Origin of the sequence: Pseudomonas sp. Yb2C2, from assembly GCF_052112325.1 — a bacterium.
In the GTDB taxonomy this organism is placed as follows: Bacteria; Pseudomonadota; Gammaproteobacteria; order Pseudomonadales; family Pseudomonadaceae; genus Aquipseudomonas; species Aquipseudomonas marginalis.
The window spans coordinates 1-56,423 of the sequence record NZ_JAVAJK010000018.1 but is presented as its reverse complement, the minus strand read 5'-3'; the positions used below and the strand labels follow the sequence as shown (position 1 = coordinate 56,423).

Here is a 56,423-nt window from a genome sequence, read left to right as displayed (position 1 = left end):
ATGGCAATGCGGATGCCCAGTTGCTTGAGCGTGCGCATCACCTCAAGTGCGCCGACGGCGTCCTCGAGCATGACGCTTTCGGTCATTTCCACCTCAAGGCGCGCAGGGTCGATACCCGAGGCGTCCAGGGCGTGGCGCACGCGCTCCACCAGGTTGCCGCGCTTGAACTCGGTGGGTGACAGGTTCACCGAGACGAACAGCGTGTCGGGCCACTGCGCCGCGCACGCACAGGCAGTTGCCAGTACCCAGTCACTCAGCGCCAGGATCAGCCCCGATTCTTCGGCAATCGGAATAAAGGTGTCCGGGGCGATCAGCCCGCGTACCGGGTGCTGCCAGCGCACCAGGGCTTCGGCCCCGACCATCTGCCCATCGGCGATGCGATAGCGCGGCTGGAAGTGCAGGCGCAGTTCGGCGTGCTTGATCGCAAAGCGCAGATCGCTCTCCAGGCGCCGCCGCTCGATGATCCGCGTATTCATGTCCCCGGAGTAAAAGCGCCAGGTATTGCGCCCGGCCGCCTTGGCCTCATACAGCGCGATATCGGCGTAGCGCAGCAGTTCGGTGGCATCGCGGGCATCGGTGGGCGCCAGGGCAATGCCGATACTGGCACTGATAAACACCTCTTGTTCGTCGATTTTGATCGCCTGCTCGATGGACTCGATCAAGCGCAGGCACAGGCTTTCGACTTCATCCTGGCTGCCGGCGTCGCTGAGGATCAGCACAAACTCATCGCCGCCGACGCGAGCCACCAGGTCGCCGTGGCGCACGCAGGCGGCCAGGCGGCCGGACACTTGATTGAGCACCCGGTCACCGGCGGCGTGGCCGAGCAGGTCATTGACCGGCTTGAAGCGGTCCAGGTCGAGGCTGAGCATCACCAGCGGCTGCTCGGCGCTGGGCAGGGCCTTGAGTTTGCCGTCCAGGAACGCCTGCAGGCGTGTGCGGTTGGGCAGCCCGGTCAGGGCGTCGTGTTGAGACAGGTACTCGATGCGCCGACGTGCTTCGACTTCTTCGGTCACGTCGGTGGCCGTACCGCGAAACCCGCCACAGGGCATTTCCCGGGCCGACAGCCGGGTTGTGCGCTCCTGTCCCTGGGCATCGATATAGCGGCATTGCACACTGATGTCCACGCGCCGGCCCGGAGTGCTCAGCCACTGCGACAGCAGGTCGGCCTCGGTGTCCAGCAGGTCGCTCATGGCCGCACCGAGCCAGGCTTGCCGGGTCAGGCCGGTGACGCTTTCGAAACGCTCAGACAGGTAGGTAAAACGCCAGCCGACATCGATTTCCCAGACCCAGTCCGAGCTGGCCTCCACCACGTCACGAAAGCGCGCCTCGCTGGTGGCCAGGGCGGCCTGGCTGTCCAGCAGGGAGGTGTGACTGGCATCCAGGGCGAGGGCGGTGGCGGTGGCGCGACGCAGAATGACCCAGGTCATCAGGCACACCAGCAGCGCGGCCAACCCCAGCAGCGGCAAGCCTACGCTCATCAAGCGCAGGCCGGGTCGCGCAGGTTCCCAATGCAGGCTGCCAGCGGCGCCGTTATCGCCAAGGGGGAAAACCAGGGTCTGGCCGATGTCATCGGGCGTGGCCACATGCAGCTTGCCCACGCCGAAGTCATCGCCGATCGCACTCAGCTTGGCGCTGTTGAGAACGTCGACGAAGATCAATACCGAGGCCGGCCGGCCATCGGGCTCTACCGTGGGATCGGTGCCGGGCGTGATCGCGGCGGCTGCCACCAGTGCCGGGCTGCCGCGTACATTGATGAACGCCGTGACCGGTGTTTCGTTTTCAGCCCCGGCACGCGCCTGCTCGATAATTTCGGTCAGGGGCTGGTCGAGCCACTGCGAGAGCTCGACGCTTTGCAGCGCGCCCTTGATCACCGAGTAGACCGTGCGATTGTCGTTATCGACCACGAACAGGCCTTGGAAACCGAAGTCCTGATACAGCGTGGCGCCGACGTTGCCGCGCGCGTAGGCCCAGTCGCTGTCCACGGTCATGTGCAGGTGCTTGTAGGCATCGCTCCAGAAGGCGTAGTCCTTGACGGTCACCCGCAGGGACTTCTCCAGGGATTGCACGGCTTTACGCGTATAAAACGCGCTTTCCTGCTGTTCGGAGTGATCCAGTTCGTGCGCGAGGTAAACCAGGGAGTAGGCGGCGGCGGCAAAGACCAGGGCCAGCAACGCCACGAAATTGAACAGCGATGTACGTGCCAGCGACAGGCTGGTGCGATTGGAGAGCTTGCGCACAATGGGGGCGAGAGAGTTCGGCATTATTTCCCGCAGGACGTCGCTGCAAGTAAGGGATATGCCTGCGTATCGGCTGTCTGGGCAAAATAATTAGCGCTTCAGCGCCGTGCGCCCACATGGGTTTGCCTTCACCGGAACGCTGTCGCCGTACTTGCGGCCCAGGCGAGTATCGCCGCCATGCACAGTATCGCCGCGCTCAAGGCAAACGTCGCCTGGTAGCCCGACAGGTCAAACACCACACCGCCCAGCGTTGCCCCGGCGGCGATTGCCAGTTGGATGATGGCAACCATCAAGCCGCCCCCTGCCTCGGCATCCTCAGGCAGGGTTTTTGCCAGCCAGGTCCACCAGCCCACCGGCGCGGCGGTGGCTACCAGGCCCCACACACAGAGCAGCGCGCCGGTGATAACGGTCGAGCTGCCGAATGCGACCAATGCCAGGGCGATCACCGCCATCAATACGGGAATGGCGATCAGCGTGGGGTACAGGCTGTTCTTCAGGACACGCTCGATCAGCAGTGTGCCGGCCAATCCGGCCAGGCCGAGCACCAGCAACATCAACGACAGCAGAGACACACCCACCTGGGTAACACCTTCCAGAAACGGCCGCAGGTAGGTGAACAGCATGAACTGGCCCATGAAAAACACGCTGATGGCAAGCATGCCCAGGGCCACCGGGGCGCGCTTGATCAAGCGCAACAGGTTGCCGTTGTCGGCCTGGCTGCGGGGCGTGATCGACGGCAGGCTCAGCAGCAGCCACAGCACCGCGACCACGGCCACCGGCACCACGCAGAAAAACGCGCCACGCCAGCCGATCAAACCACCGAGGAAACTGCCCAGCGGTGCCGCGATCACGGTTGCCAGTGCGTTACCGCCATTGACGATAGCCAAGGCGCGCGGCACCTGGCCCTCGGGCACCAGGCGCATGGCGGTGGCTGCCGACAGCGACCAGAAACCGCCGATGGCAACGCCGATCAGGGCGCGGCCGAGCATGAAGATCAGGTAGTTCGGCGCGAACGCTACCACGCTGCCGGACACGATCATCAGCAAGGTCAGCGCGACCAGCAGGCGCTTGCGATCCATGCGCGCCGCCACTCGGGCGATCACCAGGCTGGTGAGCAAGGCAAACAGGCCTGACACCGAAATACCCTGGCCGGCCTGGCCTTGGCTGATGCCCAGGTCGGCGGCCAGCGGGGTCAACAGGCTCACCGGCATGAACTCCGAGGCCACCAGGGCAAAGGCCGCCAGGGACAGGGCGAAGACTGCGCCCCAGCGGGGCGTGTGAGGGTTTATCGAGATCACTTCAAGTGACTTTTGAAGAAGCTGGTGAGCTTGGCGAAGGGGATCAGGTTGACCCGGTCGTAGAGGTCCACATGGCCGGCGTTGGGGATGATCACCAGCTCCTTGGGCTCGGCGGCACGGTGGTAGGCGTCTTCGCTGAACTCGCGGGAGTGGGCATCGGCACCGGCAATCAACAGCAACGGGCGAGGGGAAATGGTCTCGATATCGTTGAACGGATAGAAGTTCATGAACTTCACGTTGCTGGTCAGCGTCGGCATGGTGGTGGTCTGCGGCGACGCGCCGGCCGGTGTGACTTCACCGCGCGGTGTGCGGTAGAAATCGAAAAACTCATCGCCAATCGGGTTGCCGCTCCGCTTGAGCGGCGTGCCGCTGGTGTAGAGGGTCTCGCCGCCCTGGAATTCCACGTAACGCTGGTTGGCCGCCTGCACCAGCACCTGCCGGCGTTGTTCCGCTGTCATGCCGTGCTTGAGGCCGTTGCGGTTGGCGGCGCCCATGTCGTACATGCTGACCGTGGCAATGGCCTTGAGGCGTGGGTCGATCTTTGCCGCCGCGATGGCAAAGCTGCCGCTGCCGCAGATGCCGATTACGCCGATGCGCTCACGATCGACCAGCGGCCGGGTACCGAGGAAGTCTACGGCGGCGCTGAAGTCTTCGGCGTAGAGGTCGGGCAGCACCGCATTGCGTGGTGTGCCTGCGCTTTCGCCCCAGAACGACAGGTCCAGCGACAAGGTGACAAAGCCCTGTTCGGCCATTTTGGTGGCGTAGAGGTTGGCGCTCTGTTCCTTGACGGCGCCCATCGGGTGGCCGACGATCAGCGCGGCATTTTTCGAGGCCGGGGCGAGCTGTTTGGGCACGAACAGGTTGCCCGCCACCGGCATGCCGTATTGATTGTTGAAGGTGACTTTTTCGGCGGTCACCTTGTCGCTTGTGTAGAAGTTGTTTGCACCGTTGGACATGTCGGCTCCCAGAGAAGAGAACGAAATCACCAGCAGACTCAGGGTGAGCAAGAGGCTTTTCATGGATGGATCCTTGAGAAGGGGGTCGGCACATTTTCCCGGCGTGGCTGAGGGTTCTGTAGTGCGTTCCACTGGATTACTTGCCTGATCCTCTGAGTCTGGCGGGTTGCCGGGGACGCCAGCGGGCCGGTCGGGGTAAAGTCCAACGATCAGAGCAAAGGGCCCTTTATGAAGATCAATCAAACGCCCCTGGACGTGCTGGTCCGCGTGATCGGCTCAAGGGTCTGCGTACCCGGCGACTACCCCATGCCCATCCCCGGCCTGGGCTTTTATCGGCGTGAGCAGCCCGCGACACCCGTGGTGTGCATGGTCGAGCCGAGCATCGTGCTGGTTGCCCAGGGTGAGAAGCGGCTGTGGGTCGGCGGCGAGGGGTACCCGTATGACACGGCACGATTTCTGCTCACGTCGCTGGATATACCGGCCAACTCCGAAGTACTGGTCGCCAGCCCGACCCGCCCGTGCCTGGGCCTGACTTTCAAGCTCGACCTGCGCATCCTGGCCGAGCTGATCGCCCAGGGGGAGTTGCCGCCAACGCGTGAGCGGGCGGTGATGAAAGGCGTGGGGATTGGTGTGGTGACCGGCGCCATGCTTGCCTCCTTTGCGCGCCTGGTTGAATTGCTTGATGAGCCCGAAGCGATACCGGTGCTCGCGCCCTTGATCCAGCGCGAGATTCACTTCCGGCTATTGCAGAGCGACCAGGCCGGCCGATTGCGCCAGATCTGCTCCGTGGACGGGCAGGGTTATCGGATTGCGCGGGCGATCGATTGGCTCAAGCTCAATTACGACGTGCCGCTGCGCGTGGACGAACTGGCCGCGCGCGTGCAGATGAGCGCGGCGACGTTTCACCATCACTTTCGCCAACTGACGGCCATGAGCCCGCTGCAGTATCAGAAATGGCTGCGCCTCAACGAAGCGCGGCGTTTGATGTTGAACGAGCATCGGGACGTATCCAGCGCGGCGTTCAAGGTCGGCTATGAAAGCCCGTCGCAGTTCAGCCGCGAGTACAGCCGGCTGTTTGGTGTGCCGCCCAAGCGCGATATGGCCGTGCTGCGCGGCAAAGCGGCGGTCAGCGATCCGCTGGCGTCAAGTTAGCGTAGAAGATGCAGCCGATCAGCCGCGCAAACAGGCTGAGGGTTTCCGGCAGGTTGGGGTCGTCAAACAGCATCGCCCGGGAATCCAGCGCACACAGTGCACCGAACAGCCGGCCATCCGGGAGGAAGATCGGCGCGCCGGCATAGCTCTCGATGGCGTATTGCTTGACCACCGGGCGTGCGGCAAAGCGGCCATTGGCGCTGACCTGCGGGATGAACAGGGTCTGTGGGTTGATGCAGAACTCGCTGCACAGGGTGGTTTCCAGGTCGAGCACGTCATCGGCATGAATGCCCATGTCGAAGGGGTCGTGCGCTGAACAGACAATCCATTCCAGGTCAGTGAACTTGGCGATGCCGGCAAAGCGCATGCCCGTCAGGCGGGTGACCAATTGCAGGATGCTGGTGGTGGCTTCGATTTCGGCGATGGCAGCGCGTTCGTCGGCGCTGAGTAACGCGTGTGCGGCGGTGCAGCTTGGAAGCATGGTTGAACACTCCACTGGCGTGGCGGCCCTTGCCACCACGCTTGGTCAGGTCTTAGTTGATACGCGGATGCTGCTGCACCAGGTTCTGGCGCTTGGCTTCCAGTTCGGCAATCTCGGCGTCAATGTCTTCGATTTTCTGCTCGATATTGTCGTGATGCTCCTGCAGCAACTCCTTGGCTTCTTCCATGTCCGACGCAGCCGGTGCTGCGCCGCGCAGGGGTTTGTTGGCGGTTTCCTTCATGGTCAGGCCGGTGATCAGGCCGACCACCGCAAACACCATCAGGTAGTAGGCGGGCATGTACAGGTCGTTGGTGCTTTCAACCAGCCAGGCCACCGCGGTAGGCGTGACGCCGGCGATCAATACCGAGACGTTGAACGCACTGGCCAACGCGCTGTAGCGCAGGTGCGTGGGGAACATCGCCGGCAGCGTGGACGCCATGACGCCGATGAAGAAGTTAAGCACGATGGCCAGGATCAGCAAGCCGGCGAAGATCAGGCCGGTCTTGCCGCTGGTGATCAGCATGAAGGCCGGAATGGCCAGGAACAGCAGGCCGATGCTGCCGGCGATGATGAAGGGCTTGCGGCCGATCTTGTCGCTGACAAAACCGATGAACGGCTGCACGAACAGCATGCCGACCATGATTGCGATGATGATCAGCACACCGCTGTTTTCGGAGTAGTGCAGGTTATGGGACAGGTAGCTCGGCATGTACGTGAGCAGCATGTAGTACGTCACGTTGGTGGCCGCGACAATGCCGATGCAGGTCAGCAGGCTGCGCCAGTGCTTGGTGGCGATCTCCTTGAACGACACTTTCGGGCCATGGGTCAGGCCTTCGCGGTCACCCTGTTCGAGCTTGTCGACATGCTGTTGGAACGCCGGGGTTTCTTCCAACGCATGGCGCAGGTACAGGCCGATCATGCCCAGGGGCAGGGCCAGGAAGAACGGCAGGCGCCAGCCCCAGGCCTCGAAGTCGGCTTCGCCCAGCACGCTGGAGATCAGCACCACGACGCCGGCACCGAGGACGAAACCGGCGATGGAGCCGAAGTCCAGCCAACTGCCGAGGAAGCCGCGCTTGCGGTCCGGCGCATATTCGGCGACGAAGATCGAGGCGCCGGTGTATTCACCGCCCACCGAGAAGCCCTGGGCCATTTTGCACAGCAGCAGCAGGATCGGCGCCCAGATGCCGATGGAGGCGTACCCGGGGATCAGGCCGATGGCGAAGGTGCTCAGCGACATGATCACAATGGTCGCGGCGAGGACTTTCTGGCGTCCGTATTTATCGCCCAGCGCGCCGAAGAACAGGCCGCCCAGGGGACGAATCAGGAACGGCACGGAGAACGTCGCCAGTGCCGCGATCATTTGTACGCTAGGGGAGGCGTCGGGGAAGAACACCTTGCCCAATACATAGGCGACGAACCCGTAGACACCAAAGTCGAACCACTCCATGGCGTTACCCAGTGCGGCGGCGGTGATCGCCTTGCGCATCTTGGCGTCGTCAACAATGGTGATGTCTTTCAAACCGATGGGCTTGACGCTTTTCTTACGTAATTTCATGCGGACCACTCTAAAACAGAACAGGGGAGGTGCCATCGTTGCGATGGCACCGCTCTGTCAGTTCAGATACAAGCGGACATGAAATAATTCACCGCTATTTGCGTTTTTTTGCCTGGGGCGCAATTTGCGTGCAATTGCCTGGGTTTTCGGGGTGAGCACCTACCCTGGGGCGATCCGGCATTCTGTGGTGAGCGGGCTTGCCACAAGAAGCCCGCTCGCCGTGGTCATGTGCGCTTGTCGTCCTACAACCTAGCTGCGCCTGGCACTTTTTACACCCGCGAGATAGCCCGCAAAAGCCGTAATCTTTCAGATTGACAGCGGGTAGGTAGCCCGATATAAAAGCCACAGTTGTACGACGACATATGACGTTACATGTGTCCTACCTAACAAAAATAAAAAGTGATGCCATGAACTTGATCGAGCCCATCAACGCCCAGCGCGTTGGCCAAGCTGTAGGCAACTATCGCTGGACCATCTGCGCGATGTTGTTTTTCGCGACCACCGTCAACTACCTCGACCGCCAGGTGCTCAGCCTGCTCGCGCCGCAGTTGTCGACGCAATTTGGCTGGAGCAACACCGATTACGCCAATATCGCGGCGGTGTTCCAGTTTGTGTATGCGATCTCCATGCTGTTTGCCGGGCGGTTCGTCGACAAGATCGGCACCAAGGCCGCCTACGTGATCGCGATTGCGATCTGGTCCACCGGCGCCATCATGCATGCGTTCTCGGTGCCGATGGGCGAGGGCATCGCCGCGGTCAGCGGTGCGATCGGCCTGGCGGTGATTCCGGTGTCCATCGCCGGCTTCATGCTGTCCCGGGCGGTGCTGGCTATCGGCGAGGCGGGTAACTTCCCGATTGCGATCAAGGCCACCGCCGAATATTTCCCCAAGAAAGAACGCTCGCTGGCCACCGGGATCTTCAACTCCGGCGCCAACGTCGGCGCGATCCTGGCGCCGATCTGTGTGCCGCTGATCGCCGGGATGTGGGGCTGGGAAGCGGCCTTTATGGTCATCGGCATGCTGGGCTTTGTGTGGGTGGCGGTATGGGCGGCGGTGTATGAGAAGCCGGAGCAGCAAAAACGCCTGTCGGCCGAAGAGCTGGCCTATATCCGCAGCGACCAGGCGCAGCAGCCCTCTATCCCGCCGGTTGCAGGCGCGGTACAGAAAAAAGTCTCGTGGTTCAAGTTGCTCACCTACCGCCAGACGTGGGCGTTTGCCTTCGGCAAGTTCATGACCGATGGCGTATGGTGGTTCTTCCTGTTCTGGCTGCCCACCTACCTGTCGGCGCAATACGGCATGAAAGGCGCCGATATCGTCATGCCGCTGGCCGTGCTGTACAGCATGACCATGGTCGGCAGCATCGGCGGCGGCTGGTTCCCCAGCTACTTCATGGCCCGTGGCGATGCCCCCTACGACGGCCGCATGAAAGCCATGCTGGTGATCGCGCTGTTCCCGTTGGTGGTGTTGCTGGCGCAACCGTTGGGCTACATCAGCTTCTGGGTCCCGGTATTGCTGATCGGCGTCGGCGCCTCGGCGCACCAGGCGTGGTCGTGCAACATCTTCACCACCGTGTCCGACATGTTCCCGCAGAAAACCGTGGCCTCGGTGGTCGGCATCGGCGGCATGGCCGGCGGCATCGGCGGTGTGGTGATGACCAAGATCGGCGGCTGGGTGTTCGACTACTACAAGTCCATCAATGACATCCACACCGGCTACATGATCATGTTCGCGATCTGTGCGCTGGCGTACCTGGTGGCCTGGAGCGTGATGAAGACCCTGGTGCCGCGCCATAAGGAAATCACTGACCTGTAATACCTCGTGGCCGCCGCGCTGTCGCGCAGCAAACTGGTACCTCTGTGGCGAGCGGGCTTGTCCCGCGTGGGGCTGCGCAACAGCCCCACGCGGGACAAGCCCGCTCGCCACAGGTCCGTCGAATCACCCATAACGTTGTGTCGAGACCCATTCCTTCAAGCGCCTTTTCTACAACGCGCGCGCCCAGGTCTGGCTGACCAGTTGCTTGCCGAAACTCAAGGTGGGCTCCTCTTCCAGCAACTCGAAACCGGCTTTCTGGTAGAGCTTGCGCGCATCGGTCAAGGCGCTCATGGTCCACAACATCATGCGGGTGTAGCCGACATCGCGGGCAAAGCGCAGGCATTCGTCCACCAGGTGCTGGCCGATGCCCAGGCCCCGCGCACTCGCATCCACGTAGAGCATGCGCAGCTTGGCGGTTGTATCGTCATGGCGCACGACGAACACCGAGCCGACCACCTCGCCCTCCTTCTCCGCGATCCAGCAGCGCTCCCGCGCCGGGTCGAACTCGCGCAGGTACTTGGCGACGATCTCCGCCACCAGCGCTTCAAACTCCCAGTTCCAGTGGTATTCGCGGGCATACAGCGCCGCTTGCTGCTGCACCACCAGGCCCATATCCCCTGGCCGTGGATCACGCAGCAGGTAGCTCGACGGGCGGTCTTGCAGCAGGGCCTGGATACGTTGCATGGCGTCGGTCAATTGCTGCTGCCGGGGTTCGGGCAGGCTCTCGAGCAGGGCGATGACTTCATCCTGGGTCTGCTGTTCCAGGGGCGCCAGGACCGCGCGGCCGAGATCGGTGAGGTGCAATTGCACCGCGCGCGCATCGGTGGCGCAGCGGACTTTCTGGATCAGGCCGTTTTTCTCGAAACCACTGGTCAGGCGGCTCAGGTAACCCGCGTCGAGGCTGAGCATCTGGCAGAGGTCGGCGCTGGTGAGGTCGCCACGGGAGGACAGCTCGTACATCACCCGAATTTCAGTCAGGGAATAGTCGCTGTGCAACAGGTGTTCCTGCAGCACGCCGATCTGGTGGGTGTAGAAGCGATTGAAGCCGCGCACGATGCCGGCGCGTTCCACAAGCAGGGGAGTGGACATGGCGGATACTCGAATGGTTGCCTTAGTCAATTATATTGTTGCTTCAGGCAAGCATGTCAACGGCTATGATCGCCGGTCATGGTCATCCCAGGCTTGGCCGTCGCCTGTGGGCTCGTCAATATGATTCGAATCGCCATGGCCACGCCGATCAGCACCGCAACCAGTCCCACGGCTTCCATGAGTGTGGGCCAGCGCCCGTGAAACCCCAGGCCGAGCAGGGTGGCGAAGAGGGATTCGAGGGCGATCAATTGGCCGCTCAGTACCATCGGCAGGCGTCGGGTCGCGGCGTTCCAGGCCCAGGCGCCGACCATGGTGGACATCACCGCGATCACCAGGCTCCAGGCATAGAGCGGGCCAGCCTGGGAAAGGCCGAAGCCGAGCATCGGCAGCTTGAACATGCCAAGCCCATGGATGAACGGTAGCAGGCACAGGGTGGCGACACCGCTGCCCACCATCATGAGTGCGGTCCAGAGACCGGTTGCCTGCGCCGCAAGGTGTGTCAGTTGCCTTTGGTTGATCACGCTGAACCACAACCAGAGAGCAACTGCACTCAGGGAAAAAAACAGCCCTGCCCACCAGGCGCTTGTGTCCAATGAAGGTTGATGAAAGCTGCTGATGTTCGACAGCAAGAGGCCCACCGTCAGGCATGACAAAGGGGTTGCCAGGCGGCGCCACGGGGCTGTCCTCGTGCTGGCGTTACCCACCAGGGCCAACAACACCGGCACCGTGCCGATAAACGCCGGGGTCATGACCGGCCCGCCGAACATCACGCCGGCGGCGATGCACACGCCGTAGCCCAGGCACCCCAACGCCCCGAGTGCTGCGGCGAGGCATCCCTGGCCGGGCCCGAGCAAGTGCAACTGTGCCCGGCATAGGATCACCCCCATGACACCCAATGTGCCGGCGATCAGAAATCGCACAGCCATCAAGTCATAGAGGCTGTAGTCGCCGGTGACGTAAGGCGCGATGAAGTTCAACGCCCAGCCCAATGTCGCAACAACCGCGAGCAGCACGCCGACGGCAATGGAGGTCTGTGCAGCGTTCATCTGGGGGCATCCATTGAGGTAATGGATCCATGGTGCCCAGTCATGCGGGTGTGCTACAAACGAGTTCTCGGCCGTGGATGTATAACCTCAGATTATGAATACACTTGGCAAGACCCTGCCGCCCCTGGCCAGCCTGTTGCCGTTTGAAGCGGCGGCACGCCTGGGCAGTTTCTCCAAGGCGGCCGATGAGCTGCACATCACCCAGGCTGCCATCAGCCGCCAGATTCGCGGGCTGGAAGACAACCTGGGGGTGAAGCTGTTCAGTCGGCGCAACCGGGCGGTGTTCCTCACCCAAGAGGGGCGGGAACTGGGCCGGGTGGTCGGCGAAGCGCTGCGCAGCATCAGTGAGAGTGCCACCAGCCTGCGGGGGTCACCCCACAGTCATCGCGTGGTGTTGCTGTGTCAGTTGTGCGAAGCGTTTTATTGGCTGATGCCGCGCTTGTCGACGTTCCACCAGCAATACCCGCACATCGAAATCCAGGTGGTGACCTCCACCCGCCCCCTGACGGAGTTCACCAGTCACTTCGACGTGGCCTTGCAAAGTACCGGGCGCGCGAGTGGCAGCCATCCGCTGATGTTCACCGCCGCCGACGAAGTGTTCCCGGTGTGCAGCCCCGGCTATCTGGACAGCAAACCACCGCTGTCGCTCGCCGGGTTGCAGTCGCGCACCTTGTTGCACCACAGCTCCCATCCTCCGCACTTGATGGAGTGGGACAGCTGGTTGCAGGTGTTCGGCCAGGCCTTGAGCGGGGAGGTGCGCGGTGCGACCTTCGATAGCTACCCGCTGATGTTGCAGGCGGCGGTGGAAGGGCATGGGATCGCCATGGGCTGGCGGCGTACGGCGAGCCGGTTGATTGACAGCGGGGCGCTGGTAAGGCCCTGTGTCGAGAGTGTGCATTTGCCCCAGGCGCTATCGATTTACCGGCAGCAGGGAGAGGGCAGCCGGGCCGAGGTCGTGGCGTTGCTCGACTGGCTGGAGGCGCAATTGCAGGATGAAGGCTGACAGGGGCGCCGCCGCCCCTGTCATATGCCGCTATGGCTTGCGCGTCACCCGCCACACGGTATTGGCCAGGTCGTCGGCGATGATCAGCGCGCCTTTCGGGTCCACCGTCACCCCCACCGGGCGCCCACGGGTCTTGCCGTCGTCACCGCGAAAGCCGGTGGCGAAATCAATCGGCTCACCCGATGGCTTGCCATTACTGAACGGCACGAAGATCACCTTGTAGCCCACCGGCTTGTCGCGGTTCCAGCTGCCGTGCTCGCCGACGAATACGCCGTCGGCAAATTGCTCGCCCATGGCCGGGATGGAAAAGTCCACGCCGAGTGCGGCCACGTGGGAGCCCAGGCTGTAGTCGGGCTTGATCGCGGCGGCGACTTTGGCCGGGTTCTGCGGTTGCGCGCGCGGGTCGACGTTCTGGCCCCAATAGCTGTAGGGCCAGCCGTAGAACGCGCCTTCTTTCACCGACGTCAGGTAGTCGGGCACCAGGTCGGGGCCGAGTTCGTCGCGTTCGTTGACCACCGTCCACAGTTGCCCGGAGTCGGGTTGGATGGTCAGCGCCGTCGGGTTGCGCAGGCCAGTGGCATAGGGCTTGTGTGCGCCGGTGGCGGCGTCGATCTGCCAGACCATGGCGCGGTCGATTTCCACTTCCATGCCACGTTCGGTCACGTTGCTGTTGGAGCCGATCCCCACATACAACTGGCGTCCATCGGCACTCACTGCCAGGGACTTGGTCCAGTGATGGTTGATCTGCGCCGGCAGGTCGGTGACTTTCACCGGTGCGCCGCTGGCCTTGGTCTGGCCATCGGTGTAGTCGAAGCGCACCAGCGCATCCTGGTTGGCCACGTAGAGCTTGCCATCGGCAAACGCCAGGCCATAGGGCGCGTTGAGGTTGTCGGCGAACACCGTCTTCAACTCATAGGTGCCGTCACCGTCGGCATCGCGCAGCAGCGTCAGGCGGTTGCCGCCTTTTACCTTGGTGTTGCCCTGGGCCTTGATCACGCTGGCGATCACATCCTTGGGCTTGAGCTTGGCCGCACTGCCGCCACGGCCTTCGGCGATCAGGATGTCACCGTTGGGCAGCACCAGGGTCTGGCGCGGGATGGCCAGGTCGGTGGCGATGGCCGTGATGCTGTAGCCCTCGGGTACCTGGGGTTTCTGATCGCCCCAGAGGGTGGGCTCGGCGATCTTCATGCTCGGCAACAGGCTGCTTTGTTGCTCCGGCAACGTGGGGTCGGGGCCACGGGCCTGGGTCTTGTCGCCTTCGCCGCCGCAGGCGCTCAGCAACAGCGCGGCGCTCAATACGCTCAGTGTGTGGGACGTTTTCATTTGGCACCTCCCGAGCGCAGGCCGGTCCAGGTGGCCGCCAGTGTCAGCAGCAAGACGACGGCCGACATGATCAGCCCGGCAGGCATTGAGGCGTAGGCATCCTTGGCATGTTGAAAGGCATTGACCAGCCCTAATACCCAGGTGGCTAACAGCAGCAGGACATACCGCGTGGGTTGCCCCGCCTTGCGCTCGGCGCGAAGCAGGTTGACCAGCGCAAACAGGAACGCGAGCCCACAGAACACCAGAGCACCGGCAATCAACCAGGACGCAAAGTTGGCCCATTGAATCTGGTAGGTCTGGGTGTAGGCAATGTCGCTGAGCAAGGCACCCAGAAACAGCGGCACGGTGCCGGCCAGCAAGGTCGCATGCAGCGGCCCCGGCGTGTATCGGTAGGCGGGAAGGGTTGTCATGGTAAGGCGGCTCCTTGTTGTACAACGCCCCTGGTCGGGGCTGCGCATAGAAAATGAACGCCTTACGTATCAGATAGTTCAGCATAATTCGTGTCGAAATATTAAGAACCAGCCTGAAAGCTGGCGTGCTCAGGGCTTCACATAAGGAGCCTTCCCCATGCCAACCCTGCACCTGCTGTGCGGCAAGATCGCCTCGGGCAAGTCAACACTGGCCAAGACCCTGGTGGCCGAACACGCCGCCATCCTGCTCAGCGAAGACACCTGGCTCGCCCAGTTGTACCCCGGTGAAATCCTCTCGATCGCCGACTACCTGCGCTGTGCCCAGCGTATTCGCGGGGTGTTGGGCCCGTTGGTGATCAACCTGCTTGAATCCGGCGTCAACGTGGTGCTGGATTTTCCCGCCAATACCCTGGCCAATCGCGAATGGCTGCTGGGGTTGGCGCAGGCCGCCAAGGTGCCGCACCGCCTGCATTACCTCGAGCTGGACGACGCCACTTGCCGCGCAAGGCTGCATGCGCGCAATGCCCGGGGCGATCATGATTTCGCGGCGACGGATGCCGAGTTCGACCTGATCACCCGGCATTTCTGCGTGCCGAGCGAGGCGGAAGGGCTGGTGATCGAGGTGCATCGCCCATGAGTACGCCTTCTGCGGGCATCGACGCGGACGGTTTTATCCTCACCGTCCCCGACACCCCCGTGCAGCGTGAATACCAGCCGTTGCTGGCGGACGTCTGCGCGTCGCTCTCGAGGGACTACCTGGGCCTGGACGGCCTCTATCTCTACGGCAGTGTCGCAAGGGGCGACGCCATTCCCGGTGTTTCCGACCTCGACCTCACCCTGGTGCTGCGCGAGCCGGCAACGGCGGAGCTATTGGCCCGGCTGGAGGCAGTCCGCTGTGCACTGGAGCAGCGGCATCCCCTTGTCACCAAGGTGGATTTCGATATCGGCCACCGCGCGCAAGTACTGGCGGCGGAAAACCGCAACGGGTGGGGCTTCTGGCTCAAACACCAGTGCCGCTGCCTGTGGGGCAATGATCTGTCAGTGCATTTCGAACGGTTTCGGCCATCCCGTGACATCGCGCTGGCGGTAAATGGTGATTTTCACGCCGTATTGAGCGCGTACCTCACGCGCATCGCGTGCGCCGACACCGAAACGCAGCGCCTTAGCTTGCAGCGCGAGGCTTCACGCAAGCTGATCAGGTCCACCCATGTATTGCTTTCGGAAGATGCGTCGACATGGCCGCGCACCCTCGAAGAGCATGTGGCGATGTTCGTCCGGGGGTATCCGCAGCGGGTCACTCACCTTGCGTTCTTTCTCTTTGAGGCCAGGAACCCTGGCGCCACGATGGAAAACTTCACCACGCGGCTTCGAGCTTTTCTGGATTGGATGGCTTCACCCGCAGGCACTGCGTAGCAGCCCCAGTAAAGAAGAACGTGCTGTAGCAGACACTCTGTAGCGGCTGGTTTTGGGGCTGCTTCGCAGCCCAACGCGGGACAAGCCCGCTCGCCACAGGGGGATTTGTCAAGGGCTGAAAAGTTGTGTAGATACCCATGCCTACCAGATGGCGACAATCATCAGGACTTGAAGCGCCCCACCAAACCATTCAACTCATCCGACAGATTCGCCAAGCGCCCCGAGTCGTCCTGCGCCGAGTTGGCCAGGCTTTCCACCAGTCGCGCTTCGTCGTAGATCTGTTGGATATGCCGGTTGATCTCCTCGGCCACGCTGTGTTGTTCCTCGGCGGCGGCGGAGATTTGCAGGTTCTGGTCGCGGATTTCGTTGACCGACAACTGGATGCCTTCAAAGCTGTCACGCGCGCTTTCGATGGACGACACGCTGGCCCGTGACAGGTCCAGGCAACTGCCCATCTTTTGCGTGACTTCCTGGGTCTTGTTTTCCAGGGTGCCGAGCAGGTGCTCGATCTCGCCGGTGGAGTCGGAGGTGCGCTTGGCCAACGCGCGCACCTCGTCGGCGACCACCGCAAAGCCACGGCCCTGGTCACCGGCACGGGCGGCCTCGATGGCGGCGTTGAGGGCCAGCAGGTTGGTCTGTTCGGCAATCGCACGGATGGTGCCGATGATCTGGTTGATGCTGCGGCTGCCGGCTTCCAGTTCGACCATGGCGTCGGACGATTCGGTCAGGCGGCGGCCCAGGCGGTTGACGTTATCGGTGGTGACTTCGATCTGCTGCTTGCCCTCGGCCACCCGGCGATGGCCGTTCTCCGCCGAATCCGCCGCACTGCTGCAGGAGCGCGCGACTTCGTTGGCGGTGGCGACCATTTCATTGAACGCGGTGGACACCAGTTCCACCGCCTCGCGTTGACGGCCGGCGGCTTCGTTCATGTTGTGCGCCACTTCGCTGTTGACCTTGGAGGCGTTGTGCAAATTGGCCGACGCCGCGCCGATGTGCTGGATCAACTGGCGGATGGCGGCGAGGAACTTGTTGAACCAGCCGGCGAGTTCGGCGGTTTCATCCTTGCCCTGCACCTGCAGTGCGTGACGCAGGTCGCCTTCGCCCTCGGCAATCGACTGCAAGCCGCTGCTGACCTGGCCGATGGGCTTGACGATCACCTTGGAAAACGCCGCCGCAAGCACGCCGAAGATCAGCACCAGCACGCCGACGATGACCGCTGTGAGGTAGGTCATGCGCGTGGCTTCAGCCATGACTTCGCGGTGCTCGATCAGGCCGATATAGCGCCAGCCCAGGCCGGGAGAGGTCCACACGTTGGCCATGTAGCGCACGCCGTTGATTTCCACCTCGGTAGAACCCTGGGACGTCTCGGCCAGGTGCGCATAGGCGGCGCCCAGGTCCTTGAGCGGCTTGAAACTGTGGGCGGCGTCGCGCGGGTCGACCAGCACCACGCCGTCTTCGATCAGCATCACGTAGCCGCTTTCGCCGAGCTTGATGCTCTTGACCAGTTCGGTGAGGTTCTTCAGCGACACGCTGACCACGAACACGCCCTTGGCTTTGCCGGCGTTATCCAGCAACGCCCGGGCAGTGCCCACCAGCGCCACATCGTCTTTGTCGTAGTAGTAAGCCGGCGTGCGCACGGTCTTGCCGGGGCTGGCCATCGCGGCCTTGTACCAGGGGCGCGTGCGTGGGTCGTACTTGGCCAGCTGCGGGTCATCCGGCCATTTGGCGTAGGTACCGTCTTCCAGGCCGATGGAGAGGATGGCGGCTGCCGGGTGCGTGGCGCCAAAGCGCGCAAAGCGCTCGATGACCGCTTGTGCCGCTGCTGGCATCGGTTGGCTGGCGGCGTCGGCGGGCTGGTAGTTCTTCAGCGTTTCCACGGAGGTGTACACAGGATCCATGGCCATTTGATCGACGTTCTGCTGCGTGCCGTCGAAGAACTGGCGGATATTGCCATCGATCTGGCGGATTTCCCGGGTGCTGCCATCGATAAACTGGTCAACGGCCTGGGTCCGTGTGTTCATCACGGAGATGACCGCCACCAGGCTTACCGGGATAAACGCAACCGAGACAAATGCCAGTACCAGCTTATTTTTTATTTTCATCGAGACGACCATCAGCGTAGAGGGCGGTCAAATCGTCTCGCTCCGGAAAAAGAGCGCGGCGATTTGCTATCACCGCTGTTTCGGCCCGATGCCGGTAAATCTTTAGGGTTTTTTGTACACAATACAAAGTGCTTATTGTTCTGTATCCAATCAGTAGACATCACGCAGATAGCGCTTCTGTTCGCTCAACTGGCGCCAGTACTCCACGGCGCCCTCAACGCCAAGCCCGCCGTGGGTTTGCGCGACCTGGCGCAGGGCCTGGTCGACGTCCTTGGCCATGTGGCTGGCATCCCCGCAGATATACAGCTTGGCGCCGTCCTGCAACCAGCGCCACAGCTCGGCCCCCTGTTCGTGGAGGCGGTCCTGTACGTAGATCTTTTGCGCCTGGTCACGGGAGAACGCCAGGCTCAGGTGGGTGAGCAGGCCGTCGCGCTGCATGCCTTGCAGTTCATCCTGATAATAGAAGTCGCTGGCCGCGTGCTGCTCGCCGAAGAACAGCCAGTTGCGGCCCTGGTGTCCCTGGGCCCGACGTTCCTGCAAAAACGCGCGGAACGGCGCCACACCGGTGCCGGGGCCGATCATGATCATCGGCACGTCGCCGTCGGCCGGTATGCGGAAGTGCTTGGACGGCTGCACGAACAACGGCACCTCGCTGTCTGCGGCGCGGTCGGCGAGGAAGGTCGAGGATACGCCCTTGCGCTTGCCATAGCGCACGGCGGCCACGGTGAGGTGCACTTCCTGCGGGTAGGCCTTGGCGCTGGAGGCGATTGAATACAAACGTGGTTGCAGGCGCTTGAGGGTGCCGAGCAGTTCGTCCGCCGAGCAATCGATGGGGTATTCGTGCAACACATCCACCAGTTGCCGGCCCCACAGCCAAGCCTGCAGTTCGGTCTTGTGCTCGGGGCTCAGCAGGCGCTTAAGGCCTGGGTTGGCACTGCGCTCGGCGATAAAGGCCAGGGTGTCGCTGCTGGGGCGGGCGATTTCGAAACGCTGGGTCAATGCCTGGTGCAGCGGTACATCGCCGAAGGTGTCGATGTTCACGCAGGCACTGGCATCCAGGCGGGTCAGGTCGAGCAGTTCGCTGACCAGCTCCGGGCAGTTGCGCGGCATCACTCCCAGGGCATCACCGGCTTCATAGCTCAGCCCGGAGTCGGTCAGGTCCAGGGCGAACTGGCGGGTTTCCTTGTGGGTGCTCTGCGGGTTCAGGTGCCGGTTGAGCAGCAGCCGTGAGCCATGCAGCTTGGTTTTGCCGGCCGGTGTGGCGGGTGGGGCGAGCGTCGCGGCTTTGGCCGGGTTGAGGCTGTGTTGCAACTGTGCCAGCCAGGCATAGGCGCGCTCTTCGAATTCGGTGTCGCAATCCACGCGCTCCAGCAGGCGGGTCGCGCCCAGCTCCAGCAAGCGCTGGTCGAGTCGCTGGCCGTGCTTGCAAAACTGGTCGTAATTCGGATCGCCCAGGGCCAGTACCGCAAAGCGCAGCGACTCCAGGCGCATCTCGGCGGTGCTGAGGCTGTGCCAGAAGCCTTCGCCGTTGTCCGGCGGGTCGCCATCGCCGAAGGTGCTGCTGATCAGCGCCAGGTTTTGTGTGCTCGCCAGTTTGCTGGCCGGGAAATCCGCCATCGCGCTGAGCTCGACGCTGATACCGGCGTCGCGCAGGCGCTTGGCGAATCGCTCGGCGAGGGCTTCGGCGTTGCCGGTCTGGGAGGCCCATAACAGGGTGACGGCCGGGGAGGGCGTTGCGGCGATGGCGCTGACGTCTGCGCGGCTGAACAATCCGCCGAGCAAACCGTCCAGCCACAGTCGGGAATCCTTGGTCAGCGGCGCATGGGTTGGCATCACCGGCACACCCGCTGCCAGGCGCCCGGCCTCGGAGCGCAGACCGCTGAGGAAACCTGCGAGGTAAGTACGCTCGCTATCGCTCAGTGTCGGCGCCGGCAGGTTGCGGATGCCGGCAATATCGGCGAAGGCGTCGAGGCGCGACAGGGTGAGGTCCTCTACTAAGGGGGGCAAGTCTTGCGAGACCGGCCCATCGAGAAACTGATGATCGATCAACTCGACTCGGGCCAAGGCCACGGCACAGAACTTGAACTCGGGCTGCAGGGAAATCGGATCGACCGCGTCGTTGGTCACCGCGTTGATCGCCAGGTTTTCGCCAAATACATCGTTCCAGTGGAAAGGCACAAAACAGTTGCCCGGCCGCACGCGGTCGGTGACCACCGCAGGCAGCACGGCACGCCCGCGCTGGGAGCGCACCTCCACGCGGTCCTTGTCCTGGATGCCCAGGCTGGCGGCGTCTTCGGGGTGCAGTTCGACGAAGGGGCCGGGGTTGAGTTTGTTCAGGGTGGCGACCTTGCCGGTCTTGGTCAGGGTATGCCACTGGTGCTGCAAACGGCCGGTGTTGAGCACGAAAGGGAAGGCCTCATCCGGCATCTCCGCCGGCGGCATATGTGGGCGCGCCAGGAACTGGCCCTTGCCGTTGTCGGTGGCGAATCTGAGCGTGCCTGTATTCAGGTAGCGGATCGGGTTGCGGTCGGCGCCCGCGTCTGAAGCGCAGGGCCATTGCAGCGGTTGCGCGCGCAGCCGTTGATGGCTGGCGCCGCGAATGTCATAGCCGGTCTTGGGGTTCCAGGCGCGCTTGATCTCGTCGAAGACCTCGGCGGCGCTGGCATAGGTGAAGGCTTCGGCAAAGCCCATTTCACTCGCGACCCTGGCGATGATCTGCCAGTCGGGCAAGGTCTGGCCCGGTGGTTCGACGGCTTTTTGCATCAGGGTCAGGTTGCGCTCGGAGTTGATCATCACCCCTTCGGCCTCGGCCCACAGCGCGCCGGGCAGCAGGATGTCGGCGTAGCGGTTGGTCTCGGTGTCGAGGAAGGCATCCTGGGTGATCACCAGTTCGGCGGCTTGCAGGCCTTCGATCACCTTGCGGCGATTGGGCGCGCTGGCCACCGGGTTGGTGCAGATGATCCAGCAGGCCTTGATCTGCCCCGCGCTCATCTGCTCGAACATCGCCACGGTGCCGCCGCCGACCTGGCGCGGCAGGCTGCCTGCGGGGATCTGCCAGAGGTCTTCGATAAATGCGCGGTCGGCTTCTACCAGCACCGAGCGCTGCCCCGGCAGGCCCGGGCCCATGTAGCCCATCTCACGGCCGCCCATGGCATTGGGTTGGCCGGTGAGGGAAAACGGCCCGCTGCCGGGGCGGCAGATGGCGCCGGTGGCCAGGTGCAGGTTGCACAGGGCGTTGGTGTTCCAGGTGCCGTGGGTGCTTTGGTTGAGGCCCATGGTCCAGCAGCTCATCCACTCGGCAGCCGCGCCTATCCAGTCGGCAGCCTGGCGGATATCCGCTTCGGCCAGGCCGGTGATCTCGGCGACCGTGTGCGGCGGGTAGTCCTCGAGAAAGCCGGGCATGGCCTCCCAGCCCTCGGTGAACGCGGCAATAAAGGCCGGGTCGGTGTGGCCGTTCTTGACCAGCAGGTGCAACAGGCCATTGAGCAGGGCGAGGTCGGTGCCCGGTTTGATCGGCAGGTACAGGTCGGCTTTGTCGGCGGTGGCGCTGCGCCGTGGATCGACCACGATCAGCTTCGCCCCGGCCTTGACCCGGTCCATCATGCGCAGGAACAGGATCGGGTGACAGTCGGCCATATTGGCGCCGATCACGAAGAACAGGTCGGCGCGGTCGAAGTCTTCATAGGAGCCCGGCGGCCCATCGGAACCGAGGGAAAGCTTGTAGCCGCTGCCGGCGCTGGCCATGCACAGCCGCGAGTTGGACTCGACGTTGTTGGTGCGCACAAAGCCCTTGGCCAGTTTATTGATCAGGTACTGGGCTTCCAGGGACATTTGCCCGGAGACGTAAAAGGACAGGGCATCCGGCCCGTGGCTGTCGAGGATGCCGCGCAGGCGCCCGGCGGTTTCGCTGATGGCGGTGTCCATGGCGATGCGCACCGGGTCGTGGTCACGCTTCTCGCGCAGGTAGGCGTTTTCCATCCGCCCGGACTCGGCGATGGCCTGCCCGCAGGTGGTGCCTTTGGTGCACAGGCGGCCGAAGTTGGTGGGGTGGGCCTTGTCACCGATGACCTTGACCACCTTATTGTGCTTGACCTGCATGATGATGCCGCAGCCCACACCACAATAGGGACACACACTGCGTACGCTTTGGTTTGCCATCCGTCACCCTCGAAACTTTTTCTGCCCGCCAACAAAAAAGCGCCCTGCAACCCTCCGTTGGAAACGGGGATTGCACGGCGCCTTTGTCGTGAATGGGCAATCAGCGTTGACTGCTCTGTGTGTGTTCCTAGCAAGTCACGCGCCAATTTCTTAAGCACGGGCAAATTGTGGCAAGCCAGCTTGTTGTGGTGAGTGGGCTTACAGTGGTGAGTGGGCTTGCTGTGGTGAGCGGGCTTGCCCCGCGCTGGGCTGCGTAGCAGCCCTAAACCCAGGCGCCTCAGTCCTTACAGGAAGTAAGCTGTGGCAGTGATGGGGCGGCTTCGCCACCCAGCGCGGGGCAAGCCCGCTCACCACAATAAGCCCGCTCTTCTGTGACCCTTTGATTTTTATCCGGGAATGCACTTTTTTGTCGCGGGATGCACCAGTTGGAGGCGCTGAAGTGAGCATTCAAACTCGATGAGTGCCGCTAGAAGGCGTCGCAGTAAGGCTCGCGACCAATTGGCACAGACCCTGCAAGCTCCCCCTCAACCCACCTCGGTCAACGACGATCGACAACAGGGGCATAAAGCGGTAGATCCGGCGCAGTCGCCGATCCGATCCCGCATAAGAACAGGCAAAGGCGCCTGGAACCGCAAGGTTTCAGGCGTTTTTTTTTGCTTTTTAAACCGTGATGAACGTTGTCGGGTGCTTGCTATGAACAAACAGATGAAAACCCTGATCGTCGTCGGCAATGGCATGGTCGGCCACCATTGCGTGGAGCAATTGATCGAACGCGGCGCGCTGGATCACTACCGGTTGCACGTGTTCAGCGAAGAGCCGATGCGTGCCTATGACCGCGTGCATCTTTCCGAGTATTTCACCGGCCGCGATGCCGAGTCCCTGGCGTTGTCCGACGCCGCGTTGTACCAGACGCCGGGTGTCACCCTGCACCTGGGTGTACCGGTGCTGGAGATCGATCGCGAACGCTGTGAAGTGATCACCGCCCAGGGCTGCGTGGGCTACGACAAGCTGGTGCTGGCCACCGGTTCCTATCCGTTCGTGCCGCCGATCGAGGGCGCCGAAGGCGACTCGCGCCTGGTGTATCGCACCCTCGAAGACCTCGACGCCATCCGTGCCGCTGCCGCCAATGCCCGCCGTGGTGTGGTGGTGGGCGGTGGCCTGCTCGGCCTGGAAGCCGCCAACGCCCTGAAAAGCCTGGGCCTGGAAGCCCATGTGGTGGAGTTCGCGCCGCGCTTGATGCCGGTACAGCTGGATGATTTTGGCGGCCTGGCGCTCAAGGCCCAGATCGAGCGGCTGGGCGTCGGTGTGCATCTGTCCCGCGCCACCCAATCGATCAGTGCAGGCGAGCAGTACCGCTACCGCATGAACTTTGCCAATGACGAGTTCCTGGAGACCGACCTGATCGTGTTCTCCGCCGGGATCCGCGCCCAGGATGCCCTGGCTCGCCAGGCCGGCCTGGAGATTGGCCCGCGCGGCGGCGTGGTGATCAACGACGAGTGCTTGAGCTGCGATCCCAATATCTACGCGATTGGCGAATGCGCCTCCTGGAACGGCAGCCTGTTCGGCCTGGTTGCGCCGGGTTACCAAATGGCTCGTGGCGTCGCCGCGCTGTTGTGCGAGCACAGCGCCGAGCCGTTTGTCGGCGCCGACATGTCCACCAAGCTCAAGTTGCTGGGCGTGGACGTGGGCTCCATCGGCGACGCCCACGCCCATACGCCGGGTGCGCGCAGCTACCAGTTCATCGACGAGGCGAGCGCCAGCTATCGGCGCCTGGTGGTGGATGCGAGCGGCAAACACGTGATTGGCGCGGTGCTGGTCGGCGACAACAGCTACTACGACACCTTGCTGCAATACATGCAGAACAGCATCGCGCTGCCGGCCGAACCGGCGAGCCTGATCCTGCCATCGTCCAGCGGCGCACCGACCCTCGGCCCAGGCGCCTTGCCGGACTCGGCCACGGTGTGTTCGTGCCACAACGTCAACAAGGGCGCGATCTGCTCGGCCATCGACGGCGGGTGCAGCGACCTCGGCCTGCTCAAGTCGCAGACCAAGGCCTGCACCGGTTGCGGTGGGTGCGCCGGCTTGCTCAAGCAGGTGTTCGAGCACGAGCTGATTGCCCGTGGCGTCAGCGTCGACAAGAGCCTGTGCGAACATTTCGCCTACACCCGCCAGGAGTTGTATGCCCTGGTGCGTGTGGAAGGGGTGCTCACGTTTGAAGAACTGCTGGCCAAGCACGGCCGTGGCCACACCGGCTGCGATGTGTGCAAACCGGCGGTGGGGTCGATCCTGGCCTCGTGCTGGAACCAGCCGATCATGGACGCGTCCCTGGTGCCGTTGCAGGACACCAACGATACCTTCATGGCCAACATGCAGAAAAACGGCACCTACTCGGTGGTGCCGCGTATTCCGGGCGGCGAGATCACCGCCGACAAGTTGATCGTGATTGGCGAAGTGGCGAAGAAATACGACCTCTACACCAAGATCACCGGCGGCCAGCGCATCGACCTGTTTGGCGCGCAACTGCACGAGCTGCCGGACATCTGGGCCGAGCTGATCGCGGCCGGGTTTGAAACCGGCCACGCCTACGGCAAATCCACGCGCACGGTGAAGTCCTGCGTGGGCAGCACCTGGTGCCGCTACGGTGTGCAGGACAGCGTGAAAATGGCGCTGCTGATCGAGGACCGCTACAAGGGCCTGCGTTCGCCGCACAAGCTCAAGTTCGCGGTATCCGGCTGCACCCGCGAATGCGCCGAAGCCCAGAGCAAGGACGTGGGCGTGATCGCCACCGAGAAGGGCTGGAACCTCTACATCGCCGGCAACGGCGGCATGCGCCCACGCCACGCCGAACTGTTCGCCACCGACCTGGATGACGCCACGCTGATCCAGTACATCGACCGCTTCCTGATGTTCTACATCCGCACCGCCGACAAATTGCAACGCACCTCGGTCTGGCGCGAAAGCCTGGAAGGCGGCCTGGATTTCCTCAAGGACGTGATCCTGCACGACAGCCTGGGCCTGGGCGCCGAGCTCGAAGCGCAGATGCAACGGGTGGTCGACCGCTATGAATGCGAGTGGGCCAACGCCCTCAAGGACCCGGAAAAACTCAAGCGCTTCCGCACCTTCGTCAACGACAAACGCCCCGACCCGGACATCCACTTTGTCCAGGAACGCGGCCAGCGTCGGCCGATCATGGCCGCCGAACTCAACCTGATTGCCGTCACCGAGGAGCTTGCCTGATGAGCCAGTCCAACACGCAGCGCAACCTTGCCACCTGGAAAAGCGTGTGCAAAGAGACCGACCTGGTGAGTAATTCCGGCGTCGTGGTGTGGCTGGACGGCGCCCAGGTCGCGCTGTTCTACCTGCCCGGCGCCCAGGACCAGACGCTGTACGCCATCGACAACCACGACCCGGAATCCGGCGCGAATGTGATCGGACGCGGGCTGGTCGGCAGCATCAAGGGCGACCTGGTGGTGGCCGCGCCGATCTACAAGCAGCATTACCGTTTGCACGACGGCCAATGCCTGGAGGCACCGCACCAGCGTTTGCGGGTATGGCCGGTGCGGCTGAGCGGTGGGGTGGTGGAGTTGGGAGTGGACTGATGCAGCGCTGCAGGTGAATGGCCAAGCCGCTCTCCTGCAGCACCCTGGCGCCTACTTGCCGGCTTTGCGGCTGGCCGGCCTGAACAGCAGGCTCAAGAGGAACACAGCCGTCTTGATATCAAGCAGGCGCAAGGCTGCACGTGCTTCTTCCGGTCGCACCCTGGCCAGCATGGGCATGGCGCCGAAGATCTTACCCTTGAGTACCAGGTCGTCACCGCTGCGCTCTATGGCGCTCACGGTCATCAGCTCGCTGTTGTCGCTGCCGAATATTTTCATGATCAGTTCCTTGTCACACGGTCGAAATCGATGCCCAGGTCATCGAATATTTTGATTGCGGTGCCCCGGCCGGCGCCGAATACGCCGCCGCCCGGGTGCATGAAAGGACCCACCAGGTACAGGTTGTCCAGCCCGGGTACGCTCAAGCGGCCGAGGTCGGGCGTAGGGCGGTGGGCGAAACTCTGGTAGAAGTAGGGTGCGACGCCGTGTACATCGCCCTTGACCATGGAGTTGGGCGAACTGCGTTCCAGGTCCAGCGGCGAGCACACCTTGCGGGCGATGATGTTATCCGGCGTAAGGTTCTTGACGAACTTGCGGTACGCCTGGAGGCTCAGATCGCCGAATTCCTCCTTGTACTCGTCCCAGCGCGCGGCACCGCCTTCGGCGAGGTCATAGGGTGCGAACGTCATACCGTGGAACATGCCCTTGCCTGGCGGCACGCGGGTCGGGTCATTGATGCTCTCGTCGCCACCGGCCACCAGCCTGCGCCTGGACACCCGCCCACGGCGCAACTCGTCGAAGTCGTCGAGCATGTCGCTCAGGCGGTCGCAGCTCATCATGGTCAGCATCGTGGCGCGACCGACATCGGCGCCGGCATGAAACTCGGCCTGCCGGTGCAAGTCGTAGTGGCTCACGAACAGGCTGAATGGGGCCAGCGTGGCGCGTTCGGCGCGTGCGGTCACCCCAGGATCAAGCCCGTCGACGAAGCGTTTGATGACATGGGGGTGCAAGGCGCCGACCACCGCGTCTCGGGCCAGAATTCGCTCACCGTCGGCCAGCTCCACACCGTTGGCGCGCCCGCCTTCGACGATCACCTTGTGCACTTCGCTGTTACAACGGATCTCGCCGCCGTGGTGCTCGATGCAGCGCACCAAGGCTTCTGAAAGCTTGCCACTGCCACCCACCGGTTGCGACACGCCGTAGGTGTGCATGATGCCGACGAACACATACACACCCATACCTGTACCCAACTCGTCCGGGGCTTGCAGGTTTTCGGCGATCACCCGCAACAGGTGGATCTTGACCTTGTCGTGCTCAAACAGGTTGTCGACGATGTCCAGGGTACTGCGCTGCATGGCGTCGAACATCTCGCGGCCTTCCTGGCTCTGGTCAAGCATGGCGACCATGGCCCCCATGGGCGGCGGGGGCGAATAGAAACCGGAGAGGAACATCGGCAACAGCCCGGCGGCCTTGGTCGCCAGCTTGCGATAGGTCTCTGCGTCGCGAGGCGACACGCTGGCGATGGATTCGCAGGCCTTGTCCAGGTCGCGGTAGGTAATCAGTGCGCTGCCGTCTTCGAAGACGGTCGCATGGGGCACATCGGAGTAGTTGTACTTGAGGCCGAACCGGCTGAACAGACCGAGCTCGTCGCGGGTGATCATGGGGTTGCCCTGGATCATGATATGCACGCTGGAGTGCTCGTCATGCCAGAAGCCTGGAGTGTTAAGCTGGCGCGTTGTCACGCCACCGCCCACATAGTCCTTGCGTTCCAGCACGAGGACTTTTTTGCCGGCCTTGGCCAGATAGGCTGCGGCCACGAGGCCATTGTGCCCGCCGCCGATGGCGACGATATCGTAATGATTCATAGGATCTTCCGCTTCTGTTGTTTTTGTTGTCGGCGTACTGCCCGGGTGCAGGGCGCCGCTGTGCCGGATACTGGGGCAGCGGGCCGGCAGGCGGAAGACGGCACTTTAATGTAGGTCGGTTACCTGAATGTACGTACCCTCAAGGGGCTGGCAGGGAGAGTGGGATGCACAAAGGTGAAGGCTCGATGCATGTGGTCGACAAGATTCAGCGCCAGGCGCTGGATGATCTGAAAGCGCGGGTGCTGCGCGGCGGCAATGATCCCCATGGGCCTGTGCGTGAATCCCTGGCTCGGCTTGGCGACCGCTGGACCCCGTTGCTGTTGCTGGTGCTGCACACCGGTACGCTGCGTTTTACCGAACTGCAACGGCAGGTCAACGATATGGCGGAAGGTAGCTTGTCGCAGCGCATTCTCACCCTCAAGCTGCGTGCGCTGGAACGTGACGGCATGCTCGAACGTCGTGTGATCGCTACCATTCCGCCGCAGGTGGAATACAGCCTCAAGCCATTGGGCGTTTCATTGGTCACCCAGTTTGAGGCGCTGCTGGTGTGGCTCGAACAACAGGCCCCGGTCATCGAGGCCGCCCGCCAGGCCTACGATGCCTGATCGGGATCCATCGAGGCGGCGGTCTCGATGATCAGGTTGCGCAACCAGGCCAGCCCGGGGTCGAGCTGCTGGTATTTGTTCCACTGCATGGACATGGTCAGCGGCGGCGCGGTCCAGGGGGCGGACACGATCCGCAGCGGCAAGTATTGTGCCCATCTCTCCGCCAGGCGACGGTGCATGGTGGCGACCCGCAGGGTACCGATCAGAAACGGCGGCACACTGTTGAAGGTGTTGGTGGTCACTTCCACACGGCGTGTGAACCCGAAACTGCGCGCAAACCACTCATCAGCCATCGGGGCGCGATGCTCGCCGCCCCAGCGCACCAGCACGTGCCCCAGCGCCTTATAGTCATCCATGGACAAAGGCCCATTGGCGGCCGGATGGCCCTTGCACATCACGCACACGTATTCATCGCTGAACAGCGCCACACAGGGGTGTTCCTTGAGGATGTTCTTGTCCGGCAGTACCAGGAAGTCCACGTGCCCACGCTCGATCTCAAGGGCGGCCTCATCCGTAGGCAGGAACTGTTCGATGGAGCATGACGGTGCCAGGGTGTTCAGCCTGCGACTGACCTCGGGCAGCAGCACCATGCCCACATAATCCGACGCCATCAGCGTGAAGTTTCGGCGTGCCAGGTCCGGCTGGAATCGGCTGCGGTTTTCCAAGGTGGAGCGCATCTGGATCAGCAAATCACGAATCGGCTGGGCCAGGGTTTCGGCCATCGGTGTACGGACCATCCTGCGACCGACCTGTACCAGTAAATCATCTTCGAAATAGTCGCGCAGGCGTGACAACGCCGCACTGGTGGCCGGCTGGCTGAGGTGCAGGCGCTCACCGGTACGGGTGATGTTCTGCTCCGCCAGCAGCATGTCCAGCACCACGAGGAGGTTCAAATCCAGACCGTGAAAGCGCATGGCGTTACTCCGTTTTTTATGATTGTGCTTACGGGCATCCAGGCTTGTTATACCTGCCTGGCAAAGGATTTGAAACGCAAATAGCGGTGGCTGTTGGGCTATCCATCTGATGGATGGGACCTATCCGAACAAACAATTTCCGGCATACCTGAGGGGTGAGTAAGGTTGGCCCATGTTCAGCCAGCCCCCTGTGAGGCCGGCCATAACAACAATAAATATGGAGAGCAGTCCTGTGCCCCACCTCACGCTTCCAAGCCTGTGTGCCCACTTCACTCTGCATCCAAGAGGAGTGCGTTGATGAGCGCCATCAAGCATGTGCTGATCGTCGGCGGTGGCATCGGCGGTCTCAGTGCCGCCATCGCCCTGCGCAAGTCCGGCGTAGTGGTCGATATTGTCGAAATCAGCCCCCAGGCCAAGGTGTATCACGTGGGTATCGTGGTCCAGGCCAACTGCATTCGCGCCATGGCGCAACTGGGTATTGCCGACGCGGCCGTGGCCGCGGGTTTCCCTTACAAGGGCCTGCGCATCTGCAACCAGCAGGGGGAGGTAAAAGCCGAACTCAGTGGTGCACGGCTGGCCGGCGAGCAATATCCCGCGAACCTCGGACTGACCCGTCCGGCGTTGCATCAGGTATTGCTTGATGCGGTGGCCGCCAGTGGCGCCAACCTGCGTCTGGGCCTGACCTTCAGTGATATTTCTCAACATGAACACGGCGTCAGCGTGAGGTTCACCGACGGCAGTCGGGGTGATTATGACCTGGTGGTGGGGGCCGACGGTGTGTACTCCAAAGTGCGTACGACGGTATTCGGCGAGCAGTACACGCCGCAATTCACGGGGCAGGGCGTGTGGCGCTACAACCTGCCACGGCCCAAGGACCTGCTCTGGTCGCACATGTTTGAGGGCAAGCCGGGCGGCAAGGCTGGCTACACGCCATTGACCGAAGACAGCCTGTACATCCTGTCGGTGTTCGAAGAACCCGGCAACCCGTTCTTTGACCCGGACACGCTGGCCGCCGAGTTCCGCCGACGCCTTGAAGGCTACGGCGGCCTGGTGCCGGAGCTGAGCGCCCAGATCACCGACAACACCCAAGTGGTCTACCGCCCACTCGAAGCCCTGTTGATGCCGGCCCCCTGGTACCGCGGGCGCGTATTGTTGATTGGCGATGCCGCGCACGCCACCACGCCGCACATGGGCCAGGGCGCCGCGCAGGCGGTGGAGGATGCCGTGGTGCTGGGTGAACTGTGTGGCGCCGAGCTGAGCCTGGCCGAGGTGCTCGAAGGTTTCATGCAGCGTCGCTACGAGCGTTGCAAATTCATCAACCAAGGGTCCGTGCAGATCGGCGAGTGGGAGCAGCGGCCGACACCGGATGCCAACTTCACCGGTTTGATGAAACAGATGATCGATGTGGTCGCCCAGCCTATCTGACCCAAGGACATGCTCATGCAACGTAATCCACTCAAAGGCTGGCAGGTCGACCGCGACGCTATCGGTTTCGTCGGCCACGATCTGCAGCGCCCCGAATGCATCATCGCCCAGCCCGACGGCAGCCTGTGGTCCGCCGACGCACGTGGCGGGGTGATGCATATTACTGCCAATGGCGAGCAGACCTTGTTGGCGCCCACGCAGGTGGAGGCGCAGGCGGCGTCCTTCGAATCGCGCTATGTGCAGTCCCAGGGCGCGTCGCTGCCCAATGGCCTGGCGCTGACGGAGCAGGGCGACTTCATTATCTGCAACTGGGGCCTGGACCGTATCGAGAAGCTCGACCGCCAGGGCCATGTCCAGGTGCTGTTTGACCAGCTTGACGGCAAGCCCATGGGCAAGACCAACTTCCCTCTACGGGATCGCAAGGGGCGTATCTGGTTCACGGTGACGACCACGATGCAACCGTGGACCGACTCGATCAATTCCGGCGTGCTGGATGGCTACATCGGCGTGATCGACGCCCAGGGCATTCGCATCGTCGCCGAAGGGTTTGGCGGCACCAACGAAATCCGCTTCGACGACAACGAAGAATGGTTGTACGTGGTGGAAAGCAATGTGCGGCGAATCTCCCGCCTGCGCCAGCAGGCCGACGGCTCGCTAGGGGAGCGTGAAGTGTTTGGCCCGGCGGAGCTGGAGGGCTTTCCCGACGGTTTTGCCTTCGACAGCTTCGGCAACCTGTGGGTGACCTTGGTGATGAGCGACAAGCTGATTGCCCTGACCCCCGATGGCGAAGTACTCAACCTGCTTGATGACGGTAACCCGGTCGCCACAGCGTTGCTGAACCAGCACTACCGCGCCAAAACCCTCACCCCGCAGATCATGCAGGCTGCCCACGGCACACTGGCACCGTGGATGGCCAGCCTGACGTTTGGCGGGCCCGATTTGAAAACCGTGTACCTGGGCAGTCTGCAGGGCACACGCATTCCGTTTTTCCGGGCGCCACTGGCGGGCCAACCGCTGATCCACTGGCGCTGAATACCGAATAACAAGACAGGAACCGGCTCATGATTCGTTATCTGAAAAAAGGCAAACCGGCGGAGCACAAGGCGGCGCTCAACGCCCAGGTGCGCGACACGGTCGAACAGATTATCCATGCGATCGATCAGCGCGGTGAAGCGGCTGTGCGGGAGTACTCGCAACAGTTCGACGGCTGGAACCCGCCGAGCCTGCGGCTGAGCCAGGAGCAGATCCAGGCGTGCATAGACAGCCTGTCGCCCCAGGCCATTGAGGACATCACCTTCGCCCAGGCCCAGATCCGTCGCTTCGCCCAAATCCAGTTGCTGTCGATGCGCGACGTGGAGGTCGAAACCCTGCCGGGCGTGGTGCTCGGGCACAAGCACATCCCGGTGAGTTCGGTAGGCTGTTACATCCCTGGCGGCAAGTACCCGCTGCTGGCCTCGGCGCACATGAGCGTGCTTACCGCCAAAGTGGCAGGTGTGAAACGCGTGATCGCCTGTGCACCGCCATTCGATGGCCAGCCGTCGCCGGAGATCATCGCCGCGATGGCCATGGCGGGGGCTGATGAAATCTATGTGATGGGTGGCGTGCAAGGTGTCGCTGCCATGGCCCTGGGCACCGAACACATCGAGAAGGTCGACATGATCGTCGGTCCGGGCAATGCCTACGTGGCCGAAGCCAAGCGTCAACTGTACGGTCGCGTCGGTATTGATCTGTTCGCCGGGCCTACGGAAACCATGGTCATCTGCGATGACACGGTGGATGCCGAACTGGTGGCGGTCGACCTGCTGGGCCAGGCCGAACATGGGCCGACTTCACCGGCGTTTTGCGTGACCACCAGCCGCCGTATTGCCGAAGAATTGCCGGCGGCCATCGAGCAGGTGCTCGCGCGCCTGGACACCGCTCCGGTGGCCAGTGTGGCCTGGCGCGACTATGGCGAGATCATCTTGTGTGACAGCGACGAAGAGATGCTCGCCGAATCCGAGCGCATCTGCTCTGAACACGTGCAGGTGATGACCCGCGACCCGGACTGGTTCCTGGCGCGCATGACTCACTATGGCGGCCTGTTCCTGGGGCATCGCACCAATGTGTCCTACGGCGACAAAGTGATCGGCACCAATCACACGCTGCCGACCATGGGCGCCGGGCGTTACACCGGCGGGCTCTGGGTGGGCAAATTCATCAAGACTCATACCTACCAGCGGGTGCTCACAGACGAAGCCAGCGTGGCCATCGGTGAAGTCTGCTCGCGGTTGTGTGCACTGGAGCATTTCTCCGGCCACAAGGAACAGGCGGATATCCGTGTGCGTCGGCTGAAGAAGGCCTCCTGATGGGCCGCCTGGAAGGCAAGGTCGCCGTCGTTACCGGAGCCACCGGCGGGTTGGGGGTGGTGATCTGCCATGCCCTGGCCCGCGCGGGTGCCAGCGTAGTGGCGGGGTACAACCGCTCCAGCGATGCCGCCCATACCCTGGTGACTGACCTGCCGACTGTTGCCGGTGGCCACCTCGCCGTGGCGGCACCTGTCACCGACAGCGCCATGCTCGAGCGACTGGCCACTCAGGTACAGAGGCACTTTGGGCGTTGCGACATTCTGGTCAATTGCGCCGGCACGACACGGTTTGTCGAACATGCCGACCTTGAGGGTCTGGATGACGGGCTGATCGACAATATCCTGGCCATCAACGTGCGCGGTCCGATCGCCTGTATCCGGGCCTTGGCACCGCTGCTCAAGGCCGGCGGCGATGGGCTGGTGGTGAACATCAGCTCGATTGCCGCGCGTACGGCGATGGGCAGCAATATTGCCTACTGCGCGAGCAAGGCGGCGGTGGACAACCTGACCCAGTCCCTGGCCCGTGCCCTGGCGCCTCAGGTAAGGGTGGTGTCGGTGGCGCCGGGGTTGGCCGATACGGAGTTCGTCCAGGGCCTGGCCCAGGGCTGGCGTGACGAGCAAGCCGCACGTACCCCGTTGGGTCGCCTGGCCTTGCCCGAAGAGGTCGCCCAGGCGGTGTTGGCCCTGGCCTGCCACCTGACATTTACCACCGGCGCGGTCATCCCAGTGGATGGCGGTCGGGCACTGAACTGAGGAAGGCTGCCATGTTTGCGATCAAACCCCACCACGGCGGAATCAGCGTCCCCGACCTGGAGGCGTCCATCGGCTGGTACCGGCTGATGCTCGGTTTCGAGCTGGAAAGCCGCGGCTACATTGACCGGATCCCGGCGCATATCGCCTTTATCCGCTGCGGCGACTACCGCATTGAGCTGTTCCAGCTGGACCAAGCGCACCCGTTACCGAGTGACCGTCGCGAGCCGCACCTGGACCTCAAGACCCACGGCCACAAGCACTTGTGCTTTGCCGTGCAGGATGCCGCGACTGCCTTCCACGCGTTGCGCGGCAAAGGTGCCGACATCGTTTTTGAGACGGTCATCGAAGGCAGCCCCATGGGCTTTGTGCGCGACAACAGCGGCAATCTGCTGGAACTCATTGAATGCCCGGCCCTGTGGTCCGGGCCAGGAGCACACCGATGAAACTTGCAACCCTGAAGGATCACACCCGCGATGGGCGCTTGGTGGTTGTCAGTCGCGACCTGGGCCGCGCGGTGCTGGCCAGTGGAATCGCCGGCACCCTGCAGGCTGCGCTGGAAGAATGGCCCCGCTGCGAACCGGCATTGCAGCAGTTGTCCGCCGCACTTAACGCAGGCCGGGCACCCCAGGCGTTCGATTTTGACCCGCGCGCGGCCATGGCACCGCTGCCCCGTGCCTACCAATGGGCCGATGCCTCGTCGTTCCTCAACCACGGCAGCCTGATGGAGCGTGCGTACAATCTGGACATCAAGAAAGATCCCGGCGTGCCTATCATCTACCAGGGCGCCGGGGACGATTTCTTCGGTGCCTGCGACGATTACCCGGTGCCCGGCGAGGACCACCAGATCGATTTCGAGGGCGAGGTGGCAGTGGTGCTTGATGATGTGCCCATGGGCGTTCAGCCAACGGCAGCGGCGGGGCATATCAAGTTGCTGATGCTGCTCAACGACGTGAGCCTGCGCGCGCATCTGTTCAAGGAGGTGAGTATCGGTTTCGGTCCACTGCGGGCCAAACCCAGTACGGTGTTTGCGCCGGTGGCGGTCACCCCGGATGAACTGGGCGAAGCCTGGCACGACGGCCGCGTCAAGCTGCCGCTGCATGTGCAGTGCAACGGCCAGCGTTTCGGCGAACCCAACGGCGATGAAATGGACTTCAGCTTCCCGGAACTGGTAATGCACCTGGCTCGTACCCGCAACTTGCGCGCCGGTACGGTGCTGGGCTCGGGCACCTTCTCCAACCGTGACTACACCGCCAAAGGCTCGGCCTGCCTGGCCGAGCGACGTGCAATAGAAGTGATCGAGCAGGGTGAGGCGAACACGCCTTTCCTGAAATTCGGCGACCGTTTGCGCTTTGAAATCTTTGGCCTGGACGGGCAAAGCCTGTTCGGCGCCATCGATCACCGGTTTGTTCCAGCCCCCGTGCAGGAGCACTGACATGCATGTATTGATCACCGGCGCCAATGGTTTTGTGGGCGCCACCCTGGTACGTCGCTTACTGGCCGATCCCTATGCACTGCCGGGCTGGACACGTTTGACCCTGCTGGACCTGGCGTTTCCTCAGATACCGCCGGACCCCCGCGTGCGCTGCCTTGCCGGCAGTATCGCCGACCTGCGGTTGCTGGCCGATGCCCTGGAAACACCGGTCGATATCGCCTTCCATTTGGCGAGCATCCCCGGTGGGGCCGCCGAGCGCGACTACAGCCTGGGCCGTCGAGTCAACCTGGACGCCACGCTGGCGTTGCTGGAAGGGCTCAAGGATCAACCCAACCCGGCGCGGGTAGTGTTCGCCAGCACCATCGCGGTGTATGGCTCGCCCTTGGCGACCGCGGTAGACGACCACACGCCTCTGCATCCGCAATTGAGTTACGCCACCCAGAAATTGATGGGTGAGTTGCTGATCGATGATTTCAGCCGCCGTGGCTGGATCGATGGCATCAGCCTGCGCTTACCGGGCATTGTGGCCCGCCCGCCGCAACCTTCCGGGTTGTTGTCGGCGTTCATGAGCGAGGTGTTCTGGGCGCTGGCGGCGGGCACGCGTTTCGAATGCCCGGTATCGCCGCAGGCGCAGGCCTGGTGGATGTCGGCGGCACGCTGTGTCGATAACCTGCTGCACGCCGCTACGCTGTCGCCCGAGCGACTGGTGGCGCGGCGAGTGTTCGCGCTGCCTGTGTTGCACCTGAGTATGGCGCAGTTGGTCGACGGGCTGTGCAGGCGTTTCGGCGAAGACCGCCGTGCACAGGTGGAGTACCAGCCTGATGAACACCTGGAGGCGAATTTCGGCCGCTACCCGCCCTTGCATGCCGAGGCATCCGAAGCCCTGGGCTTGCGCCATGATGGAGGCATCGAGCAACTGATCGAGCGAACCCTGCAGTTGTAATACCCAAGCGTGCGTTTCACCCTTTAATAATAACAATCCGGAGAGACCATGAACGCTCCTACCCGCGTCACCCAGTCAAAGGCGACCCTCGCTACGTACCTGTTGTTGTTGATCAACTGTCTGTCACCGATGGCGGCCATCGTGGTAGCGCCGAGCCTGCCACAGATGCAGGCGCATTTTTCCGACGTGCCTAACGTCGAGTTCCTGATCCCGGTGGCACTGACTATTCCCGGCTTGCTGGTGGCGTTGCTCAGCCCGCTGGTGGGCGTGTTGGCCGATCGGTATGGGCGTAAGCAATTGCTGGTGGCGTCGATTGTCGGCTACGGCGTGTTCGGCCTGATGCCGATGTTCCTCGACTCGCTCTACGCAATCATCGTCAGCCGTATCGCCCTGGGCTGCGTGGAGGCGGTGGTGGTGACCATCAGCACCATGCTGATCGGCGACTATTACAGCGGTGCGCAACGCCAGAAGTACCTGGCGCTGCAAACCACCTTTGCGTCGTCGTCGGCGATCCTGTTCTTCATGGTAGGTGGCGCCTTGGGTGAACTTGGCTGGCGCATGCCCTATGTGGTCTACGCGGTGCCCCTGGCACTGGCGCTATTGAGCAAGGTCATGCTGTGGGAACCGCGCGCCGCCAGCATGGCGTCGGACGAAGAGCAGGCGCGCAACAACGTGAGCTTTCGGCCGTTGCTGATGCTGGGGATTTGTGTGGTGACCTTCATCGGCGCGGTCATGTTCATGATCCTGCAGATCCAGATGGCCTACCTGCTCGGGGACATTGGCGAACCGTCCCCGCAGACCGCCGGCCTCGTCGCGTCGGCGTGCAGCGTGATGATCGTGCTGGGTACTCTTAGCGTGCATCTGCTGACTCGCCTGGGCCTGCGCACCCCCCATTGCCTGGCCCTGGCCTTTGGCCTGATCGCTACCAGCTTTCTGTTGATTCCGGCGATGCACACCTGGCAGGCAATCATGGTTGTTGCACTGATCAACGGCCTGGGCTGCGGCCTGATGTTGCCCACCCTGGCCATCTGGAACATGCGTGAACTGCCGTGGCAGCGCCGCGGGTTGGGTACTGGCATGTGGTACGGCAGTTACTGCCTGGGCATGTTTTTCAGTCCGATCCTGGTCGTGGCCGTTGGCAAGGTCAGCGGAAGCCTGGCCACCACCATTGGCTGGGCCGGCTGGCTCTGCCTGCCGGTGGTACTGCTGGCACTCGGCGCCAGCCTGGTGAAGTGCCGGGCGGCACGCAACCTGCGCCTGACCGGCGTCAATCTCGAAGACGCCTGACCCTGGAATGACCGAACACTCCGGTGCCCTGGTACCGGAGCAGGCCCCCCTTATCTCATAAAAACAACAAAAGAGACTGAACATGACGATTCGAATGGCGGTTGGTTGTGCATTGATCATCGTGACGGCAGGCCCCGCCCTGGCTGCCGACGCGCCGAGCGACGAGTACCCGAATGAAAAAGTCGGTCCGCGCGTATTGAATGTGGAGCCCAATGTGCCACCCAAAAGTGGCAAGCTTCTTGAGGCGCAGGGCAAGTGGCTCAACGACCATGGTGTGAGCCCGCACCTGTCGATGACTGAGATTTACCTGCGCAATCCCAGCGCCGGCCTGTACACCGGTAACCACGAGTCACTGACCATCTTTGCCATCGGCGCCGACTTCAACCTCGACAAGCTCATTGGCCTGCCCGGTGGGACGATCCACTTCGAGCAGCTGTACGTGCCCTGGACCAGCAACCTGGACTACGGTGGGCAGGTGGGTGATGTGATTGCCGGTAAACCGGGCCCTTACATTCCGAATGTCAGCCACCTGAGCCTGTTCACCTACGAGCAGAAATTGCTCGACGACAAGCTGTCCATCGAAGCGGGCAAGAGCAACGCCGGCAATTACTTTGCGCTGCCGCTGTGCAACGTGCCGCTGGGATGCGTGAACGCGATCCTGCAGGACACGGCCGGTATCAACCCGCCGCCCTACGCCAACTGGGGGGCGCGCGTCGGCTACGATTTCAGCCCCGCCGTGCGCGCGCAGGTCGGTGCGTGGCGCAGCAACAATGCCTATCCTTTCACCAACGGCTGGGAGCGCGACGTCGGCGAAAGTGGCGGCACCTTGAGTACGGTGTACCTGGCGAACCTGGCCTATCGCACCGACTACCGCATGCAAGCTTACCCGCAAACGTTCGAGGTGCTGGGCTTTCACAATAACGGGCAACAGACCGACCCCTATTTCACGGTCAACGGCACCTCGAAAGTCACTGACACAACTGCCGCTGCCGATACCCGCAAGGGCGTGACAGGTTTCTACTTGGGCGCCAAGAAAACCGTCTGGCGCCAGGACGGCGGCGCCACCCAAGACCTCAACCCAACGGCGGTAGCAGCCTATGCCAGCTTGACCCACACACTTGATGAAGGCACCACCAATGGCGTCGGCACCCAAGGCAACGCAGGGCTGATTCTTTCCGCACCCTTTCGCAGCCGACCGTTCGACAGCTATTCGGTGAACGTCAACTGGGCACAACTGACCAGTCGCGAGCAACGCTTCCTTGAAGAGGCCCACGCGGCATCGGGCGGTGGCAGTTACCGCCCCGGGCGCAACGAGTATGCGGTCGCGCTGGACGCCAACTTCATCCTCACCGACAGCATCGTCCTCAGCCCCTTCGTGCTGCGTACGTGGGGAGCCAGCAGTTGGTTGAACCCCTACACCGGCGTCAACCCGCGCGATGGTTATGCCGCCGGGCTGCTGTTGCATGTGCAATTCGACGAGATGCTGGGTTTGAACAGCCGTCACTGATTCGCCGCACTCCATGGCGGGCGCCTGAAGCCATCCACGCCGTGGATAGAACCCATGTCGACAAACGATTAGTCGGCATGGGCCGGGCTTCTTACTCTGGCCTTAGACCCCTGTTTGACGAGGACACAACCATGCAGCGCAATTTCACTTTCCAGGAGACCTGAGATGGCGATCATCGGCATCGACACCCTGTTGTATGGCGTCGAGGACCTGGCCCTGGCCTCGCGCTTCTTTGATGATTTCGGCCTGGTGCGCCTCAGTGCCAACGATCAGGAAAGCCTGTATCGACTGGAGGAAGGCTCGACCATTATCGTGCGCGAAATGCATCACCCCTCTATTCCGGCGTCGCGCTACGAAGGCTTCGGTGTGAAGGAGACCATCTGGGGCGTGGACAACGCTGAAAACCTGGCGCGGCTGGTCGCCGACTTGTCCCGCGACCGTGAGGTTCTCCTGGGCGAGGATGATGCCTGGCACTTTCTCAGCGATTGCGGCCAGGCCTTGGGGCTTCGCGTGTTCAACCGCAGGAAAGTCACCTACGCCCCCGACCCGGTCAACGCTGCCGGCAACGTCAACCGTCTCAACCAGCACCGCAAATGGCGCACGCGGGCTCGACCTAAAACCATCAACCACGTGGTGTTTGCCGTGGACGACTATTGGCAGAGCTTTGCGTTCTTTCGCGACCGTCTGAACTTTCGCCTGTCCGACCATCAGAAAGGCGTGGGTACCTACCTGCGCGCCGACGGTGCCAATGAGCACCACAACACCTTCCTGCTCAATAACAAGGCACCGGGGGCGGGCGGGGTGCCGCGTTTTCATCACGCCTGCTTCGGGGTCGAGGACTTCGACGAGGTGATGGTCGGCTCCAATTACATGACCCGACGCGGTTGGCAGCATGGCTTTCTCGGTACCGGCCGCCACCGCATCGCTTCGGCAATCTTCTGCTACTTCAACTCACCCACCGGTGGTGAGGCCGAGTACGGCGCCGACACCGATTACCTCGACGACAGTTGGGTACCGCGCGAATGGGAGTTTCGCTTCGGCACGGCCCAGTGGATGGGCAACCCGCCTGCGTTCATGCAGGACGACATTCCCTGGGACGTGACCTTTTACCAGGGCGAATTCCCGGCTATGCGCCGCTGATTTTCACAAGGATTGACCCATGAGCATGTTCCAGTATTTCGAAACCAATTATGTGTGGAGCCTGGCAGTTGCGGCAGCCATCGAGATGGGCGGCAAGATCGGCGAGATCGACACCATGTGCCGGCCGCTGCTGGAGGTAGCCCGCCAGGGTGACGATGCGGGCACCCAGGCGTTTATGGCCGCCTGGGAGGCTGGAGGCGACAACCTGGTGGCCTTGGCGCAGGAAGACAAGGCGGCCGGCAGGTGGCTCAGCGCCGGTGACAAGTTGAACCGCGCGGCGGTGTATTTCATCACTGCCGAGCGTATGCAGGCTCACGGTCATGCGCCTCGCAAAGCGTTGTACGCCAAGTTTCTGCGCACCTTCGCCGAAGGCGTCGAACTGTCTGGCGAAAATACCCGGCGGTTTGAAATTCCCTACGACGGTGCCCATCTCGCCGGGCTGTTCACCCCGGCTGAGGGCGTAACTGACGCGGCGCCGTGTCTGGTGGTGATCAATGGCCTGGACAGCACCAAGGAGATGGTCCATCGCGCCGGGCTGTTCCCGCAATTGCTTGCCAAACGCGGCATCTCCAGCCTGTTCATCGACCAGCCCGGCACCGGCGAAGCCCTGCGCCTGCACGGCATGACCGCAGTCGTCAACACCGAACTGTGGGCCAGCCCGTTGATGGACTACCTGCAAACCCGCCGCGAAATCGACCCGCTGCGTATCGGCTTGCTGGGGGTGTCCCTAGGTGGGTATTACTGCCCGCGCGCTGTAGCGTTCGAACCGCGCTTTGCCCTGGGCGCAGTGTGGGGGGCGAACCATAACTGGGGCGAAATGCAGAAGCGCCGCCTGGCCCGCGAAGGTGAACGACCAGTGCCGCACTACTGGGAGCACGTGTGCTGGGTGTGGGGTGCGAGCAGCATGGAGGCGTTCATGACGCTCGCCGAGCAGGTGCATCTCAACGGGGTAATGGAGCGTATCAAGGTGCCGTTCCTGGTGAGTCATGGCGAGGCCGACCGGCAGATTCCGCTGGCGTACGCGCATCAGTCCTATGACCAACTCACCAACAGCCCGGATCGCGAATTGAAGGTGTTCACCCCGCGTGAAGGCGGTATCCACCACAGCAGCCTGGACAACACCTCGAACGCCGGCGCCTGGATTGCCGATTGGGTTGCTGAGCGCCTGGGCGGTACTACCCACTCCGGGTGAGCGCTCAACAACGGTCTATTTCGGGGCTTACTGCTCTTTGCTGCAATCCCGCGGCGTGATGCCTTTCTCCTTGGCGTACTGCGCCGCCGAGGCTTCGATGATCGGCCGCAGCAAGGCGCGGTCGGCTTGTACCCAGTCGCTGATCAGGTTCCAGCGCTGGCCGTCCCATTGCTGGAAGCGTACGGCGCCGCCGCCTTCGTGGTCGGCGCAGGAGAGTTTCAGCGGTTGCACCAGGCCCTTGGCGCCCAGCGCCTGCAGGCGTGCGTCGTCGAGGTTCAGGTGTTCGAAGCCCCAGCGTACTTGCTCGCCAGTGAGCGGTTGGTGGCCGTATTTTTCCTGGGCCAGGCGCAGCGCTTCGACGTTGAGAATGCCGTTGACCACGCCCAGGTTGTAATACACGGTGCCGAAACGCTTGGGGTCGGCCAGGTTGCCCTTGCCGGCGTCTACCACGCTTTGCTGGATACCTTGCAGCACCGGGAAGTCGGTGCCCGACGGGTGGGTGGTGATCGAGATAAAGCCTTTGGCGGCGGCACCGGCCGGTACCACGTCTTCTTCGGAGTTGCTCCAGATATTGCCGATGATGTGATCGGCCGGGTAGCCGACTTTCTGCGCGGATTTAAGCGCCACCGGGTTCATCACGCCCCAGCCGCGCAGGATCACCCAGTCGGGCTTGAGGCGCCGGATGTTGAGCCACTGCGATTGCTGCTCGTTGCCGGGGTGCGGCACTTCCAGCAGGGTCAGTTCGAAGCCGGCGTTTTTCGCCAGGGTTTCGAGCACACCATTGGTTTCCTTGCCGTACGGCGAGCCGTGGTAGAGCACGGCGATTTTCTTGCCCTTGAGCTTGTCGGCGCCGCCTTCGCGTTGGCCGATGTAGTTGATGATCGCCGAGACTTCCGAATAGGGGTTGAGCTGCAGCGGGAACACGTAGGGGAACACGCTGCCATCGGTGGAATCGGTGCGGCCATGGTTGATGGTGATCAGCGGCAGCTTGTCGGCGGTGGAGCGGTCCAGGGTGGCATAGGCGATGCCGACTGACAGCGGGTTGGTGGCGGCGGCCGGTGCACCGTTGAGCCCACCCTTGAGGCGCTCATAGCATTCGACGCCTTTTTCCACCACGTACTCGGTCTCGCACTCGCTCCAGGTCAGCTTGACGCCGTTCACCCCGCCCTTGGCATTGATGTATTGCAGGTAGTCGATGAAACCACCGAAGAAGCCGGTGCCGCCGGCGGCGTACGGGCCGACCCGGTAGCTCTGCAACGGGAAGTATTGTTCGTTGGCAGCCTGGGCGCCGGCCGTGAGCCCGGCGGTGATCAGGGCCAGGCCCAAGGCCAGGCGGCGCAGCGATAAGCGGTGTGTCATGGAGGTCATTCCTGGGGGGTTATTGAGTTCAGTAACGCAGCGGCCAAACCCTGGCCCGTTGACGAAAGCGCTGCCACAGACGGGCCAGCCCCTCCGGTTCCTTGATCAAAAACGCGATGATCAGCGCGCCAAACAGCATCTTCTGGATGTTCTCCAGCTGTCCGGCATCCATCAGTCCAGCGGGCAACAGCGCGAAGAGATTGGCCAGCAGGATCGGGAACAACACGATGAATGCCGCGCCAAGGACGTTGCCGAGCACGCTGCCCAGGCCGCCGATAATGATGATGAACAGCACCTGGAACGAGCGGCTCAGGTCAAAGCCGTGGGGCTCGACCGTGCCCAGGTAGGCGAACGCCCACAGTGAACCGGCGATGCCCAGATAGAAGCCGCTGATGGCAAACGCCAGCAGCTTGGCCTTCAACAGGCGAATGCCGATGACGGCAGCGGCGGTGTCCATGTCGCGCACTGCCATCCAGTTGCGGCCCAGTTCGCTGCGCACCAGGTTCTTGCCCAGCCAGAACAGCGTCACCACCACGGCCAGCGTCAGCACGTAGCGGCCACGCGGTGAGCTGAAATCCAGCCCGGCAATCAGCAGCGGCGGTGAGGTGATCACGCCCGAGGCGTTGTCGTTGGTAAACCAGCTGAAGCGGGTGAGCACCCACTCCACCACGAACTGCGCGGCCAGGGTCGCCACCAGCAGGTAAAAGCCCTTGATGCGCAGGCTCGGCAAGCCGAAGAACACCGCCACCGCGGCGGCGATCACGCCACCCAGGGCAAAGCTCACCAGCAGCGGCAGGCCGGGCACCCGCAACTGCAGGTTGTAGGCGGCAAACGCGCCCACCGCCATGAACGCCGCCGAGCCGAGTGAAAGTTGCCCGGCGTAGCCCGTCAGCAGGTTGAGCCCAAGCCCGGCCAGCGACAGCACCAGCAGCGGCACCAGGATTGCGCTGAACCAGTAGTCATTGCCCAGCCAGGGCACCGCAAAAAACGCCACGCCCAGTAGCAGCCACAGCGCGACGCGGTCCTGGCGCAGGCGAAAGGTGCGGCGCTCGGCCGCGTAGGAGGTGCTGATTTGACCGACTTCTTGATACAACATGCAGGCATTTCCCCAAGGACAATCAAACCCGTTCGATGGCGCGCTCGCCGAACAACCCGGCAGGCCGCACCAGCAGGAACAGCAAGGCGAGGACGTAGGGCACCCAGTTCTCGATGCCGCTGCCGATGATCGGGCCGAGGTAGATCTCGGCGATCTTCTCCGCTGCGCCGATGATCAAGCCACCGACAATCGCCCCGCCGATGGACGAGAACCCGCCGATGATCAGCACCGGCAGCGCCTTGAGCACCACCAGCGAGAGCGAGAACTGCACCCCCAGGCGTGCGCCCCAGAGCAACCCGGCCACCAGCCCGACGAACCCGGCCACCGCCCACACCAACGCCCAGATGCGCGGCAGGCGAATACCGATGGCCATGGACGCCAGCGGGTCATCGGCCACCGCACGCAACGACAGGCCCGCCCGGGTCTTGTTGAACAGCAGCGACAGCACGATCACCAGCGCGGCGGCGGTGCCGGCGGCAAACAGGTCGAATTGCGAAAGCAGCATGCCGCGGATTTCCAGCGGCTCGTCGGCGATGCCCAGGTCGAGCCCGTGCACCTGCGCACCCCACAGGAACTGCGCAAAGCCCTCGATCATGTAGGACAGCCCGAGGGTGGCCATGAAGAGGATGATCGGTGGACGATTGACCAAGGGCCGCAGCACCACTTTTTCGATCAGCAGCGCCAGCACCACCATGCTCGCCAGGGTGATCAGGAACGCCCAGGCGAACGGGAAGCCGCGCTCCAACAAACTGACAAACGTCAGCGCGGCGAACAGCACCATGGCGCCCTGGGCAAAATTGAACACGCCGGAGGCCTTGTAGATCAGCACAAAACCAATCGCCACCAGGGCATACATCACACCCGCGAGCAGCCCGCCGATCAGCACTTCGAAGAAAAATTCCATGCTCAGGTTCCCAGGTAGGCGGCGATGACATCGGGGTTGGCGCGCACCTGTTGCGGGGTGCCGTCGCCGATCTTGCGACCGTAGTCGAGGACCACCACGTGGTCGCACAAGCCCATGACCACGCCGATGTCGTGTTCGATCAGCACCACGGTGGTGCCGAACTCGCGGTTGATGTCGCGGATGAACTGGCTCATCTGGGCTTTCTCCTGGGCGTTCATGCCGGCCATGGGTTCATCCAGCAACAGCAGGGTCGGTTCGGCGGCCAGGGCGCGGGCCAGCTCGACACGTTTTTGCAGGCCATAGGGCAGGGTGCCCACCAGCACATGGCGCCAGGGATGGATCTGCAGGAAGGCAATCACCTTTTCCGCGTGCAGGCGGTGGACGTCGTCCTCCCGTGGCGCGCGGCCCAGGCGCAGCATCTGTTCCAGCCAACTGCTGCGGCGCTTGAGGTTGCGCCCGGTGAGCACGTTGTCGAGCACGCTCATGCCCTTGAACAGCGCGATATTCTGGAAGGTCCGCGCAATCCCGCCTTCGGCCGCCTGGTGCGCGCGCATGCGCCGCCGGGTCTGGCCGGCGTAGCGGATGCTGCCGCCCTGGGGGTGGTAGACCCCGTTGATCACATTGAGCAGCGAGCTTTTACCCGCGCCGTTGGGGCCGATCAGGCCGCAGATGTCACCGGCCTTGACCTCGAAACTGATGGAGGTGATTGCCTTGATACCCTTGAACGACAGGGAGATGTCATCGAGCCGCAGTAATACCGCTTCAGTGGGTGTGTGCATGGAAGGCTCGTCAGGCAGATTGAGACAGCAAGTGGTCGCTGGGTTCGTGGCGGGTGGACGGCTCTTGCCAATGGCCGGGACGAATGCCCAGGGCCGCAAAGAAGGCGGCACTTTCCGGATGCAGTGGCGGCCCGACCAGCAAGGGCACGCGCAGGCGGCTCATGCCCAGTAGATCCAGCAAAGGCCGACGCACCAGCCAATGGCCCAGCCAGCGGCGCACGGGGGAGGGTGTGGGCTGCATGGCCCAGTCGTATAAACGATGGCTGAAGCTGCCCGGCAGTGGCAGGCGTTCACGCACCCATTGCTCCAGGCGCCCATAGGATTCGCGGGTGCCCAGCACCAGGGTCGGGCCCAGCTCGCGGCGGTCGGTGTCGCGGGTGGCGAGGGCCTCGGGGAAGTTCAGCCGAAAGCCGGCGTGCAGCCAGGGCGCGAGCAGGTAGCGTGCCTGTCCGCTGGCGGCAAACACCCGTGCGGCGAGGGCTTCGTCGTCGGCGCCGAGGTGTTCGCGGTCGACCAGCGTCCGGCTTCCCGCGAGCAATTGCCCATGGGTCAAGTGCAGGGACGTGTCGGCATGAAAGACGAAGGCGGTGTCGTTCGGCTGCGGGGCGTGGGCGGGTGGCGGTGCATCGGCACGCAGCTCGGCATAGTCGATCAAATCGGCGTCTGCGAACTGGCTCAGGCCACGCCCGTCAAGAAACACCACCACCCCGCGTTCACCGAGTTGTTGCAGCGCTTCCAGGTCTTGCACGAGCACGAAGCGGGGTCGCAGCCCGGCCAGCAGCGCCCGGTTGTCGCGGTCCGGGTCGAGCAGCGTGACGCTGGCGCCCAGCCATTGCGCGGCCAGCGCCAGCAGCAACGCTTCGGGGCGCGCCTGGCTGAGGATCAACAGGTTGTCGTCAGGCCCGAAGCGGCGCTGATGCAAGGCGGCGGCGAGTTGGCTGACCTCGTGCGCCACCGCGCTCCAGCTGCGCTCATGCCAGATGCCCAGGCGCTTGAAGCGCAAGGCAATTGCCGACCCTCGGGTGTGGGCTTGGCGCAACAGCGCCTGGGGCAGTGTCTGGGGCATGGGGGTATCCTTCGTCAGTATGCGAAGGCGATTGCACGCGTCATGCCAGAGGATTAAATGCTTTTATTTCAAGGGGATATGTGGATTTTTGGGGGAGGAGGCGTGTGTTGATTCAGCACAAGCTGTCCAAGCAGTGTTGTTGGGCCAACAGCGATGGGGCCATTGCTGGAGCGCTACCTGTCGCCGACAGGGCTCCAGCTTGTCACGCCGGGATAAGCCCCGCGTCCCGATAACTCTGGACCAGTTCGTCGTACAAACCGAGATCGGCCCGGGTGCGGGCAATCAACTGCGCGCCGGCAATGGCGGTGTAGATGGCACGCGCGCGACGCTCGCAGGCCTCTGTATTGCCGGGTTCGATCTCGGCAAGCAGCGCCGCCAGCCAGGCTACGTTGATATTGGCAAACGTCAGTATCTCTTCCTTCACCGGCTCCGGCAGGTCCTTATATTCGGCCGCCATAAAACTGGACAGGCACAAGCGGTTGCCGTCTTCGAGTGATTTTCGAAAGATGCTCGGATAAGCACGCAGGCATTGCAGCGGATCCGGGTTCTCGCTGCGTATCGCCGCGAGGGCGCTGGCGGCGTCTTCCCAATAGCGCCTGGCGACGGCCGCGCCGAGATCGGCTTTGCTCGGGAAGTGGTAATAGATACTGGCGTTCTTGATCCCCACCGTTTCGCCGATGCTGCGGAAGTTGATGCCACTGTAGCCGTAGTGCTGAGCGGCGAGTTTGGCGGCTTCCAGAATCGCTTCGCGGGCATTTTCACTCACGTGGGGATTGCTCTTAAATGTGGGGAGGGGCGAATTCTACGCTGATAAGGTTTTACCTGCCAACTGGTAGGTAATGCTTGACGGCCTGAAATAATACCTTCAGTCTCTACCTACCATTTGACAGGTAGGCGAGCAGATCATGACGTTCCAACAACCACAAACCCACGTATCCCAACCGCCGTTGATGAAGATTTATGATTGGTACAACGGCCCCTATCCAGCGCGTGTTCGTATTGCGCTGGCCGAGAAAAATATGTTGCCGCGCGTTGAGTTCGTGTCGGTCAACCTCTGGAAAGGGGAGCACAAACAACCTGAGTTCCTGGCCCTCAACTACTCCGGCACCCTGCCAGTGCTGCAACTGGAAGACGGCACGTTCATCGCTGAATGCACGGCTATCACCCAGTACCTGGACACGCTCGATGGCAACCCGACCCTCACCGGCAGGACGCCGACCGAGCAAGGCCTGATCCACATGATGACCAAGCGCGCAGAGATTGAATTGATGGATGCGGTCAGCGTGTATTTCCATCATGCCACCCCTGGGCTTGGGCCTGAGGTAGAGCTTTACCAGAACGCCGAATGGGGCATGCGCATGCGGGACAAGGCGGTCAGGGGGATGCACTATTTCGATAAGGTGCTCAAGACCCGCGCCTTTGTGGCCGGCGATGCCTTCTCAATGGCCGATATCGCGTTACTCGGCGGCATGATCTTCGCGGACCTGGTGCAATTGCCGCTGCCGCAGACGTGTGAAGCCCTGCGCGCCTGGCAGGCCAGGGTCAACGAGCGACCTAGCGTTCAAGCCTGGCGTGCAATGGTTGCACAACCGCACTGAGGGCAACGGCCCGCATAGCTGCCGCCAGCCCGGCCGCTGCGCTGGTGAGGGGCAGCGGGCCGGCCGTTACCTGCACGGCGGCCGCGCTCATCGACGCCTGGCCCAGCGCAACCCGTGTCATTCCATCCCTATAGGCGGCATCGGCAGCTTTGGCGATTGTCGCCAGGTAGCCGTCGATGTCACCCGCCTTGAACAAGCGCCATGCCCCCGGAACCAGCCGCACTTCGACGACCGCGTTCGATTGCAGCGCGGCCTTGTGAAACAGCCGCGCGGTCGGTTCGAGGGTGGTTTCCACCGCGCACAGCACCGCAATTTTTCCGCCCGCCTGCACCGCCGAGGCGGCCAGCGCTTCGTCTGTTCTCAGGATCGGGACACTGCTGGAGATACCTTCAACGGCCGGGCCCAGGGTCGAACAGGTGAGCACCACGGCGTCGGCCTGTTCAGCCAGTGCAAGCAGGGCTGATGCGGTGGATGCGCAGATCTCGGCGCTTAGATGACCGGCGTTTTCGGCAGCAGCCAACAGGTCGGCGCGCACTTCATGACGTAGCACATCAGCGCCGATACCCAGTGCTTTCGCGGCGGTTTCGAAGACGCTGATGTTGCTGGCGGCGGTATGAAGGCAGGCGATGCGCATGGGCTGTTTCCAGTGCTGAAAATGTCGACGATGGTTAAGATGCAGCCCGCACTCACCTAACGCAAGGACAGGGTATGCCGCTGATCATGGAACGCGTAGAACAGGCCCGCAACGGCACCAACCACAAGATCATCTGTCGCATGCCCTCAGGTTGGGCAGTGATGGGCGATGTGCAATTCCTGCCTGGCTACTGCCTGCTATTGCCCGACCCTGTGGTCGCCAGCCTGAACGACCTGGATGCCGACGCCCGCGCGATCTACCTGCTCGACATGGCGCGCATCGGCGACGCGGTGCTGCAAGCCAGCGGTGCGTCGCGCATTAACTACGAGATCCTGGGCAATTCGGAGCCGGAGTTGCATTGCCATATTTTTCCGCGCTACGCCTCGGAGCCGGATGACAAGCGCAAGATGCCCGTCTGGTTTTATGACTGGAAAAATGCGTTGCCGTACGCGGAAGACGTGCATGGGGATCTGCGTAAGGCTATCGCGCAATTACTGGCAGGCTGATGCGTTTACCCTGCGATGTCGTTCAGTTCTGCCAGCACGTCGTCCGTCAGGTCCAGTTCGGCTACGGCGAGGTTTTCTCGCAAATGAGCGACCGATGAGGTCCCCGGAATCAGCAGGATATTCGCTGAGCGACGCAGCAACCACGCCAGGGCCAGTTGCTTTGGCGTTACGCCCAGGCGCTGGGCAACGTTAGTCAGTGTCGATGATTGGACCGGGGTAAATCCGCCTAGGGGGAAGAACGGTACATAGGCGATGCCGTCCCTGGCCAGCTCATCGATCAAGGCGTTGTCGTGTTGGTGGGCGATGTTGTACAGGTTCTGCACGCAGACGAACTCAATCAGGCCACGGGCTTCGGCCACTTGCGTCGGCGTGACGTTGCTGATGCCGATATGGCGTACCAGGCCCTGCTGTTGCAGTTCGGCGAGTGCGGCCAGGGGCGCTGCGATCGAGCCTTCTGCCGTGCCCATCAGGTTGTGGGTGCAACGGAAGTTGACCACATCCAGCACGTCCAGGCCCAGGTTACGCAAGTTGTCATGCACGGCCTTGGTCAGTTCCGCCTTCGATGCTGCGCCATGCCATCCACCTTGATCGTCGCGACGGGCGCCGATCTTGGTGACGATCGTGAGGTCGTCCCGGTAAGGATGCAGCGCCTCGCGGATAATTTGGTTGGTGACGTGCGGTCCGTAGAAATCGCTGGTATCGATATGGTTCACACCGGCTGCGACGGCCTCACGCAGTACCGCCAGGGCCGCATCCCGGTCCTTGGGCGGGCCGAATACACCCGGCCCAGCCAGTTGCATTGTGCCGTAGCCGATGCGGTTGACCTTATGGTCGCCAAGGGTGAAGGTGCCGCTGCTTGCCAGGTTGCTCATGACTGCTGCTCTTGCTTGAACTGAATAAGGCCCTAATATGAAGGATCCTTCAGATTTTGGAATTCGCATTCCATGAGCACCGTCAAAGCGTCATTGAAACCAAGAAAATCAGCGGTTCAAGCACGCTCTGCGGCAACCGTCGAAGCATTGCATGAGGCAACCCTTCAGGTTTTGACCCAGCAGGGTCTGGTGCGCTGCACCACTACGCGGGTGGCGGAGCGCGCGGGAATGTCGGTGGGCAGTCTCTACCAGTACTACCCAAATCGCGATGCGTTGCTCGCCGCCATTCTGGAAAAACACCTGGTGCGCGTGGCCGATAGCGTCGAGCTGGCGTGCTCCGGGCTTCAGGGCGCGTCGGTTGCGGAGATGGCGGGCGGCCTGGTCAAGGCATTACTCACCGCAAAATTGCGCGAACAGGCGGTATCCAAGGCGCTGTATGCGATCGCAGCCGAACGCGGCGGGCCGGAGTTGGTCGCACGTATCAACCTGCGCATGGTGGGCGCGATTGCAGCCATGCTGGCAACGGCGTCCGACGCCCACTTTGACGACCCTGGCCTGGTCGCGGCGATCTCGCTGAGTGCCATCGTCGGCCCGGTGCGCACCCTGCTTGAGGGGAACGCCGCGCCTGCGTTCGAGGCTGCGCTGGAGCAGCAAACCACCTTGATGCTGAGGGCGTATCTGCAGGCTCATCAACCTCCGACCCCAAGGAAGACCCATGCGTGAACGAAAGGCTGCACGACTGCTGGTTATCAACCCCGCGCATGAAGTACTGCTCTTCAGGTTCATCCATAAAGACGGCGCGCTGGCCGGTCAAAATTACTGGGCTACCCCTGGCGGCGGTGTCGAACCGGGGGAGACTTTCGAGGCTGCTGCCATCCGTGAGCTGTGCGAGGAAACCGGTATCCAGGTGCAGGCCGTTGCAGCGCCCATCGCCGAGCGCCGATTTGCGCTGATGCTGCCCAGCGGTGAAACGGTGTCGGCCGTCGAGCACTACTTTGTGGTCCACACCGCCAACACCGAACTGTCCAGGGCTGAGTGGACGCTGGAAGAAACCCAGGTGATGGCGGACCATCAGTGGTGGTCGGCCCAGGCGTTGCGTGCCACCGAGGAAACGGTCTGGCCCGAAGCGCTGGTTGACATGCTGGTGCAAGCCGGCGTGTTCAGCGCATAGCGCCGAGAATCCCGGCCGTCTCGACCACCCTGGCATAGTCCATGGCCAGGTTGCTCAGCGACAGTGCGTGCACGTCCTCGGCCGGCCACAGGCGCCCGGACAAATCGGTTTGATCGAAGGTGTAGCAGGCGTCTGCGGCGACGAGCACGTCAAGGCCCAGGTTGCCGCCTGTGCGTGCCGTTGCTTCGACGGAGTTGTTGGTGATCACCCCGGCGATCACCAGTTGCTTGATCGAACGCGCGTGCAGCCAGCGTTCCAGCCCGGTGGCGATGAAGGCACAGGGTACGTTCTTTTCCACCACGTGTTCGTGGGCCAGTGGTTGCAGCCCAGGCTGAAATTCGCAGCCCGGCTGGCCCGGCCAGAATACCGAACCGGGGGTACGGGAGATGTGCCTGACGTGCACCACCGGTCGCCCCGACTGCCGCCAGGCGCCGAGCAACTGCTGCAACTGCTGCTCGGCCTGCGGATTATTGCGGCGCCCGAGCTTGGGGTCGTTCATGCCCTGCTGCATGTCGATGAGCACCAGTGCAGCGTTTGTGGCTAGGGGGTCCATGGCACATCCTTTGGCTCGTGAGGCACAAAACATAGCAGCCATTGAGTGCGCCTAAACAGCGATTTGTTCGATGCCTTCGCCATTTGCCTTTACACTGCCGCCCCCGGATTTCAGCAAGGATGCGTTGGATGCGTACGCGACTCAGCGGTGTACTCCTCTCCCTGGCCCTGGCCGCTCCCGTCATGGCCGAGCCCCGTTCGTTCTCGGTCAATGACCCCAGTGGTCAATACCTGGTCGAAGTGTTGTTCCCGGAGGTGCCGCAGGACTTGCAGCACCTGGCGCCGGCGCTCATCACCCTGCGCGACAAACGCTCCCTTGAAATCCTTCAGCAATTGCAGACCCCGGATGCCCAGGTGCCGCTGGACCAGCAAGGCAGAACCGTGGATTGGCGCCTGATGGGGGAGAACGGCGTGGTGTACTTCGCCGATATCAACCAGGATGGCCGCCAGGACCTGGCGATTCGCAATGGCACCGGTGCGGATAAGGACTTCCAGTCCAGTTACGACGTGTATCTGCAAGACCCGCACACGTCCCGCTGGGTGCTGAATGGCCCCTTGAGCGACCTCGCCAACGAGACCTCCGGCGGGATGTTTTCGATCAATCCCAAGGACGGCATTATCCATTCGCAGACCGACCGGGGGTGCTGCTGGACCCGCGCCAGCCGCTATCAGATGCGCGATGGCAAACTGGTGCGACTCAGCGCGTGCACCCAGGCAGAAGTGCCGGCGACGGACGATGACGCCAACAACAGCATGCCCAGCGGCTACATGCTGCGCACCACCGGTGAGTGGAAGGACGGCCAGTGGCTGGAAACGCCCAGGCTGGAAGGGCCGGTCAACGAAGACCCCGAGTTCCTGACCGGCACCCTCAACGGCAAGATCCCGGTGCAGCTCTGGTACCAGCAACAAGGCGCGGTGCTGATCGGTGAGTTGCGCTACACCAAAAGCGGCAGCGGCAAGCCGATCAAGCTGGTGGGCGACCAGGGTGAGTACGGCGACCAGTCGTTTATCTACCTGCACGAATATGCCGATGATGGCCGTCAAACCGGCATCTGGCGCATCACGCGGGAAACCGTCGAACCCTATGCCTACGCGGGCACCTGGGTCAGTGGCGCCAAGGGCGACCAGCCCGAGCTGCAGATTCAACTGCACAGGCAGGACCGGGAGCCTGAGTACGACAAGCTCGGCGACGTGGCCCGCGACCAGCGCGATGGCCATTACCAGATGCGCGATGACTTCCTCGGCCGCGACGGTGACCTGGACCTGAAAATCCTTCCCGAACGCGACGCCCAGGGCCGGGAAGTGGCGGAACTCAGCGTGACGCTCAAAGACACCGGCACCGACAAGATCATCATCACTACGCACCAAAGCGTGCCGATGGAAACCGAAAACCTGATCATCGTGCGCGCACCCCAGGCGCCCCCTCGGGCCGGGCCGTATCACATCCAACTGGTGAAGGGCTTTGCGGTGATCGAGCACAACTCGGCGCCGGACAGCCAGGACTACCTGACCGGGTTTTATCGTAAGCAGCCCTGAGGCTTGGGAGCAATGCTGCCTGAGTGTCGATCCTGGCTCAGGCGATTAAGCAAATCGGGTATCTTTAGCCGTTTCAGCTGCTGGCCTGTCTCAGGCCCCGCGCACAATTGATTGATCAGGGAAGCATGCAATGGCACTCAGGGTGATGGTGATCGGCGGCTACGGCAACTTTGGCAGCATCATTTGCCAGCACCTGGCGGGCGCGCCGGGCATTGAACTGGTGGTCTCGGGCCGCCACCCACACAAGTTGCAGGGCAAAGTCGATGCGTTGAAAACATCCTCCGGCCGCGTGTGCGAAAGCTGGTGCGGCGATGCCATGGCGGCCGGGTTCGCTGGCGTCTTGCAGTCGATGGACATCCAGTTGGTGATCCACACCGGCGGCCCGTTCCAGGGGCAATCCTATGCCGTCGCCCAGCACTGCATCGACGCGGGCGTGAACTACTGCGACCTGTCGGATTGCCGGACCTTCGTCAATGGCGTCGGCGTGCTGGATGCGAAAGCCCGGCAGGCGAGCGTGGCCGTCCTCAGCGGTTGCAGCTCTGTACCGACGTTGTCGTCCGCCATCATCGATCAGTACCGCGATCGCTTTACGCGCATCGACACCATCGAGCATGGCATTTCCTCTTCGGCGAAGATGCCGGGGCTGTCGACCATCGAAGGTGTGCTTGCCTACGCGGGAAAACCGATCAAGCAACTCAAGCAGGGCCAGGTGCACGAAGTGCTGGGCTGGCAGGACCTGACCCTGCGCAGGATGCCCCAGCTCGGCACGCGGGTGCTGGCCAATGTGGACGTGCCCGACATGGATATATTCGCTGGTCGTTATGGCGCCCATACCTTGCGCTTCAAGGCCGGTGCGGGGCTCAAACTGGGCGGTGTCGCCAATTATCTGCTGGCGCAAGCGCTACGCATGGGCATTGTGCGCGACCACCTTGCATGGGCCGCCAGACTGCATCGCCTGGGCACCTGGTTCGAACGATTGGGTGATGGCAAAAGCGCGATGTACATCGACGTGCAAGGCCTGGGCATGCACGGTCAGCCGCTGTCCCTGGCGGTGCAACTCACGGCCCTGGACGACAAGGGCCCGGAAATCCCCAGCTGTGCAGCCGTTGCCCTTGCCACCAAAATGGCCCACGGTTACGTGCCCGAGCCCGGTGCCCGCCCGTGCGTAGGCGAAATCAGCGTCGACGAATACATGGCCGCCATCAACGAACCGACGAAGCTGAGCCTGACGGTGCGCTTCTCTGACGGGCAGGCCTGACGGATGCTCTACCTGTGCCTGAAGTACCTGCACATCATCGCGGCGATTTTCCTGTTCGGCTTCGGCATGGGCTCGTACCTCTACCTGATCGCCGCCAGTCGCACGGCCAACCCGCAAGTGATCGCCCATGTGGCGCGCATGGTCGTACGGTTTGATACCTGGATTACCACGCCGGCGGGCGTTATTCAGATCATCACGGGCTTGCTGCTGATCCAGCTTGCCGGGCTGTCTGTGACCACGGAATGGGTACTGACCGCGTTGATCATCTTCCTCTGCGTGGGCTCGCTGTGGCTGCCGGTGCTGGTACTGCAGAAGCGCTTGCAGCAGATGGCCTCGCGGGCGGTCGAGACCGACACGGTGCTGGATGATGGATTCCGTGGTGTGTACCGGAAATGGTTCTGGCTGGGCGTCTTCGGCTTCCTGGGGATGTTTGTGATCGTGATGATCATGGTGACGAAGATGACGCCGTGGCAGTTGGTCGGGCTGTTGGCGGGGGGCTGAGTGCCCGCTCAAGGCTTGGCATCCCAAACCGGTGCAACGATGCATACCGCTGTGTTCATAGCGGCCCCTTCAAAAAGTGCTGCTCATGCGTCGGCCGCTGCTACGGTTTGGACGGTGTGGGTGCTTAACGCGAGAGCAGCGGTGCCGGGCTTTTGTCCTCTGCGCCCACGTCGTGCAGGGAAATCCTCGACGTCTCCGGCAACGCCAACCCGCCCGCCAACGCCAGCAATGCCACGGCAATCAGGTAGAACGCCGGTGACAGGTTGCTGCCGGTGGTGCTGATCAACCACGTGGCCATCAGTGGCGCGGTGCCGCCGAAGATCGTATACGCCATGTTGTAGGTAATCGCCGAAGCGGTATAACGCGTGCGGGTCGGAAAGGTCTCCGACAGCAACGCCGCCGTCACCACACCACACAGTACTGCGCCGACCGCCAGCAACATCACCCCGACAATTGACGCCGTGAACGAACCGGAACTGGCCATCAGGAACGACGGATACACCACCACCATCAACAACACGCACGCCGTCATCACCGTGACCCGACGCCCCACGCGATCCGAATACAGCCCCGCCAGCGGGCAAATCGCCGCGGCGAAGATCAACGCGATCAGCGACACCAGCAACGCCATCGCCCGACTCAGCCCACCGGCCACTTGCAGGTACGTCGCGAAGTAGGTGGTGAACATATAAAACGACAGCGCCGTCAGTGACACAAAAGCGCCCAGGCAGCAGATCGCCGCACCATGGTTGCGCAAGGTTTCCTTGAGTGGCGAGTGGGCCACCGCGTGCTCCTGCTTCACGGCCTGGAAGGCGGGCGTCTCATCCAGCTTCCAGCGCAGGTAAAGGCCCACCAGGCCCAGCGGTGCGGCGATCAGGAACGGCAGGCGCCAACCCCAATTGCCCATGGCCTCGGCGGACAACGACGCTTCAAGGGCGTACGCCACCACGGCGGCGGCGGCGAAGGCGGAGAACGTCGACACCGGCACGAAGCTGCCGTACCAGGCGCGTTTGTCCCGGGGCGCGTGCTCCATCAGGTAGGCACAGGCACCGGCGTATTCGCCGCCGGCGGAGAAACCCTGGGCACAGCGGATCAGCGACAACAGGATCGGCGCCGTGACGCCGATGGCGGCGTAGGTGGGCAGCAGGCCGATCAAGGTGGTGGCGCCGGCCATCAGCAGGATGGTCATGGCCAGGGTGCGCTTGCGCCCGATACGGTCGCCGAGCATGCCGAAGAAAATCCCGCCCAGGGGCCGGAAGGCGAAGGCGACGGCGAACACCGCGAAGGTTTTGAGCAAGGCCGCGCTGGCATCGCCGCTGGGGAAGAACTGTTGGGCGATGGTGGTGGCGAGGAAGCCGTACACGGCGAAGTCAAACCATTCGACGAAGTTACCGATGCCGGCGGCGATGATGACCTTGCGCAGGGTTTGGGGGCTTACCTGTTCGGTGGAGGGGCTCGTCATGGGGAAGGCCTCGGAAGGGGTCGGGGATGCTGGATTATCCGGGGAGGGTGTTGGGCGGCCGGGCTCAAAAGAGTCGTCCGCATAGTCAGTAG

The 56,423-nt window shown here is 62.8% G+C and carries 50 protein-coding genes and 1 pseudogene (1 of these 51 running past the window's edge); 26 read left to right on the top strand and 25 right to left on the bottom strand.

Annotation, left to right across the window (positions count from 1 at the left end; genetic code table 11):
* From Q8X51_RS23090 to Q8X51_RS23080, 3 genes are all read right to left on the bottom strand, one after another.
* On the bottom strand, nt 1–2,261 hold the 5' portion of the coding sequence (locus tag Q8X51_RS23090) for a bifunctional diguanylate cyclase/phosphodiesterase (RefSeq protein ID WP_407694164.1). 349 nt of this gene lie to the left of the window's left edge; the window shows 2,261 of its 2,610 coding nt (coding positions 1–2,261); the start codon lies at nt 2,259–2,261; its stop codon lies off the left edge, out of view.
* A gap of 104 nt (nt 2,262–2,365) precedes the next feature.
* A complete protein-coding gene (locus Q8X51_RS23085; protein ID WP_407694163.1) occupies nt 2,366–3,535 on the bottom strand; it encodes an MFS transporter in 1,170 nt (389 codons plus the stop codon).
* Nucleotides 3,532–4,554 (bottom strand): alpha/beta hydrolase, encoded by a 1,023-nt coding sequence (locus Q8X51_RS23080; RefSeq protein WP_315871739.1) that lies wholly within the window; start codon nt 4,552–4,554, stop codon nt 3,532–3,534. The genes Q8X51_RS23085 and Q8X51_RS23080 overlap by 4 nt, the downstream gene beginning before the upstream one ends.
* A 165-nt stretch (nt 4,555–4,719) precedes the next feature.
* On the opposite strand from Q8X51_RS23080, the gene Q8X51_RS23075 reads away from it, so the two are divergent.
* Nucleotides 4,720–5,643, top strand: coding sequence for an AraC family transcriptional regulator (locus Q8X51_RS23075; protein WP_407694162.1), 924 nt, complete (start codon nt 4,720–4,722; stop codon nt 5,641–5,643).
* On the opposite strand, the gene Q8X51_RS23070 is transcribed toward Q8X51_RS23075, so the two are convergent.
* Together Q8X51_RS23070 and proP are read right to left on the bottom strand one after the other, a co-directional pair.
* On the bottom strand, nt 5,618–6,124 hold the full coding sequence (locus Q8X51_RS23070; RefSeq protein WP_065928051.1) for a GAF domain-containing protein: 507 nt from the start codon (nt 6,122–6,124) through the stop codon (nt 5,618–5,620). The two genes, Q8X51_RS23075 and Q8X51_RS23070, sit on opposite strands and share 26 nt — an antisense overlap.
* A 52-nt stretch (nt 6,125–6,176) precedes the next feature.
* Nucleotides 6,177–7,679, bottom strand: coding sequence for a glycine betaine/L-proline transporter ProP (proP, locus tag Q8X51_RS23065; protein ID WP_065928052.1), 1,503 nt, complete (start codon nt 7,677–7,679; stop codon nt 6,177–6,179).
* 407 nt (nt 7,680–8,086) lie between these two features.
* On the opposite strand from proP, the gene Q8X51_RS23060 reads away from it, so the two are divergent.
* On the top strand, nt 8,087–9,490 hold the full coding sequence (locus Q8X51_RS23060; RefSeq protein WP_065948259.1) for an MFS transporter: 1,404 nt from the start codon (nt 8,087–8,089) through the stop codon (nt 9,488–9,490).
* Nucleotides 9,491–9,658: 168 nt separating this feature from the next.
* Here Q8X51_RS23060 and Q8X51_RS23055 read toward each other — a convergent pair whose 3' ends face one another.
* Nucleotides 9,659–10,579: a bifunctional helix-turn-helix transcriptional regulator/GNAT family N-acetyltransferase gene (locus Q8X51_RS23055; protein ID WP_407694161.1), complete on the bottom strand. Its 921-nt coding sequence runs from the start codon at nt 10,577–10,579 to the stop codon at nt 9,659–9,661.
* A 56-nt stretch (nt 10,580–10,635) separates the two neighbouring features.
* A complete protein-coding gene (locus tag Q8X51_RS23050) occupies nt 10,636–11,625 on the bottom strand; it encodes a DMT family transporter (protein WP_407694160.1) in 990 nt (329 codons plus the stop codon).
* 94 nt (nt 11,626–11,719) lie between these two features.
* On the opposite strand from Q8X51_RS23050, the gene Q8X51_RS23045 reads away from it, so the two are divergent.
* On the top strand, nt 11,720–12,628 hold the full coding sequence (locus Q8X51_RS23045) for a LysR substrate-binding domain-containing protein (RefSeq protein WP_065928056.1): 909 nt from the start codon (nt 11,720–11,722) through the stop codon (nt 12,626–12,628).
* Nucleotides 12,629–12,658: 30 nt separating this feature from the next.
* On the opposite strand, the gene Q8X51_RS23040 is transcribed toward Q8X51_RS23045, so the two are convergent.
* On the bottom strand, nt 12,659–13,951 hold the full coding sequence (locus Q8X51_RS23040) for a PQQ-dependent sugar dehydrogenase (RefSeq protein WP_407694159.1): 1,293 nt from the start codon (nt 13,949–13,951) through the stop codon (nt 12,659–12,661).
* Complete coding sequence (locus Q8X51_RS23035) at nt 13,948–14,361, bottom strand: DUF2231 domain-containing protein (protein ID WP_065928058.1); 414 nt, start codon at nt 14,359–14,361, stop codon at nt 13,948–13,950. Before Q8X51_RS23035 ends, Q8X51_RS23040 begins: the two co-directional genes overlap by 4 nt.
* A gap of 157 nt (nt 14,362–14,518) precedes the next feature.
* Between Q8X51_RS23035 and Q8X51_RS23030 the strand changes: the two genes are divergently transcribed.
* Together Q8X51_RS23030 and Q8X51_RS23025 are read left to right on the top strand one after the other, a co-directional pair.
* Nucleotides 14,519–14,998 carry an AAA family ATPase gene (locus Q8X51_RS23030; RefSeq protein ID WP_027608492.1) on the top strand — a complete coding sequence of 160 codons (480 nt, stop codon included), beginning with the start codon at nt 14,519–14,521 and terminating at the stop codon, nt 14,996–14,998.
* On the top strand, nt 14,995–15,774 hold the full coding sequence (locus tag Q8X51_RS23025) for a nucleotidyltransferase domain-containing protein (RefSeq protein WP_407694158.1): 780 nt from the start codon (nt 14,995–14,997) through the stop codon (nt 15,772–15,774). The genes Q8X51_RS23030 and Q8X51_RS23025 overlap by 4 nt, the downstream gene beginning before the upstream one ends.
* Nucleotides 15,775–15,935: 161 nt before the next feature.
* On the opposite strand, the gene Q8X51_RS23020 is transcribed toward Q8X51_RS23025, so the two are convergent.
* The 3 genes and pseudogenes from Q8X51_RS23020 to Q8X51_RS23010 all read right to left on the bottom strand — a co-directional run bounded on the left by Q8X51_RS23020 (nt 15,936) and on the right by Q8X51_RS23010 (nt 22,034).
* Complete coding sequence (locus Q8X51_RS23020; RefSeq protein ID WP_407694977.1) at nt 15,936–16,640, bottom strand: methyl-accepting chemotaxis protein; 705 nt, start codon at nt 16,638–16,640, stop codon at nt 15,936–15,938.
* A gap of 198 nt (nt 16,641–16,838) precedes the next feature.
* Nucleotides 16,839–17,795, bottom strand: a pseudogene (locus Q8X51_RS23015) (cache domain-containing protein); the annotation flags it as partial.
* A gap of 231 nt (nt 17,796–18,026) precedes the next feature.
* A complete protein-coding gene (locus Q8X51_RS23010; protein WP_407694157.1) occupies nt 18,027–22,034 on the bottom strand; it encodes a molybdopterin-dependent oxidoreductase in 4,008 nt (1,335 codons plus the stop codon).
* Between the two features lie 693 nt (nt 22,035–22,727).
* On the opposite strand from Q8X51_RS23010, the gene nirB reads away from it, so the two are divergent.
* Both nirB and nirD read left to right on the top strand, forming a co-directional pair.
* Entirely contained in the window at nt 22,728–25,271 is a 2,544-nt protein-coding gene (gene nirB, locus Q8X51_RS23005) for a nitrite reductase large subunit NirB (protein WP_065928061.1), read from the top strand.
* A complete protein-coding gene (gene nirD, locus Q8X51_RS23000) occupies nt 25,271–25,633 on the top strand; it encodes a nitrite reductase small subunit NirD (protein WP_115488353.1) in 363 nt (120 codons plus the stop codon). The genes nirB and nirD overlap by 1 nt, the downstream gene beginning before the upstream one ends.
* 51 nt (nt 25,634–25,684) lie before the next feature.
* Here the strand turns inward: nirD and Q8X51_RS22995 are convergent, their stop codons facing one another.
* Together Q8X51_RS22995 and Q8X51_RS22990 are read right to left on the bottom strand one after the other, a co-directional pair.
* Nucleotides 25,685–25,909 carry a hypothetical protein gene (locus Q8X51_RS22995; RefSeq protein WP_027608484.1) on the bottom strand — a complete coding sequence of 75 codons (225 nt, stop codon included), beginning with the start codon at nt 25,907–25,909 and terminating at the stop codon, nt 25,685–25,687.
* Between the two features lie 2 nt (nt 25,910–25,911).
* Nucleotides 25,912–27,495 carry a phytoene desaturase family protein gene (locus Q8X51_RS22990; protein WP_092356967.1) on the bottom strand — a complete coding sequence of 528 codons (1,584 nt, stop codon included), beginning with the start codon at nt 27,493–27,495 and terminating at the stop codon, nt 25,912–25,914.
* Between the two features lie 164 nt (nt 27,496–27,659).
* Between Q8X51_RS22990 and Q8X51_RS22985 the strand changes: the two genes are divergently transcribed.
* Complete coding sequence (locus Q8X51_RS22985; RefSeq protein ID WP_027608482.1) at nt 27,660–28,100, top strand: winged helix-turn-helix transcriptional regulator; 441 nt, start codon at nt 27,660–27,662, stop codon at nt 28,098–28,100.
* Here Q8X51_RS22985 and Q8X51_RS22980 read toward each other — a convergent pair.
* Nucleotides 28,088–29,014: a LysR family transcriptional regulator gene (locus Q8X51_RS22980; RefSeq protein WP_407694156.1), complete on the bottom strand. Its 927-nt coding sequence runs from the start codon at nt 29,012–29,014 to the stop codon at nt 28,088–28,090. The genes Q8X51_RS22985 and Q8X51_RS22980 overlap by 13 nt on opposite strands.
* Nucleotides 29,015–29,311: 297 nt before the next feature.
* Between Q8X51_RS22980 and Q8X51_RS22975 the strand changes: the two genes are divergently transcribed.
* From Q8X51_RS22975 to Q8X51_RS22925, 11 genes are all read left to right on the top strand, one after another.
* Nucleotides 29,312–30,439: an FAD-dependent oxidoreductase gene (locus Q8X51_RS22975; protein ID WP_407694155.1), complete on the top strand. Its 1,128-nt coding sequence runs from the start codon at nt 29,312–29,314 to the stop codon at nt 30,437–30,439.
* 15 nt (nt 30,440–30,454) lie between these two features.
* Nucleotides 30,455–31,471 (top strand): SMP-30/gluconolactonase/LRE family protein, encoded by a 1,017-nt coding sequence (locus Q8X51_RS22970; RefSeq protein WP_098479355.1) that lies wholly within the window; start codon nt 30,455–30,457, stop codon nt 31,469–31,471.
* 29 nt (nt 31,472–31,500) lie between these two features.
* On the top strand, nt 31,501–32,784 hold the full coding sequence (hisD, locus tag Q8X51_RS22965) for a histidinol dehydrogenase (protein ID WP_027608478.1): 1,284 nt from the start codon (nt 31,501–31,503) through the stop codon (nt 32,782–32,784).
* Nucleotides 32,784–33,536: an SDR family NAD(P)-dependent oxidoreductase gene (locus Q8X51_RS22960; protein WP_027608477.1), complete on the top strand. Its 753-nt coding sequence runs from the start codon at nt 32,784–32,786 to the stop codon at nt 33,534–33,536. Before hisD ends, Q8X51_RS22960 begins: the two co-directional genes overlap by 1 nt.
* A gap of 11 nt (nt 33,537–33,547) precedes the next feature.
* Nucleotides 33,548–33,979, top strand: coding sequence for a VOC family protein (locus tag Q8X51_RS22955; RefSeq protein WP_407694154.1), 432 nt, complete (start codon nt 33,548–33,550; stop codon nt 33,977–33,979).
* Complete coding sequence (locus Q8X51_RS22950; protein WP_027608475.1) at nt 33,976–34,968, top strand: fumarylacetoacetate hydrolase family protein; 993 nt, start codon at nt 33,976–33,978, stop codon at nt 34,966–34,968. The genes Q8X51_RS22955 and Q8X51_RS22950 overlap by 4 nt, the downstream gene beginning before the upstream one ends.
* A gap of 1 nt (nt 34,969) precedes the next feature.
* Nucleotides 34,970–35,911, top strand: coding sequence for an NAD-dependent epimerase/dehydratase family protein (locus Q8X51_RS22945; protein WP_407694153.1), 942 nt, complete (start codon nt 34,970–34,972; stop codon nt 35,909–35,911).
* A gap of 48 nt (nt 35,912–35,959) precedes the next feature.
* Nucleotides 35,960–37,198 carry an MFS transporter gene (locus tag Q8X51_RS22940; protein WP_027608473.1) on the top strand — a complete coding sequence of 413 codons (1,239 nt, stop codon included), beginning with the start codon at nt 35,960–35,962 and terminating at the stop codon, nt 37,196–37,198.
* 82 nt (nt 37,199–37,280) lie between these two features.
* Nucleotides 37,281–38,705: a carbohydrate porin gene (locus Q8X51_RS22935; protein ID WP_407694152.1), complete on the top strand. Its 1,425-nt coding sequence runs from the start codon at nt 37,281–37,283 to the stop codon at nt 38,703–38,705.
* 165 nt (nt 38,706–38,870) lie between these two features.
* Nucleotides 38,871–39,845 (top strand): VOC family protein, encoded by a 975-nt coding sequence (locus Q8X51_RS22930; RefSeq protein WP_407694151.1) that lies wholly within the window; start codon nt 38,871–38,873, stop codon nt 39,843–39,845.
* 25 nt (nt 39,846–39,870) lie between these two features.
* Complete coding sequence (locus Q8X51_RS22925) at nt 39,871–41,037, top strand: alpha/beta hydrolase family protein (RefSeq protein ID WP_027608470.1); 1,167 nt, start codon at nt 39,871–39,873, stop codon at nt 41,035–41,037.
* Nucleotides 41,038–41,064: 27 nt separating this feature from the next.
* On the opposite strand, the gene Q8X51_RS22920 is transcribed toward Q8X51_RS22925, so the two are convergent.
* The 6 genes from Q8X51_RS22920 to Q8X51_RS22895 form a co-directional block, all read right to left on the bottom strand.
* Nucleotides 41,065–42,396, bottom strand: a complete 1,332-nt coding sequence (locus Q8X51_RS22920; protein ID WP_065948266.1) for an ABC transporter substrate-binding protein — start codon at nt 42,394–42,396, stop codon at nt 41,065–41,067.
* Between the two features lie 28 nt (nt 42,397–42,424).
* Nucleotides 42,425–43,492, bottom strand: coding sequence for a branched-chain amino acid ABC transporter permease (locus Q8X51_RS22915; RefSeq protein WP_027608468.1), 1,068 nt, complete (start codon nt 43,490–43,492; stop codon nt 42,425–42,427).
* 22 nt (nt 43,493–43,514) lie between these two features.
* Nucleotides 43,515–44,396 carry a branched-chain amino acid ABC transporter permease gene (locus Q8X51_RS22910; RefSeq protein ID WP_065928064.1) on the bottom strand — a complete coding sequence of 294 codons (882 nt, stop codon included), beginning with the start codon at nt 44,394–44,396 and terminating at the stop codon, nt 43,515–43,517.
* Between the two features lie 2 nt (nt 44,397–44,398).
* Complete coding sequence (locus Q8X51_RS22905; RefSeq protein ID WP_407694150.1) at nt 44,399–45,175, bottom strand: ABC transporter ATP-binding protein; 777 nt, start codon at nt 45,173–45,175, stop codon at nt 44,399–44,401.
* A 10-nt stretch (nt 45,176–45,185) separates the two neighbouring features.
* Complete coding sequence (locus Q8X51_RS22900) at nt 45,186–46,241, bottom strand: AMP-binding protein (RefSeq protein WP_407694149.1); 1,056 nt, start codon at nt 46,239–46,241, stop codon at nt 45,186–45,188.
* Nucleotides 46,242–46,443: 202 nt separating this feature from the next.
* Complete coding sequence (locus Q8X51_RS22895) at nt 46,444–47,007, bottom strand: TetR/AcrR family transcriptional regulator (protein ID WP_092485001.1); 564 nt, start codon at nt 47,005–47,007, stop codon at nt 46,444–46,446.
* Nucleotides 47,008–47,146: 139 nt separating this feature from the next.
* Here Q8X51_RS22895 and Q8X51_RS22890 point away from each other — a divergent pair, with 139 nt between their 5' ends.
* Complete coding sequence (locus tag Q8X51_RS22890; RefSeq protein WP_407694148.1) at nt 47,147–47,839, top strand: glutathione S-transferase; 693 nt, start codon at nt 47,147–47,149, stop codon at nt 47,837–47,839.
* Here Q8X51_RS22890 and Q8X51_RS22885 read toward each other — a convergent pair.
* Nucleotides 47,796–48,473: an aspartate/glutamate racemase family protein gene (locus tag Q8X51_RS22885; RefSeq protein ID WP_065928069.1), complete on the bottom strand. Its 678-nt coding sequence runs from the start codon at nt 48,471–48,473 to the stop codon at nt 47,796–47,798. The two genes, Q8X51_RS22890 and Q8X51_RS22885, sit on opposite strands and share 44 nt — an antisense overlap.
* A 74-nt stretch (nt 48,474–48,547) precedes the next feature.
* Between Q8X51_RS22885 and Q8X51_RS22880 the strand changes: the two genes are divergently transcribed.
* Entirely contained in the window at nt 48,548–48,979 is a 432-nt protein-coding gene (locus tag Q8X51_RS22880) for an HIT family protein (RefSeq protein ID WP_065948272.1), read from the top strand.
* A 5-nt stretch (nt 48,980–48,984) separates the two neighbouring features.
* On the opposite strand, the gene Q8X51_RS22875 is transcribed toward Q8X51_RS22880, so the two are convergent.
* The gene (locus Q8X51_RS22875; RefSeq protein WP_137212565.1) at nt 48,985–49,851 is read right to left on the bottom strand and encodes an aldo/keto reductase family oxidoreductase; all 867 of its coding nucleotides are present in this window, start codon (nt 49,849–49,851) and stop codon (nt 48,985–48,987) included.
* A 72-nt stretch (nt 49,852–49,923) separates the two neighbouring features.
* On the opposite strand from Q8X51_RS22875, the gene Q8X51_RS22870 reads away from it, so the two are divergent.
* Nucleotides 49,924–50,574 (top strand): TetR/AcrR family transcriptional regulator, encoded by a 651-nt coding sequence (locus Q8X51_RS22870; protein ID WP_065942112.1) that lies wholly within the window; start codon nt 49,924–49,926, stop codon nt 50,572–50,574.
* Nucleotides 50,567–51,022, top strand: coding sequence for an NUDIX hydrolase (locus Q8X51_RS22865; protein ID WP_407694147.1), 456 nt, complete (start codon nt 50,567–50,569; stop codon nt 51,020–51,022). Before Q8X51_RS22870 ends, Q8X51_RS22865 begins: the two co-directional genes overlap by 8 nt.
* Here the strand turns inward: Q8X51_RS22865 and Q8X51_RS22860 are convergent.
* Nucleotides 51,012–51,575, bottom strand: coding sequence for a cysteine hydrolase family protein (locus Q8X51_RS22860; protein ID WP_065928074.1), 564 nt, complete (start codon nt 51,573–51,575; stop codon nt 51,012–51,014). The two genes, Q8X51_RS22865 and Q8X51_RS22860, sit on opposite strands and share 11 nt — an antisense overlap.
* 128 nt (nt 51,576–51,703) lie before the next feature.
* Here Q8X51_RS22860 and Q8X51_RS22855 point away from each other — a divergent pair, with 128 nt between their 5' ends.
* From Q8X51_RS22855 to Q8X51_RS22845, 3 genes are all read left to right on the top strand, one after another.
* Entirely contained in the window at nt 51,704–53,110 is a 1,407-nt protein-coding gene (locus tag Q8X51_RS22855) for an XAC2610-related protein (RefSeq protein WP_407694146.1), read from the top strand.
* 130 nt (nt 53,111–53,240) lie between these two features.
* Nucleotides 53,241–54,368, top strand: a complete 1,128-nt coding sequence (locus Q8X51_RS22850) for a saccharopine dehydrogenase family protein (RefSeq protein ID WP_065928076.1) — start codon at nt 53,241–53,243, stop codon at nt 54,366–54,368.
* Nucleotides 54,369–54,371: 3 nt separating this feature from the next.
* Nucleotides 54,372–54,869, top strand: coding sequence for a DUF2269 family protein (locus tag Q8X51_RS22845; protein ID WP_065928077.1), 498 nt, complete (start codon nt 54,372–54,374; stop codon nt 54,867–54,869).
* A gap of 124 nt (nt 54,870–54,993) precedes the next feature.
* On the opposite strand, the gene Q8X51_RS22840 is transcribed toward Q8X51_RS22845, so the two are convergent.
* Nucleotides 54,994–56,331, bottom strand: a complete 1,338-nt coding sequence (locus Q8X51_RS22840) for an MFS transporter (RefSeq protein ID WP_074846931.1) — start codon at nt 56,329–56,331, stop codon at nt 54,994–54,996.
* Nucleotides 56,332–56,423 lie beyond the last annotated feature (92 nt).

Excerpts from the sequence above, each read along its gene's own strand:
- Q8X51_RS22920 (WP_065948266.1), bottom strand. The coding sequence starts at position 42,396 with ATGACACACCGCTTATCGCTGCGCCGCCTGGCCTTGGGCCTGGCCCTG.
- Q8X51_RS22950 (WP_027608475.1), top strand. The coding sequence starts at position 33,976 with ATGAAACTTGCAACCCTGAAGGATCACACCCGCGATGGGCGCTTGGTG.
- Q8X51_RS22905 (WP_407694150.1), bottom strand. The coding sequence starts at position 45,175 with ATGCACACACCCACTGAAGCGGTATTACTGCGGCTCGATGACATCTCC.
- Q8X51_RS22925 (WP_027608470.1), top strand. The coding sequence starts at position 39,871 with ATGTTCCAGTATTTCGAAACCAATTATGTGTGGAGCCTGGCAGTTGCG.
- nirD (WP_115488353.1), top strand. The coding sequence starts at position 25,271 with ATGAGCCAGTCCAACACGCAGCGCAACCTTGCCACCTGGAAAAGCGTG.
- proP (WP_065928052.1), bottom strand. The coding sequence starts at position 7,679 with ATGAAATTACGTAAGAAAAGCGTCAAGCCCATCGGTTTGAAAGACATC.
- Q8X51_RS22945 (WP_407694153.1), top strand. The coding sequence starts at position 34,970 with ATGCATGTATTGATCACCGGCGCCAATGGTTTTGTGGGCGCCACCCTG.
- Q8X51_RS23075 (WP_407694162.1), top strand. The coding sequence starts at position 4,720 with ATGAAGATCAATCAAACGCCCCTGGACGTGCTGGTCCGCGTGATCGGC.
- Q8X51_RS22880 (WP_065948272.1), top strand. The coding sequence starts at position 48,548 with ATGCCGCTGATCATGGAACGCGTAGAACAGGCCCGCAACGGCACCAAC.
- Q8X51_RS22850 (WP_065928076.1), top strand. The coding sequence starts at position 53,241 with ATGGCACTCAGGGTGATGGTGATCGGCGGCTACGGCAACTTTGGCAGC.
- Q8X51_RS23080 (WP_315871739.1), bottom strand. The coding sequence starts at position 4,554 with ATGAAAAGCCTCTTGCTCACCCTGAGTCTGCTGGTGATTTCGTTCTCT.
- Q8X51_RS23010 (WP_407694157.1), bottom strand. The coding sequence starts at position 22,034 with ATGGCAAACCAAAGCGTACGCAGTGTGTGTCCCTATTGTGGTGTGGGC.
- Q8X51_RS23050 (WP_407694160.1), bottom strand. The coding sequence starts at position 11,625 with ATGAACGCTGCACAGACCTCCATTGCCGTCGGCGTGCTGCTCGCGGTT.
- Q8X51_RS22870 (WP_065942112.1), top strand. The coding sequence starts at position 49,924 with ATGAGCACCGTCAAAGCGTCATTGAAACCAAGAAAATCAGCGGTTCAA.
- Q8X51_RS22885 (WP_065928069.1), bottom strand. The coding sequence starts at position 48,473 with ATGCGCATCGCCTGCCTTCATACCGCCGCCAGCAACATCAGCGTCTTC.
- Q8X51_RS23045 (WP_065928056.1), top strand. The coding sequence starts at position 11,720 with ATGAATACACTTGGCAAGACCCTGCCGCCCCTGGCCAGCCTGTTGCCG.
- Q8X51_RS22890 (WP_407694148.1), top strand. The coding sequence starts at position 47,147 with ATGACGTTCCAACAACCACAAACCCACGTATCCCAACCGCCGTTGATG.
- Q8X51_RS23055 (WP_407694161.1), bottom strand. The coding sequence starts at position 10,579 with ATGTCCACTCCCCTGCTTGTGGAACGCGCCGGCATCGTGCGCGGCTTC.
- Q8X51_RS23025 (WP_407694158.1), top strand. The coding sequence starts at position 14,995 with ATGAGTACGCCTTCTGCGGGCATCGACGCGGACGGTTTTATCCTCACC.
- Q8X51_RS22930 (WP_407694151.1), top strand. The coding sequence starts at position 38,871 with ATGGCGATCATCGGCATCGACACCCTGTTGTATGGCGTCGAGGACCTG.
- Q8X51_RS22900 (WP_407694149.1), bottom strand. The coding sequence starts at position 46,241 with ATGCCCCAGACACTGCCCCAGGCGCTGTTGCGCCAAGCCCACACCCGA.
- nirB (WP_065928061.1), top strand. The coding sequence starts at position 22,728 with ATGAACAAACAGATGAAAACCCTGATCGTCGTCGGCAATGGCATGGTC.
- Q8X51_RS23040 (WP_407694159.1), bottom strand. The coding sequence starts at position 13,951 with ATGAAAACGTCCCACACACTGAGCGTATTGAGCGCCGCGCTGTTGCTG.
- Q8X51_RS22875 (WP_137212565.1), bottom strand. The coding sequence starts at position 49,851 with ATGAGCAACCTGGCAAGCAGCGGCACCTTCACCCTTGGCGACCATAAG.
- Q8X51_RS22935 (WP_407694152.1), top strand. The coding sequence starts at position 37,281 with ATGACGATTCGAATGGCGGTTGGTTGTGCATTGATCATCGTGACGGCA.
- Q8X51_RS22955 (WP_407694154.1), top strand. The coding sequence starts at position 33,548 with ATGTTTGCGATCAAACCCCACCACGGCGGAATCAGCGTCCCCGACCTG.
- Q8X51_RS23035 (WP_065928058.1), bottom strand. The coding sequence starts at position 14,361 with ATGACAACCCTTCCCGCCTACCGATACACGCCGGGGCCGCTGCATGCG.
- Q8X51_RS22865 (WP_407694147.1), top strand. The coding sequence starts at position 50,567 with ATGCGTGAACGAAAGGCTGCACGACTGCTGGTTATCAACCCCGCGCAT.
- Q8X51_RS22990 (WP_092356967.1), bottom strand. The coding sequence starts at position 27,495 with ATGAATCATTACGATATCGTCGCCATCGGCGGCGGGCACAATGGCCTC.
- Q8X51_RS22985 (WP_027608482.1), top strand. The coding sequence starts at position 27,660 with ATGCACAAAGGTGAAGGCTCGATGCATGTGGTCGACAAGATTCAGCGC.
- Q8X51_RS23070 (WP_065928051.1), bottom strand. The coding sequence starts at position 6,124 with ATGCTTCCAAGCTGCACCGCCGCACACGCGTTACTCAGCGCCGACGAA.
- Q8X51_RS22980 (WP_407694156.1), bottom strand. The coding sequence starts at position 29,014 with ATGCGCTTTCACGGTCTGGATTTGAACCTCCTCGTGGTGCTGGACATG.
- Q8X51_RS23060 (WP_065948259.1), top strand. The coding sequence starts at position 8,087 with ATGAACTTGATCGAGCCCATCAACGCCCAGCGCGTTGGCCAAGCTGTA.
- Q8X51_RS22970 (WP_098479355.1), top strand. The coding sequence starts at position 30,455 with ATGCAACGTAATCCACTCAAAGGCTGGCAGGTCGACCGCGACGCTATC.
- Q8X51_RS22840 (WP_074846931.1), bottom strand. The coding sequence starts at position 56,331 with ATGACGAGCCCCTCCACCGAACAGGTAAGCCCCCAAACCCTGCGCAAG.
- Q8X51_RS22975 (WP_407694155.1), top strand. The coding sequence starts at position 29,312 with ATGAGCGCCATCAAGCATGTGCTGATCGTCGGCGGTGGCATCGGCGGT.
- Q8X51_RS22860 (WP_065928074.1), bottom strand. The coding sequence starts at position 51,575 with ATGGACCCCCTAGCCACAAACGCTGCACTGGTGCTCATCGACATGCAG.
- Q8X51_RS22915 (WP_027608468.1), bottom strand. The coding sequence starts at position 43,492 with ATGTTGTATCAAGAAGTCGGTCAAATCAGCACCTCCTACGCGGCCGAG.
- Q8X51_RS22910 (WP_065928064.1), bottom strand. The coding sequence starts at position 44,396 with ATGGAATTTTTCTTCGAAGTGCTGATCGGCGGGCTGCTCGCGGGTGTG.
- Q8X51_RS22960 (WP_027608477.1), top strand. The coding sequence starts at position 32,784 with ATGGGCCGCCTGGAAGGCAAGGTCGCCGTCGTTACCGGAGCCACCGGC.
- Q8X51_RS23030 (WP_027608492.1), top strand. The coding sequence starts at position 14,519 with ATGCCAACCCTGCACCTGCTGTGCGGCAAGATCGCCTCGGGCAAGTCA.
- Q8X51_RS22940 (WP_027608473.1), top strand. The coding sequence starts at position 35,960 with ATGAACGCTCCTACCCGCGTCACCCAGTCAAAGGCGACCCTCGCTACG.
- Q8X51_RS22995 (WP_027608484.1), bottom strand. The coding sequence starts at position 25,909 with ATGAAAATATTCGGCAGCGACAACAGCGAGCTGATGACCGTGAGCGCC.
- hisD (WP_027608478.1), top strand. The coding sequence starts at position 31,501 with ATGATTCGTTATCTGAAAAAAGGCAAACCGGCGGAGCACAAGGCGGCG.
- Q8X51_RS22855 (WP_407694146.1), top strand. The coding sequence starts at position 51,704 with ATGCGTACGCGACTCAGCGGTGTACTCCTCTCCCTGGCCCTGGCCGCT.
- Q8X51_RS22845 (WP_065928077.1), top strand. The coding sequence starts at position 54,372 with ATGCTCTACCTGTGCCTGAAGTACCTGCACATCATCGCGGCGATTTTC.
- Q8X51_RS23020 (WP_407694977.1), bottom strand. The coding sequence starts at position 16,640 with ATGGTCGCCACCGCCAACGAAGTCGCGCGCTCCTGCAGCAGTGCGGCG.